Source organism: Saccharopolyspora karakumensis, assembly GCF_004349225.1.
GTDB lineage: Bacteria > Actinomycetota > Actinomycetes > Mycobacteriales > Pseudonocardiaceae > Saccharopolyspora > Saccharopolyspora endophytica.
In genome coordinates this window covers 113,057-169,628 of record NZ_SMLA01000002.1, presented here as the reverse complement: position 1 = coordinate 169,628, position 56,572 = coordinate 113,057, and the positions used below count along the sequence as shown (strand labels likewise).

At 69.1% G+C, this 56,572-nt stretch carries 53 protein-coding genes and 4 tRNA genes (2 of these 57 cut by a window edge); 27 read left to right on the top strand and 30 right to left on the bottom strand.

Translation table 11 applies throughout. The features are described from left to right. Together E1202_RS02080 and purU are read left to right on the top strand one after the other, a co-directional pair. Positions 1-199, top strand: the 3' end of a protein-coding gene (locus tag E1202_RS02080; protein ID WP_132680541.1) for a maleylpyruvate isomerase family mycothiol-dependent enzyme. The gene continues 527 nt to the left of window position 1, outside the view; the window shows 199 of its 726 coding nt (coding positions 528-726); its start codon lies off the left edge, out of view; its stop codon occupies positions 197-199. A gap of 32 nt (positions 200-231) precedes the next feature. After that, positions 232-1,104 carry a formyltetrahydrofolate deformylase gene (gene purU / locus E1202_RS02075; protein ID WP_132680540.1) on the top strand — a complete coding sequence of 291 codons (873 nt, stop codon included), beginning with the start codon at positions 232-234 and terminating at the stop codon, positions 1,102-1,104. A gap of 59 nt (positions 1,105-1,163) precedes the next feature. Here purU and E1202_RS02070 read toward each other — a convergent pair whose 3' ends face one another. The 6 genes from E1202_RS02070 to E1202_RS02045 all read right to left on the bottom strand — a co-directional run bounded on the left by E1202_RS02070 (position 1,164) and on the right by E1202_RS02045 (position 4,459). Further along, positions 1,164-1,712 (bottom strand): YbaK/EbsC family protein, encoded by a 549-nt coding sequence (locus E1202_RS02070; RefSeq protein ID WP_132680539.1) that lies wholly within the window; start codon positions 1,710-1,712, stop codon positions 1,164-1,166. A gap of 20 nt (positions 1,713-1,732) precedes the next feature. Beyond that, positions 1,733-2,473: an alpha/beta fold hydrolase gene (locus tag E1202_RS02065; RefSeq protein ID WP_132680538.1), complete on the bottom strand. Its 741-nt coding sequence runs from the start codon at positions 2,471-2,473 to the stop codon at positions 1,733-1,735. Further along, the gene (locus tag E1202_RS02060) at positions 2,473-2,757 is read right to left on the bottom strand and encodes a DUF2516 family protein (RefSeq protein ID WP_132680634.1); all 285 of its coding nucleotides are present in this window, start codon (positions 2,755-2,757) and stop codon (positions 2,473-2,475) included. The genes E1202_RS02065 and E1202_RS02060 overlap by 1 nt, the downstream gene beginning before the upstream one ends. Before the next feature lie 116 nt (positions 2,758-2,873). Then, positions 2,874-3,560, bottom strand: a complete 687-nt coding sequence (locus tag E1202_RS02055; RefSeq protein WP_132680537.1) for a hypothetical protein — start codon at positions 3,558-3,560, stop codon at positions 2,874-2,876. Between the two features lie 8 nt (positions 3,561-3,568). Next, positions 3,569-3,985: a helix-turn-helix domain-containing protein gene (locus E1202_RS02050; RefSeq protein ID WP_132680536.1), complete on the bottom strand. Its 417-nt coding sequence runs from the start codon at positions 3,983-3,985 to the stop codon at positions 3,569-3,571. A 93-nt stretch (positions 3,986-4,078) separates the two neighbouring features. Then, on the bottom strand, positions 4,079-4,459 hold the full coding sequence (locus tag E1202_RS02045) for a VOC family protein (protein WP_132680535.1): 381 nt from the start codon (positions 4,457-4,459) through the stop codon (positions 4,079-4,081). Between the two features lie 102 nt (positions 4,460-4,561). Between E1202_RS02045 and E1202_RS02040 the strand changes: the two genes are divergently transcribed. Next, a complete protein-coding gene (locus E1202_RS02040) occupies positions 4,562-5,107 on the top strand; it encodes a CGNR zinc finger domain-containing protein (RefSeq protein WP_132680534.1) in 546 nt (181 codons plus the stop codon). 50 nt (positions 5,108-5,157) lie between these two features. Here the strand turns inward: E1202_RS02040 and E1202_RS02035 are convergent, their stop codons facing one another. Next, positions 5,158-6,366, bottom strand: coding sequence for a DUF445 domain-containing protein (locus E1202_RS02035; RefSeq protein WP_132680533.1), 1,209 nt, complete (start codon positions 6,364-6,366; stop codon positions 5,158-5,160). Between the two features lie 246 nt (positions 6,367-6,612). Here E1202_RS02035 and E1202_RS02030 point away from each other — a divergent pair, with 246 nt between their 5' ends. Beyond that, positions 6,613-7,782 carry a pyridoxal phosphate-dependent aminotransferase gene (locus tag E1202_RS02030; RefSeq protein WP_132680532.1) on the top strand — a complete coding sequence of 390 codons (1,170 nt, stop codon included), beginning with the start codon at positions 6,613-6,615 and terminating at the stop codon, positions 7,780-7,782. A gap of 112 nt (positions 7,783-7,894) precedes the next feature. Here E1202_RS02030 and E1202_RS02025 read toward each other — a convergent pair whose 3' ends face one another. The 4 genes from E1202_RS02025 to E1202_RS02010 form a co-directional block, all read right to left on the bottom strand. Continuing rightward, the gene (locus tag E1202_RS02025) at positions 7,895-10,498 is read right to left on the bottom strand and encodes a CHAT domain-containing protein (RefSeq protein ID WP_235877581.1); all 2,604 of its coding nucleotides are present in this window, start codon (positions 10,496-10,498) and stop codon (positions 7,895-7,897) included. Positions 10,499-10,503: 5 nt separating this feature from the next. Then, on the bottom strand, positions 10,504-10,977 hold the full coding sequence (locus E1202_RS02020; RefSeq protein ID WP_132680531.1) for a carboxypeptidase regulatory-like domain-containing protein: 474 nt from the start codon (positions 10,975-10,977) through the stop codon (positions 10,504-10,506). Continuing rightward, a complete protein-coding gene (locus E1202_RS02015) occupies positions 10,974-11,558 on the bottom strand; it encodes an RNA polymerase sigma factor (RefSeq protein WP_132680530.1) in 585 nt (194 codons plus the stop codon). The genes E1202_RS02020 and E1202_RS02015 overlap by 4 nt, the downstream gene beginning before the upstream one ends. Before the next feature lie 123 nt (positions 11,559-11,681). Further along, positions 11,682-12,839 carry a S8 family peptidase gene (locus tag E1202_RS02010; protein WP_235877560.1) on the bottom strand — a complete coding sequence of 386 codons (1,158 nt, stop codon included), beginning with the start codon at positions 12,837-12,839 and terminating at the stop codon, positions 11,682-11,684. 487 nt (positions 12,840-13,326) lie between these two features. On the opposite strand from E1202_RS02010, the gene E1202_RS02005 reads away from it, so the two are divergent. Beyond that, the gene (locus E1202_RS02005) at positions 13,327-14,088 is read left to right on the top strand and encodes a hypothetical protein (RefSeq protein ID WP_132680529.1); all 762 of its coding nucleotides are present in this window, start codon (positions 13,327-13,329) and stop codon (positions 14,086-14,088) included. A gap of 376 nt (positions 14,089-14,464) precedes the next feature. Here E1202_RS02005 and yczR read toward each other — a convergent pair whose 3' ends face one another. Continuing rightward, a complete protein-coding gene (gene yczR, locus E1202_RS02000; RefSeq protein ID WP_132680528.1) occupies positions 14,465-15,910 on the bottom strand; it encodes a MocR-like transcription factor YczR in 1,446 nt (481 codons plus the stop codon). 61 nt (positions 15,911-15,971) lie between these two features. Between yczR and yczE the strand changes: the two genes are divergently transcribed. Then, positions 15,972-16,619, top strand: a complete 648-nt coding sequence (gene yczE, locus E1202_RS31215; RefSeq protein WP_235877558.1) for a membrane protein YczE — start codon at positions 15,972-15,974, stop codon at positions 16,617-16,619. Between the two features lie 115 nt (positions 16,620-16,734). Here yczE and E1202_RS31210 read toward each other — a convergent pair whose 3' ends face one another. After that, a complete protein-coding gene (locus E1202_RS31210) occupies positions 16,735-16,872 on the bottom strand; it encodes a hypothetical protein (protein ID WP_165943705.1) in 138 nt (45 codons plus the stop codon). A gap of 106 nt (positions 16,873-16,978) precedes the next feature. Here E1202_RS31210 and E1202_RS01990 point away from each other — a divergent pair, with 106 nt between their 5' ends. The 6 genes from E1202_RS01990 (at position 16,979) to E1202_RS01965 (ending at position 25,668) form a co-directional block, all read left to right on the top strand. After that, positions 16,979-17,566: a TIGR03086 family metal-binding protein gene (locus E1202_RS01990; protein ID WP_132680527.1), complete on the top strand. Its 588-nt coding sequence runs from the start codon at positions 16,979-16,981 to the stop codon at positions 17,564-17,566. A 57-nt stretch (positions 17,567-17,623) separates the two neighbouring features. Further along, a complete protein-coding gene (locus tag E1202_RS01985) occupies positions 17,624-18,064 on the top strand; it encodes a helix-turn-helix transcriptional regulator (RefSeq protein WP_235877556.1) in 441 nt (146 codons plus the stop codon). Positions 18,065-18,074: 10 nt separating this feature from the next. After that, the gene (locus E1202_RS01980; RefSeq protein ID WP_132680525.1) at positions 18,075-18,485 is read left to right on the top strand and encodes a VOC family protein; all 411 of its coding nucleotides are present in this window, start codon (positions 18,075-18,077) and stop codon (positions 18,483-18,485) included. Between the two features lie 11 nt (positions 18,486-18,496). Further along, positions 18,497-20,848, top strand: a complete 2,352-nt coding sequence (locus tag E1202_RS01975) for an ATP-binding cassette domain-containing protein (RefSeq protein WP_132680629.1) — start codon at positions 18,497-18,499, stop codon at positions 20,846-20,848. A 304-nt stretch (positions 20,849-21,152) separates the two neighbouring features. Further along, on the top strand, positions 21,153-21,818 hold the full coding sequence (locus E1202_RS01970) for an esterase/lipase family protein (protein WP_132680524.1): 666 nt from the start codon (positions 21,153-21,155) through the stop codon (positions 21,816-21,818). Between the two features lie 463 nt (positions 21,819-22,281). Further along, on the top strand, positions 22,282-25,668 hold the full coding sequence (locus E1202_RS01965; RefSeq protein ID WP_165943704.1) for an EAL domain-containing protein: 3,387 nt from the start codon (positions 22,282-22,284) through the stop codon (positions 25,666-25,668). 478 nt (positions 25,669-26,146) lie between these two features. Here the strand turns inward: E1202_RS01965 and bla are convergent, their stop codons facing one another. Beyond that, positions 26,147-27,028 (bottom strand): class A beta-lactamase, encoded by an 882-nt coding sequence (gene bla, locus E1202_RS01960; protein ID WP_132680522.1) that lies wholly within the window; start codon positions 27,026-27,028, stop codon positions 26,147-26,149. Positions 27,029-27,137: 109 nt separating this feature from the next. Here bla and E1202_RS01955 point away from each other — a divergent pair, with 109 nt between their 5' ends. From E1202_RS01955 to E1202_RS01945, 3 genes are all read left to right on the top strand, one after another. After that, entirely contained in the window at positions 27,138-28,013 is an 876-nt protein-coding gene (locus tag E1202_RS01955) for a LysR family transcriptional regulator (protein WP_132680521.1), read from the top strand. Next, a complete protein-coding gene (locus E1202_RS01950) occupies positions 28,010-28,912 on the top strand; it encodes a serine hydrolase (protein WP_132680520.1) in 903 nt (300 codons plus the stop codon). The genes E1202_RS01955 and E1202_RS01950 overlap by 4 nt, the downstream gene beginning before the upstream one ends. A gap of 681 nt (positions 28,913-29,593) precedes the next feature. Further along, entirely contained in the window at positions 29,594-30,001 is a 408-nt protein-coding gene (locus E1202_RS01945) for a hypothetical protein (protein ID WP_132680519.1), read from the top strand. Between the two features lie 965 nt (positions 30,002-30,966). On the opposite strand, the gene E1202_RS01940 is transcribed toward E1202_RS01945, so the two are convergent. Then, positions 30,967-31,383 carry an SSI family serine proteinase inhibitor gene (locus tag E1202_RS01940; protein ID WP_207918421.1) on the bottom strand — a complete coding sequence of 139 codons (417 nt, stop codon included), beginning with the start codon at positions 31,381-31,383 and terminating at the stop codon, positions 30,967-30,969. 1,136 nt (positions 31,384-32,519) lie between these two features. On the opposite strand from E1202_RS01940, the gene E1202_RS01935 reads away from it, so the two are divergent. From E1202_RS01935 to E1202_RS01925, 3 genes are all read left to right on the top strand, one after another. After that, on the top strand, positions 32,520-33,728 hold the full coding sequence (locus tag E1202_RS01935) for a helix-turn-helix domain-containing protein (protein ID WP_132680518.1): 1,209 nt from the start codon (positions 32,520-32,522) through the stop codon (positions 33,726-33,728). A gap of 90 nt (positions 33,729-33,818) precedes the next feature. Beyond that, a complete protein-coding gene (locus E1202_RS01930) occupies positions 33,819-34,049 on the top strand; it encodes a hypothetical protein (RefSeq protein WP_132680517.1) in 231 nt (76 codons plus the stop codon). After that, positions 34,046-34,240 carry a hypothetical protein gene (locus E1202_RS01925; protein WP_132680516.1) on the top strand — a complete coding sequence of 65 codons (195 nt, stop codon included), beginning with the start codon at positions 34,046-34,048 and terminating at the stop codon, positions 34,238-34,240. Before E1202_RS01930 ends, E1202_RS01925 begins: the two co-directional genes overlap by 4 nt. Here E1202_RS01925 and E1202_RS32890 read toward each other — a convergent pair. From E1202_RS32890 to E1202_RS01895, 6 genes are all read right to left on the bottom strand, one after another. Then, positions 34,237-35,157 carry an SAVMC3_10250 family protein gene (locus E1202_RS32890; protein ID WP_408006068.1) on the bottom strand — a complete coding sequence of 307 codons (921 nt, stop codon included), beginning with the start codon at positions 35,155-35,157 and terminating at the stop codon, positions 34,237-34,239. The genes E1202_RS01925 and E1202_RS32890 overlap by 4 nt on opposite strands. Before the next feature lie 162 nt (positions 35,158-35,319). Then, positions 35,320-35,393: transfer RNA gene (locus E1202_RS01915), tRNA-Phe, on the bottom strand. Between the two features lie 29 nt (positions 35,394-35,422). After that, a tRNA-Asp gene (locus E1202_RS01910) sits at positions 35,423-35,499 on the bottom strand. Positions 35,500-35,522: 23 nt separating this feature from the next. Next, positions 35,523-35,595 (bottom strand) — tRNA-Glu (locus E1202_RS01905). Positions 35,596-35,907: 312 nt separating this feature from the next. Next, complete coding sequence (locus tag E1202_RS01900) at positions 35,908-36,498, bottom strand: ScbR family autoregulator-binding transcription factor (RefSeq protein ID WP_132680514.1); 591 nt, start codon at positions 36,496-36,498, stop codon at positions 35,908-35,910. Between the two features lie 229 nt (positions 36,499-36,727). Next, positions 36,728-36,967, bottom strand: coding sequence for a hypothetical protein (locus E1202_RS01895; RefSeq protein WP_132680513.1), 240 nt, complete (start codon positions 36,965-36,967; stop codon positions 36,728-36,730). A gap of 529 nt (positions 36,968-37,496) precedes the next feature. On the opposite strand from E1202_RS01895, the gene E1202_RS01885 reads away from it, so the two are divergent. Further along, positions 37,497-37,955 carry a hypothetical protein gene (locus E1202_RS01885; RefSeq protein WP_132680511.1) on the top strand — a complete coding sequence of 153 codons (459 nt, stop codon included), beginning with the start codon at positions 37,497-37,499 and terminating at the stop codon, positions 37,953-37,955. 66 nt (positions 37,956-38,021) lie between these two features. On the opposite strand, the gene E1202_RS01880 is transcribed toward E1202_RS01885, so the two are convergent. The 3 genes from E1202_RS01880 to E1202_RS01870 are packed head-to-tail and all read right to left on the bottom strand — an operon-like array spanning position 38,022 to position 42,804. Then, positions 38,022-39,179, bottom strand: a complete 1,158-nt coding sequence (locus E1202_RS01880) for an acyl-CoA dehydrogenase family protein (protein ID WP_132680510.1) — start codon at positions 39,177-39,179, stop codon at positions 38,022-38,024. Beyond that, entirely contained in the window at positions 39,172-41,181 is a 2,010-nt protein-coding gene (locus E1202_RS01875) for an ATP-binding protein (RefSeq protein WP_165943710.1), read from the bottom strand. Before E1202_RS01875 ends, E1202_RS01880 begins: the two co-directional genes overlap by 8 nt. A 9-nt stretch (positions 41,182-41,190) precedes the next feature. Further along, positions 41,191-42,804, bottom strand: coding sequence for a carboxyl transferase domain-containing protein (locus E1202_RS01870; RefSeq protein ID WP_132680508.1), 1,614 nt, complete (start codon positions 42,802-42,804; stop codon positions 41,191-41,193). Between the two features lie 91 nt (positions 42,805-42,895). Between E1202_RS01870 and E1202_RS01865 the strand changes: the two genes are divergently transcribed. The 4 genes from E1202_RS01865 (at position 42,896) to E1202_RS01850 (ending at position 47,679) form a co-directional block, all read left to right on the top strand. Next, on the top strand, positions 42,896-43,465 hold the full coding sequence (locus E1202_RS01865) for an SACE_7040 family transcriptional regulator (RefSeq protein WP_132680507.1): 570 nt from the start codon (positions 42,896-42,898) through the stop codon (positions 43,463-43,465). A gap of 149 nt (positions 43,466-43,614) precedes the next feature. Then, a complete protein-coding gene (ctaD, locus tag E1202_RS01860) occupies positions 43,615-45,327 on the top strand; it encodes an aa3-type cytochrome oxidase subunit I (RefSeq protein ID WP_132680506.1) in 1,713 nt (570 codons plus the stop codon). Between the two features lie 202 nt (positions 45,328-45,529). Beyond that, a complete protein-coding gene (locus E1202_RS01855) occupies positions 45,530-46,738 on the top strand; it encodes an MFS transporter (RefSeq protein WP_132680505.1) in 1,209 nt (402 codons plus the stop codon). A 116-nt stretch (positions 46,739-46,854) separates the two neighbouring features. After that, positions 46,855-47,679: an aldo/keto reductase gene (locus E1202_RS01850; protein ID WP_132680504.1), complete on the top strand. Its 825-nt coding sequence runs from the start codon at positions 46,855-46,857 to the stop codon at positions 47,677-47,679. Between the two features lie 66 nt (positions 47,680-47,745). On the opposite strand, the gene E1202_RS01845 is transcribed toward E1202_RS01850, so the two are convergent. Next, positions 47,746-48,897 carry an FAD-dependent monooxygenase gene (locus E1202_RS01845; protein WP_235877554.1) on the bottom strand — a complete coding sequence of 384 codons (1,152 nt, stop codon included), beginning with the start codon at positions 48,895-48,897 and terminating at the stop codon, positions 47,746-47,748. Between the two features lie 178 nt (positions 48,898-49,075). Between E1202_RS01845 and E1202_RS01840 the strand changes: the two genes are divergently transcribed. Next, positions 49,076-50,197, top strand: a complete 1,122-nt coding sequence (locus E1202_RS01840; RefSeq protein WP_132680502.1) for a 5-methyltetrahydropteroyltriglutamate--homocysteine S-methyltransferase — start codon at positions 49,076-49,078, stop codon at positions 50,195-50,197. Positions 50,198-50,713: 516 nt separating this feature from the next. Further along, positions 50,714-51,328: a YigZ family protein gene (locus E1202_RS01830; protein WP_132680501.1), complete on the top strand. Its 615-nt coding sequence runs from the start codon at positions 50,714-50,716 to the stop codon at positions 51,326-51,328. A gap of 1 nt (position 51,329) precedes the next feature. On the opposite strand, the gene E1202_RS01825 is transcribed toward E1202_RS01830, so the two are convergent. Continuing rightward, positions 51,330-51,857: a phosphatase PAP2 family protein gene (locus E1202_RS01825; protein ID WP_132680500.1), complete on the bottom strand. Its 528-nt coding sequence runs from the start codon at positions 51,855-51,857 to the stop codon at positions 51,330-51,332. Between the two features lie 213 nt (positions 51,858-52,070). On the opposite strand from E1202_RS01825, the gene E1202_RS01820 reads away from it, so the two are divergent. Then, on the top strand, positions 52,071-52,613 hold the full coding sequence (locus E1202_RS01820; RefSeq protein ID WP_132680499.1) for a chorismate mutase: 543 nt from the start codon (positions 52,071-52,073) through the stop codon (positions 52,611-52,613). Between the two features lie 7 nt (positions 52,614-52,620). On the opposite strand, the gene E1202_RS01815 is transcribed toward E1202_RS01820, so the two are convergent. The 4 genes from E1202_RS01815 to E1202_RS01800 all read right to left on the bottom strand — a co-directional run bounded on the left by E1202_RS01815 (position 52,621) and on the right by E1202_RS01800 (position 56,425). Then, on the bottom strand, positions 52,621-53,763 hold the full coding sequence (locus E1202_RS01815; protein ID WP_235877553.1) for a serine hydrolase domain-containing protein: 1,143 nt from the start codon (positions 53,761-53,763) through the stop codon (positions 52,621-52,623). Between the two features lie 51 nt (positions 53,764-53,814). Beyond that, positions 53,815-54,513, bottom strand: a complete 699-nt coding sequence (locus E1202_RS01810) for a class I SAM-dependent methyltransferase (protein WP_132680498.1) — start codon at positions 54,511-54,513, stop codon at positions 53,815-53,817. Between the two features lie 39 nt (positions 54,514-54,552). After that, a complete protein-coding gene (locus E1202_RS01805) occupies positions 54,553-55,734 on the bottom strand; it encodes a cobalamin-independent methionine synthase II family protein (protein ID WP_132680497.1) in 1,182 nt (393 codons plus the stop codon). Positions 55,735-55,891: 157 nt separating this feature from the next. Then, positions 55,892-56,425, bottom strand: coding sequence for a GNAT family N-acetyltransferase (locus E1202_RS01800; RefSeq protein WP_207918420.1), 534 nt, complete (start codon positions 56,423-56,425; stop codon positions 55,892-55,894). Positions 56,426-56,560: 135 nt separating this feature from the next. On the opposite strand from E1202_RS01800, the gene E1202_RS01795 reads away from it, so the two are divergent. After that, a tRNA-Lys gene (locus tag E1202_RS01795) sits at positions 56,561-56,572 on the top strand (it continues 64 nt past the right edge of the window).

The window sequence follows — 56,572 nt, the reverse complement described above, 5'->3', positions numbered from 1 at the left end:
CGACGCCGGTCGGGCCTGGCTGGTGACCTACCGGCCGGGCGAACCACCCACGACGGGCGCTCCGTCGGACGCCGGGCTGGAGACCGACGCGACCGCAGCGGGCACCGCCGACGCGCTCTACCGCCGGGTGTGGGGACGTCCGAGCTCGGCGCTGGTCACCGGCGACGCGGCACTCGCCGGGGTGGCGGCCGGACGCTGATGTAACCCACCCCACCTGCGACAATCATGGTCGTGAGCTCTTCCGAACGCCGCTTCGTCATCAGCCTCGGCTGCCCCGACCGCACCGGGATCGTCGCCCGCGTCTCCGGGTTCCTGGCCGAGTTCGGCGGCTGGATCGTCGAGGCCGGTCACCACACCGACACCGCGACCGGCTGGTTCTTCACCCGGCAGGAGGTGCGCGCCGACTCGCTGCCCTTCGGCATCGACGAGCTGCGCGAACGCTTCGCGGCCGTCGCGGAGGAGCTCAGCGACCGCGCCGAGTGGCGGGTCTGGGACACCGGTGAGCGGCGCCGGGTCGTCGTGCTGGTGTCCAAGGAGGCGCACTGCCTGCACGACCTGCTGGGCCGCGTCGGGTCCGGGGAGCTGGACGTCGAGCTGTGCGCGGTGATCGGCAACCACCCGGAGCTCGGGCCGATCACCGAGGCGCACGGCATCCCGTTCCACCACGTGCCCTTCAGCAAGGACCCCGAGTCCAAGGCCGCCGCGTTCGAGCAGGTCAGGGCGCTGGCGGAGGAGCACGATCCGCACGCGATCGTGCTGGCGCGGTTCATGCAGGTGCTGCCGCCGGAGCTGTGCGACCGGTGGGCGGGCAAGGCCATCAACATCCACCACAGCTTCCTGCCCTCGTTCGCGGGCGCCCGGCCGTACCACCAGGCGTACGAGCGCGGGGTGAAGCTGATCGGCGCGACCTGCCACTACGTGACGGCGGAGCTCGACGCGGGCCCGATCATCGAGCAGGGCGTGATCCGCATCGACCACACCGACGACGTCACCGACATGGTCCGCAAGGGCCGCGACATCGAGAAGATGGTGCTGGCCCGCGGTCTGCGCGCGCACGTGGAGGACAGGGTCCTGGTCCACGGCAAGCGCACCGTCGTCTTCTGACGCCGGCCTTCGCGTCTCGCGGAACCCGGGGGCCACCGCGGTTCCGCGGTAGCCGGGCTTCAGCGGGCGAGGTCTTGGACGAGCTCCGCGCCGGGCAGCGCGGTGAGGACGTCCGCCGGGGTGATGATCTTGCTCCGGCGCAGGCCGCTCCCGACGACGACCGCACCCGCCTCGGCCACCCTCGGGTCGATCAAGATCGGCCACGAGTCCGGGAGCCCGAACGGGGTGATCCCGCCGTACTCCATTCCGGTGAGCGACACCGCCTCGTCCATCGGCGCGAAGGACGCCTTGCGCACGTCGAGGCGGCGCTTGACCACGCCGTTGACATCGGTGCGGGTGGTGGCCAGCACGAGGCAGGCCGCGTAGCGGATCTCGCCGGAGCGCTTGCCCGCGACGACCACGCAGTTGGCCGACCGCTCCAGCGGCGACCCGTACTCCTCGCAGAACGCGGCGGTGTCGGCGAGCTCCGGATCGATCTCGGTGGCACCGACCCGATCGTCACCGAGCGAGCGCACGACCTCGGCGACCGGGTCGGCCAGCAGGTCGAGCCGTTCCAGCGCCGTCGTCACTTCCAGCTTTCCCGCGGCAGCGGACCAATCGAAACCCATGGTCGCCCACGATAGAGCGCTCAGCGCAGGAAGTTCGTCAGCAGGTCCCGCAGCTGCTTGCGGTGGGTGAGCATCGGGGCCTGCGATTCCAGCAGCTCCAGCCGAGCGGAGCGGAACGCCGCAGCGGTCGCCTTCGCCGCCGAGGCGGGATGCATGGGGTCGTCGGTGGCGCCGATGACCAGGACGTCCGCGACCGCGTCCGACAGCGCGGCCGCGTCGCGGACCGGGACCTGCTCGGGCAGGTCGCGCAGGGCCTCGGAGAGCCGGGACAGCGCCCGGGCCCGCTGCTCGAGGTGGTCGCCGACCTCGACGCCCGGCGGGATCTCCGCGGCCAGCACCTCGTGCAGGCTCGCCCCGCCGTCGTCAGCGGCGACCGCTGCCGCCAGGCGCTCGTAGGCCCAGGCCGCAACGGGCTCGCGGGGGCGGTCGAGAGCCGCCGGGAGCAGCAGCGCAAGATGCTCGAAGCGGTCCGGGAGCTCGGCGGCGATGCGGGTCAGAGCGCCCGCGCCGAGCGAGACGCCGACCGCCTGGGTCGCGCCGACCTCGTCGGCGACCGCGAGCACGTCGGCGGCGACCGAACCGTAGTTCCAGTAGCCGACCGGGGCGTCCGGCGCGGAGCCGTGGCCCGGCAGGGTCATCACGACCCGGGTGCCGCGCAGCCCGGAAGCGGGAATGCGCGCCTCGCCCTCGGTCGCACCGAGTCCGTGCACGACCAGCGTCACCGGAGTGCCGTTGCCGAGCACCCGCCAGCGGGCGTGCACTACCAGGACCGCCCCTGGACTTCCCGCACCTTGGGACGCACGTCGACGATGTAGACGAGGGCGGCCACCAGACCGGCGATCCAGATGATCCCGTAGGGGCCGCGCATGTCGAGGATCAGCAGGAGCGCGGCGGCACCGGTGATCCCCATCCAGGCCAGCTTGTTCAGCTTGTCCGCGGCCGTGAAGGCATCCGCGCGCTGCAGCGCGGCGTGCACGAACGCGAACACACCGACCGGGATGCCCACGACCCAGATGACCGTCAGGACCCACCAGTACAGCGGCATTCCGCTCGAAAAACCCACGTCCCCACCTTACGTGCTAGTCAACGCGGAAAGCACCCACCTTCACAGCGACCGGTCCCGGCACCCGAGTCGGGTACCGGGACCGGTGCTCGCGGTGATCAGTTGCCGCTGGTCTTGGTGGTGGTCGACTTCTTGGCGGCGGGGGTCTGCTTGGGGGCCGTCGCCTTGGCAGCCGGGGTCGCCTTCGCCGCAGCCGGCTTGGGCGCGGGCTTCTCGGCGGCGGGCGTGTCGGCGGCGGTCTCGGTCTGGACCGTCTGAGCCTGGACCGTCTGGGCCTGGGCGGTCTCCGTCTTGGTGGACTCGGCCTGGGCGGTCTCGGCCTTCGGAGCCTCGTCCTTGGCGAAGGTGCGGGTGACCTTGCCCAGCACGTCATCGGCCAGGCCGCGCACGTCGCCGACGGTGTCCTCGACCCGGCCCTGAGCGGTGCCGACCTGCTCGCGGACCTTCTTCACCTGCGAGGAGTCCTGCAGCTTCTTGAAGGTCTCCTCACCGTGCTCGCTGAGCTGGTCGTAGACCTTCTTGGCGGACTCGCCGTAGGTCTCCAGCTGCTTGCGGACCTCGGACGGGTCCAGCTTGGCCTTGAACTCGCTGAAGTCCTTGGGCAGCTCGGCCTTGGCGGACTCGGTGCGCTCGGTGACCTGGGTGCGGAACTTGTTCACGGCGTCCAGCACGGCCTGCGCGGCGAGGTCACCGGCGCCGAGCGCGGCCAGCAGCGGGGTGCGCGCCTGGTCGACGCCGTCCTTGAAGGCCTTGTTGACGTCGTCGGTCTTGGGGAAAGTCGGCATCTCGCGATTCACTCCTCGGGTTGGTGGGTGTTCCCGTTGGCGTCCCCGTCCTCCGTCGCGTCCTGCTCGCGGCGGAACGAGGAGTAGATGTCCAGGAGGACTTGTTTCTGCCGCTCGTTGAGCTCCGGGTCGGCGAGGACCGCGTCGACCACGGGCCCGGACTCGCGACTTTCCAGGATTCCGGCCTGCACGTAGAGGGCCTCAGCGGAAATCCTCAGCCCCTTGGCGATCTGCTGCAGGATTTCCGCGCTCGGCTTGCGCAGTCCGCGTTCCACCTGGCTCAGATACGGGTTGGACACGCCGGCGAGCTTCGCCAGCTGTCGCAACGAGATCTGCGCGTTGTTGCGTTGGGTCCGGATGTAGCTCCCGAGGTCGCTGACCGCCTGGTTCACAGCTTTGGGGACGGCTTTGTCCATGCGTTCCATCGGGCACCTCTCCGGTTCACGCCCCACCATAACGCCGAGTGCTAACTATTGCAAGCACCCAGCTAACACCCTGCTACCGCTCGGCCGACAACCCTACTGAGCTGCGCACATGCAGAAGGGGTGACCTTCTGGATCGACGTAAACCCGAAAGCTCGCGTCGAGCTGATCGGGCGGCTGCGGCAGCTGCACCGCACCGGCGCCGATCGCCCTCTCGTGCCCCTCGTCGAGCGTGCCCACGCGGACGTCGAGGTGCGCCATCTGCGGAACCTCCCGATCGGGCCAGGTCGACGGCCGGTGATCGGGGTCGAGCTGGAAGGCCAGCGGAGCACCGCCCGACGGATCGGCGAGCTCCACCCAGCGATCCCCGGACTCCTCCTCATCGATCTGCCAGCCCAGCAGCCGCCCGTAGAACTCGGCGAGCCGACGCGGGTCGGCGCAGTCGATCGCGAACGCGGCGAGCTTCAACGCACTCATCGGACTCCCTCTCACACCAGTCTCGTCGTGTTGCCGGTTACTAACCGTCAAGAAGCAGAATGCTGGTTACAGGGGTCGGCCGCAACCCCCTACTGGCTTACGATGGTGTCCGTGAACAGCAGAGCTGTCGCTCCGGAAGTGGGCCGTGCGCCTGTGCTGGAGGCGGTCGAACTCGACTTCGACCACGACATCGAGCTAGTCCTGGCCTTCCTCAACACCTGCGACGCCGAGAAGGGCACCGAGGTCCTCGACGATCACGTCCGATGGCAGCGGTGGTGCACCGAACGCGGTCTGGTCGTGGTTTCCGAAGTCGAAGCCGCCCGCGAGATCCGCGACACGATGCGGTCGGCGGTGACCTACGGGATGCGCCCCTCCGGCCTGGCGAACACGACGTGGCCCGTGCAGATACAGCTGCGCAACGGCATCCCCTCGCTGGTCGGGGTGGATGCCCTGGGCAGCGTGCTGGTCGCCGCCACGCGGCTGGTGCACACCGAGCACTGGGATCGGATCAAGATCTGCCCGGCCGAGGACTGCCTGTGGGCGTTCTACGACCGATCGCGCAACAGATCGCGCACCTGGTGCTCGATGCGCGTCTGCGGCAACCGCGAGAAGGCCCGCTCCTGGCGCGAAAGGCACACGCCCGCCTGAGAACACGCGCCGGCGAGGGGGCCTCGCGGCCACCGCTCGCAGGCGGTGCGTCAGAACAGCAGGTCCGAGATCGCGTAGATCGCCAGGCCCGCGAGAGCGCCGACGACGGTGCCGTTGATGCGGATGAACTGCAGGTCGCGGCCGACCTGCAGCTCGATCTTGCGCGAGGTCTCCTGGGCGTCCCAGCGCTCCACCGTGTCGGTGATCAGCGTGGTCAGCTCGTCGCGGTAGTTCGAGACCACGTAGGTGACGGCGCCTTCCAGCCAGCCGTCGACCTTCTCCCGCAGCTCAGGCTCGGTGTGCAGCCGGGCGCCGAGCGAGCGCAGACCGTCCCGGACCCGCACGCGCAGCTCGCTGGAGGGGTCCTCCGCGGCGTCGAGCAGCATCTTCTTGGCCGTGCCCCAGGCCGAGGACACCAGGTTCTGCACCTCGGGGTGCTCCAGCACCTGGTGCTTGATCTGCTCGGCCTTGGCCATCGTCTTCTCGTCGTGCTGCAGGTCGTGGGCGAACTCGACCAGGAAGCGGTCCACGGCCTGGCGCATCGGGTGCTCGGAGTCGGTCCGCACCGCCCAGGCGAACGAGAGCACCTCGGCGTAGATCTTGTCGGCCAGCATCGCGTCGACGAACTTCGGCGACCACGACGGCGCCCGCTGGCTGACCACCCGCAGCACGGTCTCGTGGTTGTCGCGCACCCAGTCGTAGGCGCGGTCGCAGACCAGATCGACGAGCTTGTGGTGCGAGCCGTCGGTGAAGACCTGGCCCAGGATCCGCCCCAGCGGCGGGCCCCACTGCTGGTCGACCAGCTTGCGCACGACACCGTGCTCGATGATGGCCTGCACGTCGTCGTCGCGGAGCACCTGAACGGCACCGCGCACCGCGGTCGCCAGCTCGGAGGTGACGCGCTCGGCGTGGTCGGCGTCGTCGAGCCAGAGCCCGACCCGACGGCTGATGCCCGCGCTGCGCAGCTTGTCCCGCACCACGTTCTCGGCGAGGAAGTTGGTGCCGACGAAGTCACCGAGGCTGCGACCGATGGTGTCCTTGCGGGTCGGGATGATCGCGGTGTGCGGGATCGGCAGGCCCAGCGGGCGCCGGAACAGCGCGGTCACCGCGAACCAGTCCGCCAGCGCACCGACCATGCCCGCCTCGGCGGCGGCTCGGACGTAGCCCACCCACGGCCCTGCTCCGGCGGTCTCCTGCCAGCGAGCGAAGAAGTAGACCGCTGCCGCCAACAGCAGGAATGCGGTGGCGACGGTCTTCATCCGCCGAAGACTCCGGCGCTTTTCCGAGTCGGGAACCGATGTGGGGTGCACGCATCGATTGTTGCAGCGATTCCGGACGAGCCGGGGCGAACGCGGCCACGTGGCCTTGCTAACAGCAGCCGCGACGACCTGGCAGCGGTTGCTCGGAGCCGTTCCCGCGCCTCGGAGCTCCACTGCGCACGACGACCACCGGCCGCGCTAAAACGCTGGTCACCGGCTTCGTCCGATGCATTAGCATCCGGAGGCGTGCGCACTCCTGCTTTGACCTCCCGCCTCCGGCCGTTCACGTCCACGATCTTCGCGGAGATCACCGAGCTGGCCCGCCGCACCGGCGCGGTCAACCTCGGCCAGGGATTCCCCGACACCGACGGCCCGGAGAGCATGCTGCGGGTCGCGCAGGAAGCGATCGCCGGCGGCGTGAACCAGTACCCGCCGGGAGCCGGTGAGCCCGAGCTGCGCGCGGCCATCAGCGAGCACCGCGCCGCCCGCTACGGAACCGAGTACGACCCGGAAGACCAGGTGCTGGTCACCGTCGGCGCCACCGAGGCGCTGACCGCGACGATGATGGCGCTGGTCGAACCCGGTGACGAGGTCGTGCTCGTCGAGCCGTACTACGACTCCTACCCGGTCGCGGTGGCCATGGCCGGTGGCGTGCGCAAGACCGTCGGCCTGCGCCAGGGCGCCGACCACCGATTCGAGCTCGACCTCGACCAGCTGCGGTCGGTCGTCGGTCCGCAGACCCGGGCGCTGGTGCTCAACTCGCCGCACAACCCCACAGGCACCGTGTTCACCGATGACGAGCTGGCCGCGATCGCCGAGGTCTGCCGCGGCAACGACGTCATCGCGATCACCGACGAGGTCTACGAGCACCTGCTGTTCGACGAGCGCCGGCACCACCCGCTGGCCGGGCTGCCGGGCATGGCCGAGCTGACCGTGTCGATCTCCAGCGTCGGCAAGAGCTTCAGCGCCACCGGCTGGAAGATCGGCTGGGTCTGCGGCCCGTCCGAGCTGGTCGCGGCCGTGCGCGCCGCCAAGCAGTTCATGACCTTCGTCGGCGGCGCGCCGTTCCAGCCGGCCGTCGCGCACGCGCTGCGCAACGAGCTGGCCTGGGTGGACCAGCTGCGCGCCGACCTGCAGCGCAAGCGTGACCGGCTCTCCGACGGCCTCAGCGAGGCCGGGTTCGACGTGCTCGACAGCGAGGGCACCTACTTCATCTGCGCCGACGTGCGCCCGCTGGGCTTCACCGACGGGGCCGACTTCTGCCGCTCGCTGCCCGAGCGCGTCGGGGTCGCCGCCATCCCGGTGCAGGTGTTCTGCGACAACCCGGGCGACTTCCAGCACCTGGTCCGCTTCGCCTTCTGCAAGAAGGACGAGGTCCTCGACGAAGGCATCCGCCGACTGCACAAGCTGCGCTGAGAGCTGTGGAGGACGTGCTTCGCGTGGCGCCTCAGCGCCGCCGTGGACTCCGCTCCTTGAGCAGGTCGGTCACGAGGCGCTGAAGAACTGCGGCGGTGCCGCCTCCTAGTCCTCAACCACCTCCGTAGCCGATGCAGATGAAGCCCGTTTCGCCGTGCCGCGCTTGGGCCTCGGCCAGGGCGGCGGCGGGTGGCAGGCCTGCGTCGAGCCCGTCGTGGAGGGTCAGCATCACCTCCACGGTCCGCTCGTCGGGAACGGGGACGACGCTGGCGATCACCGTCGCGGTGCCCCGGTCCAGCAGGGTGGCGGTCAGCCCGCTGAGCTGATCGCCCCTGCTGATCGCGGATTTCCCGACGTCGCAGGCCGACAGCACGACGGTGGTGGGGCTGCGGCGGAGGCCGTCGAGGTCGTGCGCGTAGAGCGGGCCGTCTGCCAGATCCAGGCAGGACAGCAGCGGTTGGTCGTCGCGGAAGTGGCCGTGCGCGGCCAGGTGCGCGACGCGCGCTCCGTCCAACGCGGACAGGACCCGGTCGGTTCGCGCGCCTGACCCGGTGAGCAGCCGCCCGCCGCCGCGGTGGTGCAGCGTGCGGACCTCGCGTTCGGCGTGGTCCAGGCGCGGCCCGGCGATCCACGCCTTGCCGCCGGCCGGATTCGCCGCGCGCGCCCGCTCGGCACCGCCCAGCCAGCAGCGGATCGACGGGCTGACCGTGACCGGGTTGCCCCGGCACGCGGGCAGCGCCGCCCACGGCATCAGGTGCAGCCGGCCGGTCGGCACCACGACGAGTTCGCGTCCCCGCTTCAGGGCTGGGAGGACGGGCGCCAGCAGCTGCGCTTGGAGCTCGGCCGCGGCCAGCGCGACCCCGTGCTCGAACATCGGGGCCGCGCGGGAGTCCACGCCGCACGCCTGCCGCGCGAGCAGGTGGCGGAGGCGGACGGCCTGGCTCTCCGCCGCGGCCTCCGGACCGAGCACGTGCAGCGCGGCCTCACCGTCCACGATGGACACCGCGAAGAGCCTGCCGCTCTCGGAGAACAGGCTCAGCAAGGCGGCATCGCCGAGTTCGGCGCTGATCTCGCCGATCTCGGCCGGCGCCCGCAGCCGATCGGTGCGGCCTTCCACCAGCATCGCCCGGTGCCGCACCTGTTCCTCCAGCTCGGCAACGGTGTTCATGGCCCGCTTCGGGTCCGCCGCGCGCTGCGCGTCGAGCACCGCACCCCGCAGCCGAACCAGGGACGCGTTCAACCTCGGGTCGGACGGCGGTCGCAGCGCCCGGCGGTGCAGCGCGCTGGCCCGGGAGCGTTCGGTCCAGCGCAGCACCAGCTGCGGGTCGCCGATGCGCAGCGCGGCGCGCACCGCGACCGCGCCGAGCTCGTCACCCAGTCCCAGCGCGTGCACCCGCATCTCGAAGGCGGCCATGCCGGCCGCCTGGCCGTCGACGGCCTTGAGCCCGGCGCGGCACGCCCGCAGCAGCCGGGCGGTGTTGCCCTCCTGCTCGGCCAGCAGCGCCTCGGCCAGCCAGCCCAGCGCTCGCAGCTGCGGCGGCACGGCGAGCTCGCGCAGATCAGCGCAGCGCCCGAGCAGCTTGCGCGCCACCGAGGTCAGGCCCGCCAGCTGCGCGGTGCGCCCGGCGGTGAGCCGGAGCTCGGCGGCGGCCGCGCGCCACCCGAAGTCCTCGCACGCGTTGGCCGCCCGTCGCGCCGCCGACAGCGCGTACCGCGTGCTCTGCCCGGACCGCAGCTTCGCCTGCCACACGATCGCCGAGGCCAACGCCGCCCACGCGGGCCGCTTCTGGCCGCGGAACAACCGCCTCGCCGCGCTCGCCGCCTCCGCCGCGGCAGCCGGGTCGCCGTCGCGCAGCGCGCATTCGGCCAGCGCGAGCCGGGTTTCGGCGAGGCGGCCCTGCCGTCCGGTGGCGGCCAGGCGCTGAGACGCCTGCTCCATCACCGCGCGGGCGTGCCGGGTCAGTCCCGCCGCCGCGAGCGCTTCACCCCGGTCCACCAGTGCTTCCGGGTTCGCGGTGACGTCGAGCCCGGCCGCCACCGCCTGCTCGAACAGCCGCAGCGCGCGGGGCAGATCGCCCGCCCGGAACGCCACGCAGCCCCGGTTGTGGCGGCATCCCGCGGCGCGCGCGCCGCGACCGCCGTCGATGAAGATCCGCTCGGCGTCGGCCAGGTCCTGCTCGGCCTCCTCCAGCCTGTTCGTGTAGAGGTTGGCCAGGCCCCGACCGAGCAGCGCGTTGGCCTTCCACCGCCGGTCCCCGTCGAGGTGGACCAGCGCGCTGGTCAGGCGCAGTCTCGCGTCCCGGTGGTGGCCGCGCTGGCAGTGCAGCAACCCGCGCAGGCACGTCGCCCTCGGCCGGTCCTCGGCGGGCAGGTGCGGTTCGGCGGCGGCCAGGTTCGCCCAGCTCGCACCGGTGGCACCTCGTTCGAGCTCGATCCACGCCAGTGTCAGCTGCAGCTGCGCGGCCCGCTTGGGCCGGTCCCCGCGTTGCGCGGTGGACAGCCCGAGCCGCACGTGCCTGCGCGCCTCGTCGACCCGGCCGAGCTCGACCGCCGCCAGCGCGGCGATGTGCCGGGCCAGCACCCGCAACTCGCCGTCGGGAGCCGCACCCGACAGCAGCCGTTCGGCCTCGCGCAACGCCTCCTGCGGTGCCGCGGTCGCCTCGTCGCGCCAGCGCAGCGCGGCCTCGATCGCATCCGGCGGTGCCACCGCCGTCACCGCGCTCAACAGACCAGCCAATCCGCGATGGCGGGCTCGGCCCGCTCGGGACGGAACACCACGCTCAGCGGACCGCGCGGCACGTCGGCCACCTGGAACGCGCCGTCCCGGTCCAGCTCCCCGCTGCGCTCGCCGGACGGGTGGCGCAACACGACCTCGCCGGTCGGCGGCGCCTGCCCGGACCGGTTGAGCACCATCCCGGACACCCGGACCAGTCCGGCCGCCGTGGGCACCACGTCCATCTCCAGCACCCGGCCGGGCATCGCGAAGGTCAGCACGCGCGACTGCGAGCCGCCGGCCCGCACACCGACGCATTCGTCCGCGGAGTCGCCGACGAGCTTGAGCTCGCGCCGGTCTCCGCGCGCCGCGCGCATCGCGACCGCCGCGTAGGAGCCGGCCAGCACTCGGTCCGGGACCGGGTCCTGGGCCTGGAACATGTCGCGCAGTCGGCGCAGTTCCGCCGGAATCCGCTGCTTCATCCCGCCACCTCCTCAGGCAGGTCGGCGCTGACCAGCCGCCTGCGCAGCTCGGCCAGGCACCGGCTCTTCTTCGGGCCGATCGTTCCTCTCGGTATCCCCAACGCCTCGCTGACCTGCGCGTAGGTGGTCTCCGGCGCGACGGCCAGGACCCGCAGCAGTTGTTGGCAGCGCTGCGGCAACGCTCCGAACGCCTGCGCCAACCGCGTACCGGAGACCACGCGCAGCGCCAGCTTCTCGGCGGCCTCGGAGTGCTCGGTCGCGCCCAGGTGATCGGTGTCCAGACCGACGGGCGCTTCCCGCGACCGCGCGCGGCGCAACCGGATGGCCTCCCGCCTGGCGGTGGTGACCAACCAGCCGGGCAGGGCGTCGGGCTCGCGGAGCCGTTCGAGGTTCTCCGCCAACGACAACCAGGTCGCCTGGCAGACGTCCTCGGCGTCCGCGGTGCTGCCGGCGTACGCCCGCGAAACACCCCAGATCACGGGCGTGTACAGGTCCACCAGTTCCCGCCACGCCTGTTCGTCCCCGGACGCCACCCGATTCAGCAGCACCGCAGCCGGACCGGCTTCCCCGACCTCGTACACGACCAGCACCTCCGGAGCTCGGTGATCTCTCTTCCTTCCCACCGAGTAAGAGGACGAAGGGGTGCTCAAAGATTCAGTTTGCGCTGGATACCCCACGATCGGGTCAAGAAATGCGGTACCGGATCACTCGTCCGCGACGGGCTCGGGCAGCGCGGGGGCGTACGGGTAACAGTGCTCGACGAGTTCGCGGGCCCGCGCGGGGTTCCGGTCCGCTTGCAGGGCGGTGGCGATCACGGCGGCGACCCGGGGCGCGGCGAAGGACGTGCCGCTCCAGCGCGCGTAGCCGAAGTCGCGGTCCCCACCCGGAGCCATCCGGACGAAGCAGCTGCGCACGTCCACGCCCGGTGCCGCGGCGTCGACCCAGTCACCGGTGTTGGAGAACGAGGCGATCTTGCCGTCGGCCCCGGTCGCGGCCACGGCCAGCACCTCGGGCATCGCGGCGGGCCAGAAGGGCCGGGTCCGGCCGTGGTTGCCGGCCGCGGCGACCACGACGGCCGGGTCCATCGCGCGCAGCGCTGAGGCCAGGACCTCCGGGCAGCGGTCGTCGGCGGTGCGGCAGCCGGAGGTCAGCACGACCACGTCGACCGACTCGCCGCGGCGCTGCGCCGAGCGCCGCAGGGCGCGCAGTCCGGAGGCGACGGTGTAGTCGTCGGTGAATCCCAGCGAAGACAGCACGCGCTTGGGTCGGATGACCGCGCCCGGGGCGTGCTGCAGGACGACTCCGCTGACGAACGTGCCGTGGCCGGCTTGCCGGTCCTGGCCGGCGTCGTCGTCGGCGTCCAGTTCCTCCGGAGCCGCTTCGAACCCGGGGCGGCCCGTGAACCAGGGATGCGGATCGCACCCGGTGTCGAGCACGCCGACGAACACCGGCGGTTCCCATTCGGCCGAAGGGGGATCTGCGACCGGATGGGTGGACTCCGGTTTCTCCCCGGTTCCGAACATCACCGGCGTTCCGAACATGACCGGACTGCCGACGTGGACGTTGTTCACCGAAGCACCGGCGCCCTCTCCGGCCAGGTCGACGCAGTGGTCGCGTTCGGCATCGCGGAGCCGAATTCGGGCGAGCAGCAGGTCTTCGTCGTGGTGCACCCGATCGATCCACCTGCGGTATCGGTCGAGCACCGGGTCCAGCGAGTCCGCCGGGGCCAGCAATTCACCGCGCCTGACCAGGCATTCGCCATCGCCGCCGGGATCGTGCAGCAGCATCTCGTGCCCGTAGGACGTCCAGATGCGATGGAGTTCGGCTAGACCCAGCCGTTCCTGATTCTGATCCTGATCCACAGCGGACACTGTGCCGCTTTCGGGCTAGGTCCACAGCGGACGAGACCTCTTCGGGGAAAGGGGATCACCCCTTCCGACAACATTTGGCCCCTTCCGGGGTCCTCCAAATGCATGGAGAATGCTGGCCCAACTGTCGTGATCGTCGCTCAAGGTGGTCCGAAATCGCCTCCTGGGGTGGTTGAATGTCAGCCGGAGGCGCCGATCATGGCGCATCCGTTGCTCCACCGCGCCACGTGGCGCGACTCGACCGGAATTGGCGGTGGTGACCGTGAAGGGAATTCGCGCAGTGCGCGGTCCCCGTTCGCGGACCGCTGCGCTCCTGGTCAAAGCCTCGCTCTTCAGCGGTTTGTGCCTGGGAGTGATGGTCGGCGGTGCGACCGCGGCTTCGGCCGGCGAGAATGCGCACACCGACAAACCGGGCGTATCGCAGTCCGCTTCGGCATCTGCGTCGAGCAAGCCCGACTCCGCTGATCACCCTTCCGGATCAATGGCCAAGGGCTCGGGCTCCGGAAAATCGTCGAAGCCCGCCGAGAAGGTCTCCCAGCAGAAGAGCACCAAGCCTCAGAAGGCGGTCGAGACCGAGAAGCCCGACCCGCCGAAAAAGGTTCAGCCGAAAAAGCCCGAGAAGGTCGAACCGGCGAAACCGGAGAAGGCCGCACCTGCCGCACCGGCGGTCACCGCTCCGGCAGCCCCCGACACCGACGCCGCGTCGGCGAACGCCAACGCGGCGTCGAACGGGAACGCCTCCGCGAACGCCCACTCCCCGTCCAGCGGGAGCTCGGCGCACTCGAACTCCTCCTCCCACGCGAACTCCGCCTCCCAGGGCGCGCACGATTCGCTGGGCAAGGGCAACAGCGCACGTCACAAGAACACCCCCGCCATCGCCGACGAGCAGTCGAACGCACCGCCCAATGCCCTGTTCACAGGGCCGACGGTCCGCAAATCGGTGAAGGCGTCGGGAACCAGCACCGCTCGCGATGACGCACGGCCCCGGGCACCTGATGCGGACGAAGCGCCGGACGGCGACCCGTCGGGCGGTCCGAGCCCTGCCGTGCCCTCTCCCTGCTCGCCTCCCGCGAGCTCGCTGACCACGGCGAGCGCCGGTGGTGTCGGTGGCCTGCGCCAAGCGCACGCCATCCTGCCCACCGCACCCGATCTCTCGGGCACCGCTGCCATCCTGGTGGCTCAGCGCGACATCGGACCGAACGTCAGCACCCGATCGGCCGAAACCACGGCGTCGCCTGACTGATCGCGGCCGTTCCGGCCTGCACGTCACCGCTTCAGCGGTGACCCTGGTGTCAAAACCACCCGATGAACTCCGATCCGGACGCCTGCGCCCGACCGGATCGGACCGGGGCGCCACCAGCCTGTCCGGCAGCGTCGATCAAGAACATCGCTGATTAAGCGTCTCTGACCTGCTGAAAGCACAGGACTGGGCCCTGGCCCCGGTGCCGCAAATGCCCCTGCGGCGCCGGGGCGGCGCCCCTCTGGTCGAACCGCCCGTCGGCACGTCGAGGGGCCGTGCCGACGGGCGGCCGGCGACTACTCCTGGGTGGAATCCGTGCGGGAATTCGCACGGATTCCACCCGGCGCGGGCCTGAAGCTTTCCACGAGGGGTGTCAGCTTCAGGCGATCGGAACGGTGAGCGGGTTCGGTGCTGGTCCTGGCCGCACCGAACCCGCTGCCGCAGCGAGCCGCTGGATCGCTTCGACCAGCAGTTCAGCCGGCAACGTGTAGGGCACCCGGATCCAGCGCTCCAGCGATCCGTTCACCGAGAAGCGAGCGCCCGGTGCCAACCGAACCGCGTGCGTCTCGGCCGCGACCGCCAGCCTGCTGGAGATGGGTTCGCCGACGTCGCACCACAGCGCCAGCCCGCCGTCGGGCAGGCGGAAACGCCACTCCGGCAAGTGTTCCCGCAACGCAGCGACCACGACGTCGAGCCGCTGCCGGGTTTCCTCCCGGCGCCGGGTCAGCACCGGTTCGGCGTCGTCGAGCAGTTCCGCGAGCACCAGCTGCTCCAGCACCGGCGTGCCCAGATCGACGGCCGCCCGCCCGAGCACCAGCCGCTGCACGAACTCCTCGCCGGCCCGGATCCAGCCGAGCCGCAGCCCGCCCCAGAACGACTTGCCCGCCGAGCCGATGGTGATGGCGCGCTCGGTGAAGCTCGCCATCGGCGGCGGGGGTTCCTCGCCGGTGAGGTCGATGTCGATCAGCGTTTCGTCGATGACCGCGTTCGTGCAGGTCCTCGCCAGGGCCGTCGCCAGCCGGGACCGGCCCTCGGCGTCCAGCCGCACGCCGGTGGGGTTGTGGAAGTCGGGGATCAGGTAGGCCAGCCGGGGCGCGGTCTGGCGGAGCGTGGCGTTGAGCAGCTCCAGGTCCCAGCCGTCGTCGGTCATCGGCACGGCCACCGGGGTCACCCCGTGACCGCGCAGGGCCTCGACGGCGTTGGGGTAGGTGGGGTGCTCGACGAGGACCCGCTCGCCTGGAGCGACCACCGTGCGCAGGACCAGCGCGAACGCGTGCTGAGCGCCGTTGGTGACCAGGATCTGCTCGGGGTTGGTCGGCAGACCGCGCGCGGTGTAGCGCTCGGCGATGCGGGTGCGCAGCGCGGGGAGCCCGTGCGGCTGGTAGCCGTGGTCGCCGAGCTGCTCGGCGAGGCGCACCTGCGCGCGCTCCACGGCCGCGCGCATCTCGGGCGGAGCCCCCGGGGTCGCCTGGGCCAGGTTGATCACACCCGGGTCGTTGGACGGGAACCAACCGCCGTGCATCTCGTTGCCCCGCCGCGAATCCGGCAGCTTCACCCACGAGCCGGCACCTCGGCGACTCGCCACGAAGTCGTCCTCCCGCAACCGCTCGATCGCCCGGGCGACCAGGGTCCGGCTCACGTCGAGGGCGGCGGCGAGCTCCCGCTCCGCGGGCAGCCGGGTTCCCGGTGGAAGCCGTCCGTCGAGCACCAGCTGGCGAACGCCCTCGGCGAGCAGCTGCGAGGAGGGCCGCGACGCGCCGTGCCAGGCCCCGAGGAGATCGACGAGCTTCTGGCCGTAGATGTGGGCGCCCGGTGTCGGCAACATGGGTCCAATTTAGCGTGATTGGCTATCGAAATGAAGTCCAATTCACCGCTAAGAAGGCGGTATGGCTTCGATCCCCGCTCCGCTGGACCTCTCGCTGCTGTCGATGCGCTTCCGCCCGCACACCCGGTTCCCGCAGCTCATCGGTGGTCTCCTGCTCTACGGGGCGAGCCTGGCGCTGATGGTGCGCGGCGACCTCGGCCTGTCGCCGTGGAGCGTGCTCGACCAGGGGATCTCGGAACGGCTCGGCGTGAGCATGGGGATGGCGAGCGCGGTGGTGGGCGTTGCGGTCCTGCTCTCCTGGCTACCGCTGCGGCAGCGACCGGGAGTGGGCACGGTCGCCAACGTGCTCCTGATCGCGGTCGCGGTGGACGCCACCCTCGCCCTGCTCCCTCCGGTGGAGGCTCTGGGGATCCGGGTCCCGCTGCTGATCGCCGGGGTCGCGCTCAACGCGCTGGCGACCGCTACCTACGTCGGCGCCCGCCTCGGACCGGGGCCACGGGACGGTCTGATGACCGGGCTGCACGCGCGAACGGGCTGGTCGGTGCGTCTGGTGCGGACGTCCATCGAGGTCTGCGTTCTCGCAGCGGGCTGGCTGCTCGGCGGCACCGCGGGACTCGGGACGGTCCTCTACGCGGTGGCGATCGGGCCACTCACACAAACCTGCCTGCCGTTCACCGCCGTGCGAGTGAAAAAAGATCTCTGCCCCTAGAGACATCTCGGATACCACGCAGTAGCATTGACGCCGTCCACCTGACCCCCAGGGGTGGACCTTGACGCCCCCGCACTCCCGGTAACCCCCAGGCCGGTTGAGCGCGGGGGCGTCGCTACTTCCGGGTCTCGTCGACCCCGCTCAGCGCTCGCTGCCCGTGCCACCGGACGGCCGAGGTGGACAGCACCGGCTCGAACACATCGGACGGCAGCGACGGCATCTCGAACCACGATCCCTCCCACCGCGCGGTCATCCGAACGCTACCGGCGGCCACCGACACAACCGGAAGATCGCCGTGACGATGACTTTCCACCGGATCGGCGGTCTACCTCTGCGACGGCCGGAGGACAGGAGCGAGCATGCAGAAGCGAGAACCGGTGACGGGCCCTGAGCTGATCGGGTTGTTGGAGCGCGGCTTCGAGGCCACCTCGGCGGTCCTGCAGGCGGTGCCGCCGCAGCGTTTCGGGGACCCGAGTCCGTGCGAGGGGTGGACCGCCGGCCAGGTCGGCGATCACCTCGTCGGTGGCGCGAGGTACTTCGGGCAGGTCGCGGCCGGGCAGGCTTCCGAGCTGCCCGCCGAAGACCCGCGGCTCTCCGCCGACGAGGTCGCGGCGGCGTTCGGCGAAGCGGCGCGGCTCAACGTGGCCGCCTTCAGCAGGCCGGGCGTTCTCGATCAGCAGCTCGACTTCGCGTTCGGCCCGACGCCGGGTTGGGTCGTGGCCAACATCAGCCTGTCGGAAACCGTGATCCACGGCTGGGACCTGGCCCGCGCGGTCGGGCTTGCGTACTCCCCGGACGACGCCGCCGTCGACGCCGTCATGCGGTTCCAGTCCCAGAGCGGCGAGGACGAGCTCCGCGCCGAGGGGATGTTCGCCGCGGCGGCGCCGGCACCCGGGAACGCGACCCCGTTCGAGGAGCTGCTGGCCTTCACCGGCCGCGAGCCCTGATCGGTGTTCCGGATGAAACGGGCGCGGCTGTCGGACCGGCGTGGCAGGATTTCGCAGGTGGGTGGGTCATCGGGCAGATCGGCGCGGTTGCGGGACCTCGCGTTGCTGAGGCGAGTCCGGGATCGGATCGACCGCGCGTACGCGCAGCCGCTGGACGTCGAGGCGCTGGCGCGCGGGGTGAACATGTCCGCCGGGCACCTCAGCAGGCAGTTCCGGGCCGCCTACGGCGAATCCGTCTACTCCTACCTGATGACCAGGCGGATCGAGCGGGCGATGGCGCTGCTGAGGCGAGGCGACCTGAGCGTCACCGAGGTGTGCTTCGAAGTCGGCTGCTCGTCGCTGGGCACCTTCAGCACCCGGTTCACCGAGCTCATCGGCGTCCCGCCCAGCACGTACCGGCGCGAGGCGGCCGGGACCGCGGCGATCCTGCCGTGCCTGGCCAAGCAGGTCACCAGACCGGTCAGGAATCGAGAAGCGCCGTCGCAGAGCAGCTCATAGCGTGATTGCCATGGACATCAGCATCAACGCCAGCTTCCTCCCGCAGGACGACCCGGAGGCGGCCCTGGCCTTCTACCGCGATCTGCTCGGCTTCGAGGTCCGCAAGGACGTCGGCTACGCCGGGCTGCGCTGGCTGACCGTGGGCCCGCCCGGGCAGCCCGGCACCTCGATCGTGCTGCACCCGCCGGGCGTCGACCCGGGCATCACCGACGACGAGCGGCAGCTGATCAGCGAGATGATGGCCAAGGGGACCTACGCCGGAATCCTGCTGGCCACACCCGATCTCACCGCCACGTTCGATGCGCTGCAGGCCGGCGACGCCGAGATCGTCCAGGAACCCACCGACCAGCCCTACGGCGTGCGCGACTGCGCCGTCCGGGACCCCGCCGGGAACATGATCCGAATCCAGGAAGCGCAGTGAACGGAGCCGCGATGCACATCGCCGACAGCCACGACCTGATCCGGGTTCACGGGGCGCGGGTCAACAACCTGCAGGACGTGAGCGTCGAGATCCCCAAGCGCCGGCTGACCGTGTTCACCGGCGTGTCGGGATCGGGCAAGAGCTCCCTGGTCTTCGGCACCATCGCCTCCGAGTCGCAGCGGATGATCAACGAGACCTACAGCGCGTTCCTGCAGGGCTTCATGCCGACGCTGGCGCGACCCGACGTCGACGTGCTCGACGGGCTGACCACGGCGATCATCGTCGACCAGGAGCGGATGGGCGCGGACCCGCGCTCCACGGTCGGCACCGCCACCGACGCGAACGCCATGCTGCGGATCCTGTTCAGCAAGCTCGGACAACCGCACATCGGCTCACCGCAGGCGTTCTCGTTCAACGTCGCCTCCATCAGCGGGGCGGGCGCGGTCACGATGGAACGCGGCGGGACGAAGGTGAAGGAGCGCCGCGAGTTCAGCATCACCGGCGGCATGTGCCCGAGGTGCGAGGGGCGCGGCAACGTCTCCGACTTCGACCTCACCCAGCTCTACGACGACTCGAAGTCGCTGCGCGAAGGCGCGCTGACCATCCCCGGCTACACCATGGACGGCTGGTACGGGCGGATCTACATGGGTTCGGGGTTCCTCGACCCGGACAAGCCGATCCGCAAGTACACGAAGAAGGAGCTGCACGACCTCCTCCACAAGGAGGCCACGCGGGTCAAGGTCGAGGGCGTCAACGTCACCTACGAGGGCCTGGTCCCGCGGATCCAGAAGTCGATGCTGTCCAAGGACCGCGAGGGGATGCAGCCGCACATCCGCGCTTTCGTGGACCGCGCCATCACCTTCGCCACCTGCCCGGAGTGCGACGGCACGCGGCTCAGCGAAGGAGCCCGGTCGTCGAAGATCGCGGGCATCAACATCGCCGACGCCTGCCGGATGCAGATCAGCGACCTGGCCGAATGGGTCAGCGGACTGGACGAGCCGTCGGTGAAACCGCTGCTCGGCAAGCTCCGGCACACCCTGGACTCGTTCGTCGAGATCGGCCTCGGCTACCTCTCGCTGGACCGGCCCGCCGGAACCCTGTCGGGCGGCGAAGCCCAGCGCACCAAGATGATCCGGCACCTCGGATCGTCGCTGACCGACGTGACCTACGTGTTCGACGAGCCGACGATCGGGCTGCACCCGCACGACATCCAGCGGATGAACGACCTGCTGCTGCGGCTGCGCGACAAGGGCAACACGGTCCTGGTCGTCGAGCACAAGCCGGAGACGATCGCCATCGCCGATCACGTCGTCGACCTGGGTCCGGGCGCCGGAACCGACGGCGGCACGGTCTGCTTCGAGGGCGACGTGACCGGCCTGCGCACCAGCGACACCGTGACCGGCAAGCACTTCGACGACCGCGCCTCGCTCAAGTCCGAGTTCCGCCAGGCCAGCGGTGCGCTGGAGATCCGCGGCGCGACGGCGAACAACCTGCGCGAGGTGGACGTCGACGTGCCGCTGGGCGTGCTGTGCGCGGTCACAGGCGTCGCGGGTTCCGGCAAGAGCTCGCTGATCCACGGCTCGATCCCGGCAGGGGAGGGCGTGGTGTCGATCGACCAGAGCGGTATCCGGGGGTCGCGGCGCAGCAATCCGGCGACCTACACCGGACTGCTCGACCCGATCCGCAAGGCGTTCGCCAAGGCCAACGGCGTGAAACCCGCTCTGTTCAGCGCGAATTCCGAAGGCGCCTGCCCCACCTGCAACGGTGCCGGGGTCGTCTACACCGACCTCGGGATCATGGAAACCGTTGCCACGACGTGCGAGGAGTGCGAGGGCAAGCGGTTCAACGCCTCGGTGCTGGAGTACCGCTTCGGCGGGCGCGACATCAGCGAGGTGCTGGACATGTCCGTCGCCCAGGCCGAGGAGTTCTTCGGCGACGGCGACGCCCGAACTCCCGCCGCGCACAAGATCCTGGAGCGCATGGACCAGGTGGGGCTGGGCTACCTGCGCCTCGGCCAGCCGCTGACCACGCTCTCCGGCGGCGAGCGGCAACGCCTCAAGCTGGCCACGCACATGGGCGACAAGGGCGGCGTCTACGTCCTCGACGAGCCCACCACCGGTCTCCACCTGGCGGACGTGGAACAGCTCCTCGGCCTGCTCGACCGGCTCGTGGACTCCGGCAAGTCGGTGATCGTCATCGAGCACCACCAGGCGGTCATGGCCCACGCGGACTGGATCATCGATCTCGGCCCGGGCGCCGGTCACGACGGCGGGCAGGTCATCTTCGAAGGCACCCCGGCCGACCTGGTCGCATCGGGCAAGACCCTGACCGCCCAACACCTCGCCGACTACGTGCGGGCTTGAGCCCGGACGAAGCGCCCTTCGTCCCCAGCCCGAACCACGCTCCCGGAGCCGGGTAGTCGAGGGGTTCTCCTCCGCGAGGAGAACCCCTCGTCCTCAGAGCACCCATCTTTCCCTTTCCGGAGTGATTCCCGCCGATTCGGTCGCCCATCACTCGCGACCAGGCTCTTCGCGGGCGCGCCCGAAAACGCCCTATAACGCGGTTAGCGGCCATCGGGGTGATGAGAACGGGGCAGGCGCACCTTCCCGAGGGGCAACCCGTTGGTACATCCGCCCGGCGATGTTGCCTCCAAGCGAAAGGGAACCCATGCGCGGAACCCGTCTGTTCGTGACCGCCGCCTTAGCGGCAGCAACCGCTCTGCCCCTCACCGCAGGCCCCGCAACAGCAGTCGAACGCAACCCGGTGATCTTCGTGCACGGCTGGAACGGCAGTGCCTCCAACTGGAACGAGCTGGTGGCCGACTTCAAGGCCGACGGCTACACCGATGGCGAGCTCACCGCCTGGAACTACAACACCTCGCAGTCCAACAAGACCACCGCCGACCAGCTCTCCGCCGTCGTCGACGACGTGCTCGCCCGGACCGGTGCGACCAAGGTCGACATCGTCACGCACTCGATGGGTGGCCTCAACAGCCGCTGGTACCTCAAGTTCGTCGGGGGAACCGACAAGGTCGACGACTGGGTCTCGCTGGCCGGGCCGAACCACGGCACCACGTCGGCGAACTCCTGCTTCGACGCGTCCTGCGTGGAAATGCGGCCCGGGTCGGAATTCCTGACCACCCTCAACGACGGGGACGAATCACCGGGCGCGGTCAACTACGGCACGTGGTGGTCGACCTGCGACGAGACCATCGACCCCGATGACAGCACGGTCGTCTCGGGCGCGCGCAACACCCAGACCGGGTGCATCACGCACCTCGGCTTCCTCACCGACGACGGCGTCTCCCAGGACGTCCGCACCTTCGTCGCATGACCTGAGGACCGGTGCGGGCCGGTGGATCTCGGACCGGCCCGCCCGACTCAGCTCCACTGTGGACTCATGTCGGCCCGTGCAGCTTCCCCACGAGCCCCTCGAGGACGACCGGAGCTGCGAGCACGCTTCGCTCGCGCTGTTCACATCGAGGCGCACCGCCGAGAACCTCTGATCCGGAGAAGACCTCGGCAATTTCCGAGTTCCCGCGAACGGCGGCGAATGAGCGCCGCGCATTCCACCAGACGGGACTTGCCCAGCACGCCGCCGGAAGGCTCACGACGATTCCTGCGCGAATGCGTCCCCCGCACACCGGAATCGAAATGGACGCACTTCTTCCGAACTTCCGCCACCAACCGCCCAAGCTCACCCGTTCGTGTGCTTTCGTCAACGCCGCCTCGAGGCAATTCGTTCACGTCGAGCGCACGACGAGCCCGCGCCGATCCTGATGAGGCACCATGACCAGGTGCGTCCTGCCCAAGGTGCGTCGTTCCGCTTCGAACCGATGGTCAACATCGGGATCAGCGGGATCATGGCCGTGGAAGCGTTGCCGTCCTGCGGTACCGCCGGACCAGCAGATTCGCACCGGTCTCCCGATCGCTCACTCGCCGCGCAGGACGGCGAGATGGCCGTGGCAGGTCTGTGCGAATTCCTCGAATGCGAGTCGATGCTGCCATTGCACGTCAACATCTTGGCGAGCACGGTCGCTCATGACCTGGCCTGGGCTGAAGTGCTCCGCGCGGAATTGCACAAGGCCGGGCGACTCGAGCACGAGATCACCGTCGAGATCGGCCCACCGATGAGAGAGGTGAGCGTTTCCTGCCTGTTGGCCGGCGTTGACTACCTGCGCAACTGCGGTTTCCGGATCGCCCTGGACGGCGTCGGGGATTCAGACGTCCCGCCCGCTCTGGTGGCTGACGTACGGCCCGACGTGGTGAAACTGCATCCCAACATCGTGCGGTCGCTCCCCGAATCACGCGGGCGTCTCGGGGTTCTGGACGCGATGAACGCGCTGTGCGAATCGACGGGTTCGGTGCTCGTGGCGGAGGGAGTCGAGGACGACCGGCAACTCGCGCTGCTCCGCGACCACGAGGTCCGGCGAGTGCAGGGACCGCTCTTCTCCTCTCCCACCGGGCTTCCTCCCAGCACCGTGAGCGTTCCCCAGCGCGGCGCGCTCGTGGACCGCACCGGAGAGGCGATCACGGGCCCGCGCGCTTCCGACTTCCTCTCCGCCGCCACGACGCTCCCGCTGACCACAACCGCCGATGAAGTGCGCGAAGTGCTCAACGATCACCCGGACGTCGAAAGCGTCGTCCTCGTCGACGAGGACCGCCGGCCGGTTCACACCCTCGACCGGAGCCGTTTCCTGCTGTCGGTCACAGGTCCGTACGGGCATGCGCTGCACGCCGCGAAACCTGCCTCACGGCTCGCCGACAAACCCCGCCTGGTGACGACCTCCACGCTCGCGATGAACGCCTTGGAGACCATCAGCCAGTCGAGCCGTGAACGCCTCTACGACGATGCGGTCGTGGTCGACGAGAGCGGACGATGCCTCGGCGTCGTGCGCGCGATCGATCTGATCCGAGGCATCGCGGCGATGCGCACCGACAACGCGATCGCTCTGAACCCGCTGACCGGGCTGCCCGGCAGCGACAGCATCGCGTGCGAAGTCCGCCGATGCATCGACCGCCGCGACTCGTTCACCCTCGGTTGGCTCGACGTCGATTCGTTCAAGACCGTCAACGACACCGTGGGCTTCGCCGCCGGCGACGATCTGATCCGCGGCCTCGGCCGCAGCCTCACCGACGCCGCGACCGTGCTCTCGTCGGTCAAGGTCGCTCATGTGGGCGGGGACGACTTCCTCCTGTTCGCCACCGCTGAAAGCGATCTGCAGCAGTTCGCAGACCAGGTGCTCACCCCCCAGCGGGAGGCCAACGGCGTCGCGGTCACCCTGTCCCTGGCCACGTTGGAATGCTCGGGTTCGACGGTGTCGAGCTACCAGGAGGCGTCACAACGGCTCACCCCGGTCAAGCGCATCGCCAAGAAGGTCGGCGGGACCAGCTGGGTCACCTCGCGCTTGGACGACGAGTCGATCCGGGTCAAGCGAGGGCACTGGCCGGACGACAGTTCCGAAGACGGCCAACGTCCTGCCGCATCCCACGACGAGGCCGTGCGTCCGAACCAGCCCTCGGTGCTCACCCGGCTTTACCGGTCCTCCCAGCGGTTCACCGATCTCCTCGCGGTCGCTCCCGTCGGCATCGGTTTGTTCGACGAGTCCGAGAGCCTCGTCGACGCCAATCCGGCGCTCTGCGATTTGCTCGGCTACCGCCTCGACAAGCTCCGCGGGATGACGGTCGAGCACATGACCCATCCGCAGTTCCCCGCCACGAAGCGCACCAACGCCACCGCCCCGGCGAGTTACCGGATGCTCATCCGGTCCGACGGGCAACCGGTGTACTGCGAACTGCATTCGGCGCTGTCCGTTCAGGACGACGGAAGGCAGTTCTGGCTCATGGTCTTCCAGGACATCACCGAACGCCACCAGGCGGCCGAGGCGCTGCACCACCAGGCCACCCACGACGAGCTGACGGGACTGCCGAACCGAGCTGCGATCAACGAACTGCTCAACGATCGGCTCACCGCAGCGAACCCGCAGCGGATCGCGGTTCTCGTCTGCGACATCGACAACTTCAAGCGGATCAACGACGCTCTGGGGCACGAGGCCGGCGACGACGTCCTGCGCTCGCTGGCCACTCGCTTGGAGAACAACGTGCCCGACCCGTGCACGGTGGGACGGCTCTCCGGCGACGAGTTCATCGTGACCTGCCTCGACGTGGACGATCTCGACGGTCTCGCCACGCGGCTGGCGAGCCTGCTGCGCACGGCCGTTCCGGTCAAGGGCGAGCACTTGGTGCGCATATCGGCCTCGATCGGCGTGGCTGTCTCCGACGACACCATCACCGACGGCGATGACCTCGTGCGCTTCGCCAACGCCGCGAAGACCGAAGCGCAGAAGCGCGGACCGGGACACGTCGCGCTGGCCGGACCCGATCTCATCACGTCCACCGACCAGCAAGTCCAGCTCGAGAGCCAGCTGCGGCTGGCTCTGGCGAACGACGAGCTCCACCTGCACTACCAGCCGGTCGTGGACGCCACCGGGATGACGGTCGGCGCCGAGGCCCTCGTGCGGTGGAAACGAGACGACGGCACTTCAGTGGCCCCGGGGACCTTCCTCCCCGTCGCAGAACAAGGAAACCTGCTGCGCGACCTCGACCGCTGGGTCATGCGCACCGCCTTGGAGGAAGCGAGCGCATGGCCTCCGGGACCCGACGGGACACCGATCGGGATCTCGATCAACGTCGCAGGACTCACCCCGGACGATCCCGACTTCGCAACCGAGGTCGCGGCCATGATCGACGACTCGGGAATCGACTGGAACCGAGTGGTGATCGAGGTGGTCGAGACCGAACTCGCAGACATCCCCGCCAAGCAGCTCAGCGCGATGCACCGGCTCGTCGAGCGCGGGCTGCGCTTCGCCGTGGACGACTTCGGAACCGGTTACTCATCCTTGGCGCGTTTGCAGGACCTACCCGCGCAGATCATCAAAGTCGACCGCAGGTTCGTCGCCGAGATCGACACGGACAACACCCAACTGGCCGTTGCCCGGGCGATCACCGACATGGCCAAGGCGATGGGGCGCAGGTGCGTGGCCGAAGGCGTCGAGACCGCCGCGCAATTGCGCACCTTGCGCGAACTCGGCATCGAGCGGTACCAGGGTTGGCTCTTCTCCCACGACGTGCCCGGTGGAGAACTGCGGTCACTTCTGGGCAGACCCCTGCCGCAGTTCGGTTAACGGGCAAGCAGGACCACCGACTCGCCCCGCGGGCACGCCGACCACGCAGACGCCACCGCCACGGCCGGGCTGGGTTGCGGGCGCACCGGCGACGGTCACCAACGAAAAAGCCCCTCCCGAACGGAGGGGCTTTCTAGCTCTGAGCGGTGGCCAGGGGCGGGGTCGAACCGCCGACTTCCGCTTTCAGTTCTACGATCACCGTTTCAGCTGAGGTCGCGAACGGAAAATCAGCAGGTCAGAGGTTCACCGTGAACAGGCCGCGCCGCTTTCGAACTGCCGTGAACGCGTACGGATGAGACCAGGAGTGAGACCATGCAGCTGGTCGGCGGCCCCCGACGAGCGCCCCGGCGATGTCATCAAGAAGCCGAACCGCAAGGTTGGCCGAACGGGTCTCCGCTACCGCTTCCTCACCTGGCGCTGAGCCAGGCGGGACCACCAGCCGGAAAGCCGCACCGCCCTCCGGCTGGTGGTCGTTCCGCTAGTTCAGCGCCCCCACCGCGAGCCGAGTGGCCTCGGCGACCAGGGCGTCGTCATAGCTGGCGTCCCGGTCCGCGCGGTCGCTCATCACCGCAATCACGATCGGCGCACGGCCCGGCGGACGGACCACGGCGATGTCGTTGCGCGTGCCGAAGTCGGCGGAACCGGACTTGTCCTCGACCTGCCAATCGGCCGGCACGCCCGCCTGAACGAGCTTCGTCGTGATCGGCGAGTTCCGCATAGCGCTGAGCAGGATCTCCCGCTTGTCGGCCGGGAGGGCATCCCCCAGCGCGACTTTGCGCAGGTCCGCGGCGAACGCACGCGGTGTCGTCGTGTCGCGGATGTCCCCCGGAGCGGTTTCACCGAGCTCGGTCTCGATCCGGTCCACGTGGGTCGTGGTGTCACCGAGATCCCGCAGCTCCTGCTGCAACCCGGCAGGGCCGCCGAGTTCGCGGAACAGGAGATTGCCAGCGGTGTTGTCGCTGTCCCGGACGGCGGCGACCACCACTTCCCGCAGTGTCATGCCGGTGTCGACGTGCTGTTCGGTCACCGGCGAGTACGGCTGGAGGTCCTCTCGGGTGTAGTGGATCCGTCGTTGCAGCCCTTCGACCGTGTTGCGGCGCAGCACGGCGTAGGCGGAGAACACCTTGTGCGTCGAGGCGTAGGCCCAACGCTCGTCCGCGCGCTGAGCGATCGTCTCTCCGGTCCCGGTGTCCACCGCGTACACCCCGAGCCGGGCGTGGAATCGGTGCTCCAGGCCGGCGAAGTTCGGGCTCTTGTCAGCGGCCAGCTGCGTCGGAGCCTGAACCGGAGCCGCCTGTCCACAACCGGCCAGCACGAACAACATCAGCAGAGCGGAACAGACCCGCACTACGTACCGCATCGGCACTTCACCTCTCGTTGAACGGTCGACCGCAGCTTCGCCGCCGCCGGGCCATGCTGTCTAAGACAGGAATCGACGCTTCCATGCTGATTCCGTATAAGATGAGCTCATGGACCTGGTCGGCGGCTGTCGCGCGTTCGTGAGCGTGAGCGAGTTCGGCGGGTTCACCGGGGGCGCCGCCGCCATCGGCATCCCGCAGCCCGTGGCCAGCCGACGGATCGCCGCGCTGGAAAAACACCTCGGCGAGCGACTCTTCGACCGCTCCACTCATCGCGCCCAGCTCACGCCGTTCGGGCGGAGCATGCTGCCTTGGGCGCAACGACTGGTGAACCTGGCCGATGCGATGGAGCGGGACGCGGACCGCGCCCGGCTGCGGCCGATCGCGGTCGCGGTACCCACCACGTGCAGGCGCCGTGATCTCGCCGAGCTCGATTCCGAGGCGCGGGCGCACGAACTGTTCCTGCAGTTCCGCCCCGCCCGACCCGCGCAACGCTTCGAACTCGTCCGCGGCGGCGAGGTCCGCGTGGCCCTCACTGCGGCGCCCTCCGACGAAGCAACCTGGACAGTGCCCCTGGGCGTGGCCAGCGCGGTGTCGCTGCGCAACGCGGCAGTGCACCTGGAGGCGCTGCGCATCGGCCGTGCCGCCAAGGCACCGAAGCGGCGGGTGTGGATTCAGCCGGAGGACGACGTGCCGCACATCCGGGATCCGCTGATGCACCTGCGCGATCGTCTCGGACTGCAGCCCGCTCAGGTCAGCGTGGCCGAGTCGCTGACGTCAGCGGCCGCGACCTGCTTCGGCTCCGCCGACCTGCTGCTGTGTTCGGCGGCGCAGGCCGAGGAGTTCGGCCTGCACTGGCATCGTCTCGTGGGGATCTCCCTCGATCGCGGGTACGAGATCACCGCTGACACCGGGGACGAAGCCGAGCGCTTCCGTGTGAAACTGTGGAACCCGGTCGCTCGATGCCTGGGAGGTGGGGCTCGATGAACACGGCCCGGCTCGCAGCCGACCTGGTCGAGGAGCTGGATGAGGGCGGGCTGCGCGGTTCGTTCCTCGTTCGCGATCTGCACACAGGCCGGGAGATAGGTATCGACCCGGACGTGCTGTTCCCGGTCGCCTCGTTGATCAAGGTTCCGCTGGCAGCCGCAACCGCGGAACGTATCCGTCTCGGGGAACTGGACGGCTCAGCGCAGTTGACAGTGCAGCCGGGGAGGATCAGCACGCCTGGACCCACCGGGCTGACCCGGTTCCGGTACCCAGCTCGCATTGCCGTGGACGATCTGCTGTACCTCAGCATGTCGATCAGCGACGGGGTGGCTGCGGACGCGCTGTTCGGACTCACGCCGCCTGCCGAGGTGAATCGGTTGCTGCGGGCATGGGAGCTGCACGGAATCACCGCACGTCACCTGCTGGGCGCGCTCTCGGACACCCCTGCGGAGCGGCTCCCGGCCGAGGAAGGGCACCTGGCGCACTCGCTGGCCATCAGCTCCGGCACGAGCGGACGCGGTCACCGCATTCAGCAACTGGACGTGGCGCGCGCGAACACCGGTTCGGCACGGGCTTTCGTGGACCTGCTCCAGGCACTGTGGACCACGTCCAAGATCGATGCGGTCGTGCAGTCGCGCATCCGCGAGCTGATGGGCACCAACCTGCTGCGGCAGCGCTTGGCCCCCGACTTCACCTCGGACGCCACCACCTGGTTCTCCAAGACCGGCACCCTGTTGAACCTGCGGCACGAAGCCGGCGTCGTCGAGCACGCCGACGGCCAGGCGTTCGCCATCGCCGCCCTCACCGAGTCCAGGATCTCCGCGGTGCACCAGCCAGAGGCCGAAGTGCTGATGGCCCGCGTGGCACGAGTTCTGCGCGACCACCTGCGCCACGGCTGAATTGGGACCGAAACTGAGCTGCGAAAAAGCCCCTCCCGAGCGGGGAGGGGCTTTTTCGCAGCTCTGAGCGGTGGCCAGGGGCGGGGTCGAACCGCCGACCTTCCGCTTTTCGGTTCTACGATTGCCTGTTCGACACCGGCGACCTGAGCTGTATGGCCTGGCCAGGAGGCTAGAGCGAACAGGGCCGACCGCCCTTGAACGACAACGAATGAGACCAAAACTGAGACCATCACCCTGGCAGTCCACAGATCCGCAAGCCTCGCGCATCTAACCACCTCGGCGCTCACGGCCAATGGCACGGTGCGGATCACGAAGCAGATTCGCGCTAGGCAGACAATACCCCAACGTAGAAACATCTCAGCCACCTTTACACGTCGATTTTGTTGCTCAGCAAAATTCTTGACCTGCTACTGTGGTGAACTGAAGGGCTGCATTCCACTTTTGAAGTGAGCCTGCGTGCACCCACGACCAGGCGTCGAAAATGGCTCCGCTTGCACCAACTTCGCTTAGGCGATGAAAATATACATCGCAGCTATAAGCCAGGCGTTACAGTGACCAGGAACACGTTCGCTGGGATTGAGAATCTTGTACGATTCTGTTTCGTCACGATCATTCTGATTCGAGATCCAGCGGCGGTAACGCCGATGGCTACTAGTTTTCTCATGTGGGAGAACCTCAACAATGCACACCGTAAGCTTCGATTCCGATGCCAGCGCTCAGGCCGCATTCAGCGGGGACGCTGACTTTCATGCCGAAGCCATGGCTCGTTCCTACACCACGGCCGAGGTCGAAGCTGACCAGAGCTCGCAGGCTCAGCTGATCGGCGCGGCCGCGAGCACTTTCGAGGCTGAAGGCGGCGCGGACGCTGAGTTCGACGCCACCGCTGCTAGCTACGGCAGCGCGGATTTCGACATGGTCGACACGTACTGGGGCGGCAGCGTTGAGGGCGATGTCGCCACCAGTGCCGCATCCAGCGTGGATTACACCAGCTCCCTCGATGGCGGGTTCGGTGACGCCACGTTCGCAGGCAGCGGTGAGGCGGTTGCGGAAAGCAGTGCCGCGACAGAGGCTGGTTTCTTCTTCGCCTAGGGCGTGCGCGCAATTCGGTCGGTAGCTGCAATTGCGCAAGTGCTGGAAGATGATTGGATGACTGCTTAGGATTTGCGGTAAGGGCCCGCCGCTGCCGCAGTCGTCAACCATTTCACGCAGCCCCAAGATATCGCCCCCGCCTCCGATCGGTTCGCCGATCGGAGACGGGGGCGGTTACTTCGCCGTTGATGGCGGGATCCTGCTCGGCTTGCCGTACCGGAAGGCCGAGCCGCCTTGGGAGACCTCCTCGCAGCGTTTACTCATGTAGCCGGATGGCCCTCGGCGGATCACTGGAAAGACGTGATCTTCTCAGGAGCAAGCGGCCTGTCCCTTGACTACGAGCGTGAGACTTCGTGAGACCTTGGCGTCGCATGCTCTCTTTCGAGCTTTGTGAGCGCCCTGCGGACAGCGGTGCAGCCGCGTTTGTCCACAAGTGCATGGAATGCGGAGAGCGCGGCGCTGTCCTCGTGTCCGGCGAGCTTCAGAAGAGCGCGCAGCTCAAACAGGCAAGCAGCCTCGTTAGCTATCACGGTCTCAACCTTCCTTGAAGCGATGCTTTTCGCGCTGTAATCATGATCTTCGGATCGGCAGAACGCGGGTCCGTGCCACGGCTTGCGGGAGGTACCTGGTTTCTTCGCCACGTTGTGCCTTGGCGGGTTTCGCGGCAGGCAGGGCACCTTGAAATCGGAGCGATCGCGGAACGTGTTGGCGAGGAATGCGCAGCCTGATTGTGTCTGGATCCGCGAAGCGACGGGCGGGGGCGTCGGGATCCTCGGTAGGCCACTGAGGTACGGCAGGGGCCGCCGTCGTGATCTGACCCAAGGGCGTAACAAGGCGCGTCATCTCGTAGTAGCTCATCTCGGGCTTTCTCCACAGTTGAATTGGGCCTTGGGGGCCAGCGCGGCGGTGATCAGCGCTGGCCCCAAGGTCAGCGAGAGTTCCAGCAGAATTCAGGTGGTGGTCTGTCAGAAGTCGAACACCACACCTGTTTCCACGCGCAAGGCACAGATGTTGGAATACGTTTCTTCGAACCGAACTTCGGATCCACGCCAGGTGCCTGTAGCGCTGACCATGACGGGGGCGTACTCCAGCGTGCACGCACGGGGCTCTTCTGCCTGCAAAGCTGTGAAAGATCCACCGACTTGGTCGAGCTGAGCACAGGCTTCCACCGTGTGCTTGTGGTTGCCGCCCGTCGGGTGGCAGCGCAACACGACCATGCGGCTCAAGCCCGAACCGTCGCTGGAAACAGAGAGCCTAACCGTACTCGCGACACTGTTCTTCGGTGCGGCCGACGTCTCCGTGGCGACCGCGGCAGGCGCCAGCATCGCACCGATCAGCGCAGCGCCAACAATCAAAGCGCGGCGCATCGATTTAGCAAACATTCGTCTTCCTCCAGGAAAGGGAAGAGCCACAACTCTAAGGACAAGGGGTTCAGATGTCGATCAACCGTTGCCGAAGCGTTGCACAAGCAGTTTTCGTGCCGGGTTGCTCATTGCGCGACCTCTGAGTTTGCGCCAGTGGTGACGCAGAGATATCGCGCGATTACACGCCCACCGCCAATGCGGGGCGGGGACGTTCTTTTCGACGCGCGCAACGCTATCTCGTTACAGCCTGCACAGTTTCGTTAGACCATACGGGTGATGGACCCGGAATGATCCCTGTTGAGTCGTCACAGTTAGGGAGCGCCACCGGACGTGGAGCGCGGGATGCCCTCGTCACTTGTCATGGCCTTCCGCAGTGGGCGCGGCCCTGACTGCACCGAAAACCCCGGACCCTCACGAAAAGAATCGCTTTCGCCTGGAGCAGGTGAACAATTTTCGCGTTAGTTCATGTTTCAATAACGCATACGTCGAGAAACGAATGAACTCGACTCCAACGAATCCCGGACGCGGGGAGTTAACCTTCCCGCGACTGGTGACCGCTGGTTTCCCCGGCCGACGCTCACCAGGGCCCGGGTCGCAGCGCCCTGAACTCCCCCTCCGGGCGGCGCGCGATACCTTCGTGAGGCTCCACGCCAAGCGGCGTCAGCGCCTCGGTCTATGGGCGCTGGCGCTCCCGTCGTCGGTGACGCAACTTGATTGGGCCTACCCCGGCGGAGAGATCAGTCAGCGCGCGGCCCGACGATCTGCCCGGGAGCCCGAACCCGCCGCGGTACAGGTCGGGCTCCCGGACGATCAAGATCCCCCGACCCTTCGGGGCTGTCAGCACGGCAGGCATCGTAATGAGCGGCACTGACGCTTCCGAGGTCTCGAGCTCGTCAGGCGGACAAACCTCGGTCCTCGCGCCCGTCCAGGTGGGCGACTCTAGGTGTGCGCTGTCGCGCGAGGGTTCGCGGAGGCGGGCATGTCGAGGGCGGTCGCGGCGATGCGGCCGAGCGGACACTTTGACCCGTTTGGCGTTGTCCTCGATCAGGGCACGTCCTTGCTGGCATGCTGGCTATTGCCTCCCGCCGGAGGTGTTAGCCCCCAGGGGACGCTCTGGGGCGCCGGTGGGGTTTCCGGCGGGAAGGTAGAGGACCATGTCCGAGGAGTCTTTCGGGCAGGCCTTGCGGCGGCATCGTCGTGCGGCCGGCCTGTCTCAAGCCCAACTTGCCCAGGAACTTCACCTCGACCAGGGCAATCTCTCCCGGTACGAGAACGACCGGCAACGCCCCGAGCCTGCGACCGTGGACGCCTTAGACGCGCTCCTGTGCGCTGGCGGCGAGCTCCGCTCCCTAACCAGCGCCACCACCCCGCAACCCGCGACCAGGGGCATCCCGGCCGCCGGTGCGGTGCATCCGGGTGATGAGACCGATGCGATGGAGCTGGCCCGCAGGGTCGCGGCCTCCGACATCAGCACCGAGACGCTGGCCCAGCTCGAAATGGCCTTCGACGACCTGGCCACCGCCTACCCCGCGTCCAGCCCGCACGATCTCCTGCCCCGTCTGCGGGAGCACCTGGGCTACATCTCCCAGCTCATCGACGCACCCCGCAAAACCCTCGCCGCCCACCGCCACCTCCTAGTGCTCGGCGGCTGGTTCTCCCTGCTGGCCGCCACGGTGCACATCGATCTGAACCAGCACGCGCCGGCCACCGCCCGGCTGCGCACCGCCGCAGGGCTGGCCACCCACGCCGAGCAGGACGAGATCCGCGCCTGGTGCTACGAAACCGAGGCCTGGCGCACGCTGACCGGCGGCGACTACCGACGCGCCGCCGAGCTCTCCCGACACGCGCAGTCGATCGCCCCGTCCGGGAGCTCGGCGGAGATCCAGGCGACCGCCCAGGAAGGCCGCGCACGGGCACGGCTCGGTGACGCCGATGCCACCTACCGCACCGTTGAACGCGTCCACTCGCTCTCGGCGCACCTGCCGAAGCCGGTGCCGGCCGAACACCACTACCGCTACGACCCCGGCAAAGCCGCGGCCTACACCGCCACCACCCTGGCCTGGCTCGGCGATCCCGAAGGCGAACAACACGCCCGCCAGGTCATCGCCCGCTTCCGGCCCACCAACGACGTGCATCCCTGGCCCCGCCGCTACGCCACCGCCCACCTCGACCTGGCCCTGTGCGCCGCACGCAACGGCCGCCTCGACGAAGCGGCCGACGCAGCCCAGACAGCCATCGAATCCGGGCAGGTCGCCCCGTCCAACTGGTGGCGTGCCCGTGAAGTCGTCAACCACGTCACCGCAGGAAAGCTCCCAACCGCAGGCGAACTCCAGGACTCCTACCGGACCATGACCAGCCCCTAACCTGCCTGGTTATGCGCATCAGCCCGCCGTTGATGCGCATAACCCCGCATTTCCGATCACGGGCGGTTGCGTTCCGGCAGCGTCGGGTGCATGGATGCGGCACGACCAACGCCACCGCTCGACGCGGGCCTGTGGACCAGCCCTGACGGCTGCGTCCACATCCGCAACGCCGGCACCGGAAACACCTTCTGCGGCCAACCCGTCGGCAACTACGGCACCCAACCCACCCGTGCCTGTGACGACTGCGTCGCGGTGAGCCTGCGCGAGTACGCCCGCACCCATGCCTGCGACCTCATGTGCCGGAAGCGGGCCAAGTCATGAGCGCCCCAACGAAGACCGAGCAGCGCTACGCCCACGTGTGGACCGATCACCTCGGCGTCGTGCACGAACGCCTCCAAGACGACCACGGCCAGACCCTCTGCGGCCTCAACGCCGGCGAGAGCAACCGCCCGATCTCCGCCCGCGCCTGCCGCACCTGCATCACCCACCGACTTGCATCCGAGATCCCCTAGCCACCGAGCAAGGACAAGGCCGCGCCTCCCCAAAAGATCCGCGAGAGCCTGGCACCGCGCTCCGTAATCGCTGGGCTCCGATGCACAACCCAACTCGCCGATGACCGATTGAGACCATGAAAGGTAGCGTGAGCGCACACTTGGTCCATGTCTGCCCAGGTGATCGGAGAAGCGCTCACGTGGTTTCGTATGGCTGCGAAACAGCCCGGAAAGTACGCGGGAGACCTACAGGCGGGGTGCCGTGATCCGCTCGACATGCAGCGGCGAGGCAAACACAACCGTCGGGTGTTGCCGTTGGTTTGCACAACAGCCGTGACCTCCGCCAATCCACCCATCCACTGCCAGGCATGGGGCAGACCCATCTTGGCTCGCAGGGTAGGCAGAACATGAGCCAACCCCGAGGGACCGATGGCCTTTCCGAAGTGCGCTGCATCGCTGTCGCGCTGGGGCGTCGAACTGAGCTCGTGGCGGAATTCCAGTTCGATCAGCTGCTGAAAGAGAGTCCAGAGCGAAGCGAAGCTCTCAGCACCAAAGCCCGTGGTCACTTCACCTTGGGCCGCGAGATCCTTCGGCGACGCGTAGGGCACGTTCGCATAGCGGAGCAGGTGCCGAGCCGACCCGTGCAGAACCAGACGAACCTGCTCGTCAACCGGACTGTCACCGTCAGGATCACAGAACACCACCGCCTGGCCCGCCTGGCTGACAGTAGTGACGCCAAGCCGTGCCTCGAAGTGCAGCCAGTCACGCTGTTCTGAGGGGAGCTCAGGCCAACAAGCCACGTCACGCTCGCCCCAGATTGCGTCGATTTTCCGCTTCAGTCGGGCTCGATCGATAGTGGGGGTAGCAGGATCGGCTTCGGCTTCGATCGAGCCCTTAAACAGCCCCAGAGAAGCCGAAAGTGCCGCCTTGAACCGCATAGGCCGCCGCGCCGATCCAAGATCGTTTTTCGCAGCCCAGCGCCGAACGGACCAGCCGTGGACACGGGTTGCCCACCATCACCAACAACCAACTGAGCCCCAAACTGAGACCCAAAAAAGCCCCGCCGGGATCCGGAGGGGCTTTCTTGCAGCTCTGAGCGGTGGCCAGGGGCGGGGTCGAACCGCCGACCTTCCGCTTTTCAGGCGGACGCTCGTACCAACTGAGCTACCTGGCCGATAGCGTCCGGCGTGTTGCCGTTCGCCTTGGCGACCCAGACGGGACTCGAACCCGCGACCTCCGCCGTGACAGGGCGGCGCGCTAACCAACTGCGCCACTGGGCCATGCTTCAATCTTCAGTTGTTCGTACCCCCAACGGGATTCGAACCCGCGCTACCGCCTTGAAAGGGCGGCGTCCTAGGCCGCTAGACGATGGGGGCTTGACCGATCCGAAACCGGTCCGGCCTTCGCCTCCAACCGGCTTTCCCTTTCGGGGCGCCCCGTTGGCAGTGATGAAAGCTTACGACACACGCTTCCGGCCACCCAAACCGGGGGTCCCTTTAGCCGCGCGGCACCGTCGCGGACCGCCCCAGCGCTCCGCGCCCGAGGCCGATACTAGTCCCCTGACCTGCCGAATCGCCACCATCAGGAGAGGGCCCCCGCGAGCCGCTTGGAGGCGACCGGGGGGCTCCACCAGGCCCGGAAACGGTCAAAACGGATCGTGGTGGAGTTCTGTGATCCACGACTCATGATCATCCGACTGCGGCGGCGAGCCGGACGCCGTCGACCGCCAGGCCCGGGAGCAGGACGCGCCACGACTCCTCCAGGCGTGCCGCGAGGCGTCTCGGGTCGCCCGCCACGAGCAGGTTCGTGCCGACGACCACCGCGTAGCAGAGGCGGGCCGTCGCGGCCGGGTCCACGCCCGGACGCAGCAGGCCGTGGTCGGCGGCGCGGCGGATCAGGTCGTCGAACAGGAACTCCCAGCCGTCCGTGTCGGTGCCCACGTGGCCGCACGCCAGGGACAGGCCCGCGCGCAGCAGCACGTCCTCCTCCAGGCGGCGAGCCGTGTCGCAGGTGAGGCCGACCATCGTCGCCAGGGGGTCCTGCCCGCGCTCGTACCAGCGCCCGCTCAACTCGACGAGGTGCTCGCGGTAGCGCTCGACGAGCGCGTGGGCCACCTCCTGCTTGCCGCTGAAGTGGAAGTAGAACGCACCCTTGGTGGTTCCACAGCGGCGCAGGATCGCGCTGAGCCTGGCGGCCTCGTAACCGACCTCGTCGATCTCCTCCGCCGCGGCGACCATGATCGAGTGACGAGTGAGCTGCGCCCGGTGCTGCTGTGCCATTGATCGACTCCGACCCCCGGTGGCCATGCCTGACCGCCCATGCGGGCGACGCCACGCCCGAACGGTTGATCAATATGCCACCGGAAGTTACCCCGGATGCCCGACTTTCGCCCAGCGGAACACTGGTTGTCACACGTTCGTAGAACGCCTGCCGACGGTGAGTTCGGCAGCGAGCTCCGCGCGCCTCAGGTCCGGCCGGCACGCGGCCCAGCCCACGACGCGGTCCAGGTCAGCGCGCCACCGGTGGTTGCCCGTCCTCGTCCGGGACGAGGCCTAGCATGTCCAGCAGCAGACGGCAGTCCTCCGCGCTCTCGGCGCTGCGAGCGACCGCGATCCTGGCTCGGTGCACTTGCTCCTCCGAGATGCGCGAGGGCTCGCCGACGCGCTGCCCGGGCACGGCGGACTGCTGCCGCGACTGCCCGTCTTCCTGCTGCCACAAGAACTTTCGTACGTCCAGCGACCCGTACATGACGCCTCCCAGGCCCTCGGGTTCCGGCCGCAGGTTATCCACAGGTTGTCAACAGCCGCAGCCCCCCAGAGAGTGATTCGCCTTCAACTGAGAGTAATCGCGTGCGTGGCTCGATCCACTTCGGATATTGCCTGCGTCACATCGTGCGTCCATCCCGGACAACGAACCGGACGGCGCTCGCATTCCAGATCATTGCGATCTCACGGTCCGCAACGGGCGGGCGAGACCGCCGACCGGGGCAGGCGGACGGTGCCGGATGCACGAATCGTGGCCGCAACGCTCCCCGCGAGAGGGAGGCGCGTGCCACAATCGGCGGCGCTGACACACCCCCGGTCAGCACCTGTGGAGATCCCCTCCGGCCCCCGTGCTCCTCCCCCTGGCGCGGGGGCCTTCCACGTCAGAGCGGGTTTTCGCCACAACTCACCCGATCGGAACACTCGCTGGTGGCGGTCCCGCGCCGGAGAACCGCGAGCCGAACTCCAAGGTCGCCACGATAGGCAGGCCGCAATACAACCGTTATCGTGTCCGCGTGGCTCTAGGACGAACGAAGGCGAATCGGCAGCGCAAGCCCGCCGAAGAAGCCGAACCGGACCCCGAATTCGAGTCGTACCTGGCTGCGCTTGACCCGGAGGAAAACCCCGAAACCACCGGTTCAGGGCGTCGCTTCGGTGCCGCTCAGGTGTACCAGCTGCGGCTGCCGCTGCTGGCCAACGAGCGTCTCCGCGAGCTCGCCTTCAAGCAGGGAACATCCCCGGCCTCGCTCGCGCGGGACTGGGTGATGCAGCACCTCGAGATCGCCGAAGCGGAGCACGCGGCCCAGCCGCAGGCGCAGCAGCCGACGGCTCAGGCTCCCGCGTGGCCCGGTCAGGACGGCCCCCACCCCGACAACACCCCCGACCCGATGCAAGCACGACTCGCCGGCGGAATCCCCGACGTCGAGCAGACCGAGGAGATGACCGTCCCGGTCGACCGCTATCGACCCATGTGAGACGGCGAAAGAAGAGGTCGTGGCCGCGAAGCCCCCCGCTCGCGACCACGACCTCTCGCTTTTTGCTCAGGCCGGTAGGCCGAGCTCCCTGGCGATGAGCATGAGCTGCACCTCGCTGGTGCCCTCACCGATCTCCAGGATCTTGGAGTCGCGGTAGAAGCGACCCACTGGTGTCTCGTTCATGAAGCCGTAGCCGCCGAAGATCTGCGTGGCGTCGCGGGCGTTGTCCATCGCCGCGTTCGACGAGGCCAGCTTGGCGATCGCGGCCTCCTTCTTGTACGGCTCACCGCGGAGCATCCGCGAGGCCGCGTCGTAGTAGGCCAGCCGGGCCGTGTGGGCCCGAAGCTCCATCTGGGCGACCTTGAACTGCATCGCCTGGTACTCGCCGATCTTGTGCCCGAACGCTTCGCGTTCTCCCAGGTAGCGCAGGCACTCGTCGACGCAGCCCTGGGCCGTGCCGACGCCGAGCGCGGCGATCGCCACCCGGCCCTCGGTGAGCGTGGCCAGGAACTGGGCGTAACCCCGGCCGCGTTCGCCGACGAGGTTGGCCGCCGGGACCCGGCAGTCGTCGAAGGACAGGGCGTGGGTGTCGGAGGCGTTCCAGCCGACCTTCGAGTACTTCTTGGCGACCGTGAAGCCCGTCGTGCCCGAGGGCACCAGGATCGCCGAGATCTCCTTGCGGCCGTCCGGGCGCTCACCGGTGACCGCGGTGACCGTGACGAACCCGGTCATGTCGGTGCCGGAGTTGGTGATGAACGCCTTCGAACCGTTGATCACCCACTCGTCGCCGTCGAGCACCGCCGTCGTGCGGGTGGCACCCGCGTCGGAGCCGCCGTCGGGCTCGGTGAGGCCGAACGCCCCCAGCACCTCGCCCCGGGCGAGCTTGGGCAGCCAGGTCCGCTTCTGCTCGTCGGTGCCGAAGCGCAGCAGCGGCATGATGCCCAGCGACACCCCGGCTTCGAGGGTGATGGCCACCGACTGGTCGATGCGCCCGAGCTCCTCCAACGCCAGGCACAGGGCGAAGTAGTCGCCGCCCATGCCCTCGTGCTCCTCCGGGACCGGCAGGCCGAACAGGCCCATCTCGCCCATCTTGCGCACCAGCGGGTAGGCGAACTCCTCCCGCTCGTAGTAGTCGGCGATGACCGGGGCTACTTCCTTGCGCGCGAACTCCTGCACGCTCTCGCGCAGCGCTTCGTGCTCCTCGCTGAGCCGGTGGTCAACCATCGCGTCTTCCCTCCCCTTCGGCGGTGAGAACGGCCAGCGGCTGATCGAACCCGACCGACTGCCCCTTCCTCGCGTGAACCTCGGTGACGGTTCCGTCGATCGGGGCGGTGACGGTGTGCTCCATCTTCATCGCCTCGACGACGAACAGTCGTTGTCCGCTGCGCACCTGCTGGCCCTGGGTGACGTCGGTGACCAGCACCGTCCCCGGCATCGGGGCGGTGACGACGCCGTCGGAGCGGCCGGCGGCGTCGCCGCGTTCGGCCAGCAGCCGGTGCTCGGTGAGCGCCCAGGTGTGCCCGTCCGCGGACAGCCAGGTGGTGCCGTCGACGTGCGCGCACCGGTACCGGCGGGTCCGCCCCCGGTAGGTGACGGTGAGGACGTCGCCGTGGAGGTGGCCGGAGGCTTCGGTCGACGCCGTCGTGTCCCCGGTCTCGACCGCGACCTCCACGTGCTCCGGGGCGCCCCGGAGGTGGACCTCGAGGTCTCCGCTGAAGCGCCAGGTGCTCCACGCCGGGCGACCGAGGCGCCAACCGTTGGACGCGTTCCAGGGATCGGATCCGCTGCTCGGCTGGGCCGCGATGAGGCGTTCCAGCGCTGCGGCGATGTAGGCGTGCTCGGGTACCGCGCTCTCGGTCAGCGACTCCAGGTCGCGTTCGACCAGGCCCGTGTCGAGGTTCCCCGCGAGGACGTCGGCGTGCTGCAGCAAGGCGCGCAGGAAGGCGATGTTGCTGTTCAGGCCGAGGATCGTGGTGTCGACGAGGGCCTTGTCGAGGCGACGCAGCGCGTCGGCCCGGTCGGGCGCCCAGGCGATGACCTTGGCCAGCATCGGGTCGTAGTCGGAGCCGACGCTGCCGCCCGGGCGGATGCCGGAGTCGACGCGGATTCCCGGACCGGTGGGTTCGTGTACGGCGAGGAGCTCGCCGCCGGTGGGCAGGAAGCCGCGGGCCGGGTCCTCGGCGTAGACGCGGGCCTCGACGGCGTGACCGTCGAGCGTCAGGTCCTGCTGCTCCCAGGTCAGCGGCTGGCCCGAGGCGACCCGGACCTGCTGCTCGACGAGATCCACACCGCGCTCGCCGCGCACCGCCGTGACCAGCTCGGTCACCGGGTGCTCGACCTGGAGCCGGGTGTTCATCTCCATGAAGAAGAACTCGTCCGGGCGGTCGGCGGAGACGATGAACTCCACCGTGCCGGCACCGGTGTAGCCGACCGCGCGCGCGGCGTCGGCGGCCGAGGCCCCGATCCGGGCACGCGTCTGGGCGTCGAGCAGCGGCGACGGCGCCTCCTCGATGATCTTCTGGTGCCGCCGCTGCAGGCTGCACTCCCGCTCGCCGAGGTGCACCACGTTGCCGTGCGAGTCGGCGAGGACCTGGACCTCGATGTGCCGGGGCCGCGAGACGAACCGCTCGACGAACAGGGTGTCGTCGCCGAAGGACGAACCCGCCTCGCGGCGCGCGGAGGCGATCTGGTCGTCCAGCTCGGCTTCGGCGTGCACCAGCCGCATTCCCTTGCCGCCGCCGCCCGCGGAGGGCTTGAGCAGCACCGGGAACCCGACGTCCAGCGCGGCGCGGTGCAGGTCGGCGTCGGTCATGCCGGCGTCGCTGCGTCCCGGCACCACCGGAACCCCCGCCGCCGAGACGGTCTGCTTGGCGCGGATCTTGTCGCCCATCGACTCGATCGCGCTCGCGGGCGGGCCGATGAACACCACGCCCGCCTGCTCGCAGGCGCGGGCGAAGTCGGCGTTCTCGGCCAGGAACCCGTAACCGGGGTGGATCGCCTGCGCGCCGGTTTCCCGAGCAGCGTCGAGGATCCGCTTGCCGTTGAGGTAGCTCTCGGTCGCCAGCGCAGGTCCGATGTGGACCGACGTGTCGGCTTCGGCCACGTGGCGAGCATCGCGGTCGGCGTCGCTGAACACCGCGACCGAGCGGATGCCCAGTTCACGCAGGGTGCGGACGACCCGAACCGCGATCTCCCCGCGGTTGGCGACCAGCACGGTGTCGAACATGCTCATCCCTCACATCCGGAAAACGCCGTAGGAGATCGGTTCCAACGGCGCGTTGCCCGCCGCGGAGATGGCCAGACCCAGCACGTCCCGGGTCTGCTTCGGGTCGATCACGCCGTCGTCCCAGAGCCGAGCCGTCGCGTAGTAGGGGTGGCCCTGGTGCTCGTACTGGTCGCGGATCGGCTGCTTGAACGCCTCCTCGTCCTCGGCCGGCCACTGCTCGCCGCGCGCGTCGAGCTGGTCGCGCCGGACGGTGGCCAGCACTGATGCGGCCTGCTCACCGCCCATCACCGAGATCCGGGCGTTGGGCCACATCCACATGAAGCGCGGCGAGTACGCGCGGCCGCACATCGAGTAGTTGCCCGCGCCGAACGAGCCGCCGATGACCACGGTGAACTTCGGGACCCGGGCGCAGGCGACGGCGGTGACCATCTTCGCGCCGTGCTTGGCGATGCCGCCGGCCTCGTACTCCTTGCCGACCATGAAGCCGGAGATGTTCTGCAGGAACACCAGCGGGATCGAGCGCTTGTCGCACAGCTCGATGAAGTGCGCGCCCTTCTGGGCGGACTCGCTGAACAGGATCCCGTTGTTGGCGATGATGCCGACCGGCTGGCCGTGGATGCGGGCGAAACCGGTCACCAGGGTCTGGCCGTAGTCGTGCTTGAACTCGGCGAAGCGGCTGCCGTCGACGATCCGCGCGATCACTTCGCGCACGTCGTAGGGAGTGCGCGAGTCGGTGGGCACCGCGCCGTAGAGCTCGTCGGGGTCGACCGCGGGCTCCTCGCTCGGCGCGACCTCCCACGGGCGCGGCTCGCGCGGACCGAGCGTGCTCACGATGTTGCGGACGATGCGCAGCGCGTCGGCGTCGTCCGCGGCGAGGTGGTCGGTGACGCCGGAGGTGCGCGAGTGCAGCTCTCCGCCGCCCAGCTCCTCGGCCGTGACCTCGGCGCCGGTCGCGGCCTTCACCAGCGGCGGGCCGCCCAGGAAGATCGTGCCCTGCTCGCGGACGATCACGGCCTCGTCGCTCATCGCGGGCACGTAGGCGCCGCCCGCCGTGCAGGAGCCGAGGACGGCGGCGATCTGCGGGATGCCGCGGGCGGACATCGTGGCCTGGTTGTAGAAGATCCGGCCGAAGTGCTCGCGATCGGGGAACACGTCGTCCTGCCTGGGCAGGAACGCGCCGCCCGAGTCGACCAGGTACAGGCAGGGCAGGTTGTTGTGCAGCGCGACTTCCTGCGCGCGCAGGTGCTTCTTGACCGTCACCGGGTAGTAGGTGCCGCCCTTGACCGTCGCGTCGTTGGCCACCACCACGCACTCGCGACCGGACACCCGGCCGACTCCGGTGATGATCCCCGCCGACGGGGCCTCGTCCTCGTAGAGGCCGTGGGCGGCCATCGGCGAGAGCTCCAGGAACGGCGAACCGCGGTCGAGCAGCGCGTCCACCCGGTCCCGGGGCAGCAGCTTGCCGCGCTCGACGTGCCTGATGCGCGCCTTCTCCGGCCCGCCCAGACGGGCTCGGTCCAGCTGCGCGTTGAGGTCGTCGACGAGCTTGGCGTGCTGCTCGGCGTTGCGCGCGAACTCCGGCGAGTCCGGGTCCACCGACGTGCGCAGAGCGGGCGCATCCATGGGGCACACCTTCCGCTTGGCTCGGTTAGTCGTCGTTAACTTCCGGATCCATGTTAACGCCGGTTAACCGAGTCGTCTAGTATCGAGCAGCATGTCGACCGATGCGGCGAAACCGACCCGGCGCGAGCAGATCCTGACCGCGGCGGCGGAGAAGTTCGCGCGCGCCGGCTTCCACGGCGTCGGCATCGACGACATCGGAGCCGCCGTGGGCATCTCCGGACCCGCGCTGTACCGGCACTTCCGCAGCAAGGACGCGATGCTTGCGGAGCTGCTGACCGGCATCAGCGACCGGCTGCTGCTCGGCGGCAAGCACCGGGTCGACGCCGCGTCCGGCTCGCAGGACGCCCTGGACCGCCTGGTGCGCTGGCACGTGGAGTTCGCGCTGCACAACCCGGCGCTGATCACGGTGCACATGCGCGATCTGGACTCCCTCTCCGACCGCGACCACCGCCGGGTCCGGGAATCCCAGCGGCTCTACGTCGAAGTGTGGGTCTCGGTGCTGCGCGACGCCCGTCCGGAGCTGGACCGCCCCCGCGCCCGCGCGGCGGCGCACGCGGTGTTCGGCCTGATCAACTCGACGCCGTTCAGCGCGCACCTGGACACCTCGGCCATGGCGCGACTGCTCCGCGACATGGCGCACGGGGCCATCGCAGCGATCTGAACCGGGCTCCGGATCGCGGAACCGGGGTTCCACCTAGGCGTGATCAACACCCGGTGCCGTGCGCGGGACGAAGATTGCGAGAGCGGATTCGCGGGTAAGAGCGGAGCATCGGACGTGAGAGGTCGCTCCCGCGAAGGCCGGAGGCTGGCATGGCCACCACCCAGATCCAACCGACGGCGGTGCCCACCCGGACCGCGGCCGGCAGGCGCCCGCGCAAGGGCGCGCGGTTGGTGCCCTGGCTGCGGACCACCGATCCCAAGGACATCGGGATCCTGTACCTGATCACCTCGTTCGCCTTCTTCATCACCGGCGGGGCGATGGCGCTGCTGATCCGCGGCGAGCTGGCCGTCCCCGGCCTGCAGTTCTTGTCCCAGGAGCAGTACAACCAGCTGTTCACCATGCACGGCACGATCATGCTGCTGCTGTTCGCCACTCCGATCGTGTTCGGCTTCGCCAACGTGATCCTCCCGCTGCAGATCGGCGCGCCGGACGTGGCGTTCCCGCGGCTGAACGCCTTCTCCTACTGGCTGTTCCTGTTCGGCGGCTTGATCGTGATCAGCGGCCTGCTGATGCCCGGCGGCGCGGCCGACTTCGGCTGGACGGCCTACGTGCCGCTGTCGCGCAGCGAGTTCAGCGCCGGCCCCGGCGGCGACCTGTGGGCCGCCGGGCTGATCGTCAGCGGTCTGGGCACGATCCTGGGCGCGGTCAACATGATCACGACCGTGGTGTGCCTGCGCTGCCCGGGGATGACGATGTGGCGGATGCCGATCTTCACCTGGAACATCCTGGCCACCAGCATCCTGGTGCTCATGGCGTTCCCGATCCTGACGGCCGCGCTGTTCGGGCTGCTGGTCGACCGCCACCTCGGCGGGCACGTCTTCGACCCGGCCCACGGCGGAGCGATCCTCTACCAGCACCTCTTCTGGTTCTTCGGGCATCCCGAGGTCTACATCGTGGCGCTGCCGTTCTTCGGGATCGTCACCGAGATCCTGCCGGTGTTCAGCCGGAAACCGCTGTTCGGCTACACCGGGCTCGTGCTGGCCACCATGGTGATCATGGGGTTGTCCGCGATCGTGTGGGCGCACCACATGTTCGCCACCGGCGCCGTGCTGCTGCCGTTCTTCTCGTTCGCGACGTTCCTGATCGCGGTGCCGACGGGAATCAAGTTCTTCAACTGGATCGGGACGATGTGGAACGGGCAGGTGACGTTCGAGTCCCCGATGCTGTTCTCGGTCGGGTTCATGGTGACGTTCCTGCTCGGCGGCCTGACCGGGGTCCTGCTCGCCTCACCGCCGCTGGACTTCCACATCACCGACACCTACTTCGTCGTAGCGCACTTCCACTACGTGCTGTTCGGCACGATCGTGTTCGCGGTGTTCGCCGGGGTCTACTTCTGGTTCCCGAAGATGACCGGCCGGATGCTCGACGATCGGCTGGGCAAGCTGCACTTCTGGCTGACGTTCGTGGGTTTCCACCTGACGTTCCTGGTGCAGCACTGGCTCGGCGACGAGGGGATGCCGCGCCGCTACGCCGACTACCTGGTCACCGACGGTTTCACGGCGCTGAACACCGTCTCGACCATCGGCGCGTTCGTGCTCGGCGCCTCGATGCTGCCGTTCCTCTACAACGTGCTCACCAGCTACCGCTTCGGCACGCCGGTCGACGTGGACGACCCGTGGGGCCACGGCAACTCCCTGGAGTGGGCGACGTCCTGCCCGCCTCCCCGGCACAACTTCACCGCGCTGCCGCGCATCCGGTCGATCCGCCCGGCCTTCGAGCTGCACTACCCGCACATGGCCGATCGCCTGGCGGCCGAGGCGCACGTCTCGCTGCGCGGCGGTCCTGGGCCGAACGGGCGATGACCTCCGTGGCGCGGTTCATAGTCGGACGAGGAAGAACGCAGGCCTGCGTACTGTTGAACGTGTGCGGAGCGCCATCGTCGGCGCAGAGCTGAATCGTTTCCGTCGACGCGCACGCACCGAGGCGATGACCGCCTGACAACGCCCGTGCAGTGCAGCGCGCGCGGAACAGACCACCACCTTCTTCACCACACGGGGGACTTCCTTGCCCATTGCCCTGTTGGCCCTGGCCATCGCCGCATTCGGGATCGGAACGACCGAGTTCGTGATGATGGGGCTGCTGCCTGAAGTGGCCACCGACCTGCAGGTGTCGATCCCCGACGCCGGCGGTTACATCTCGCTGTACGCACTCGGCGTCGTCATCGGCGCGCCCGCGCTCACCATGATCGGCCTGCGCTCCCGCCGCAAGACGATGCTGCTGAACATGCTGGTGCTGTTCACGGCCGGGAACCTGTTCTCCGCGTTCGCGACGAACCACGAGACGCTGCTGGTCGCCCGGTTCATCTCCGGGTTGCCGCACGGCGCGTTCTTCGGCGTCGGCGCGGTCGTGGCCGCCGGCCTGGTCGCCGCCGACCGTCGCGGGCAGGCGATCTCGATGATGTTCATCGGTCTCACCGTCGCCAACATCGTCGGCGTGCCGATCGGCACCCTGCTCGGGCACGCCCTCGGGTGGCGCTGGGCGTTCGGCCTGGTCGCCGTGATCGGCGTGATCGCGCTGGCCGCCGTGGCGGTGCTGGTGCCCAAGCAGCCCAAGCCCACCGAGGTCAGCCTGCGCGGTGAGCTGCAAGCGTTCCGCCGCCCGCAGGTGTGGCTCGCCTTCGCCGTCGTCGTGTTCGGCTTCGCCGCCATCTTCTCCTTCTACAGCTACATCAAGCCCGTGCTCACCGACGTGTCCGGCTTCAGCGCCACCGCCGTCACCCCGCTGCTGGCCGTGTTCGGCGTCGGCATGACCGTCGGCACCGCGGTGGGCGGCCGGCTCGCCGACCGCTCGCCGCTGAAGACGCTGTGCGCGGGCATCTCCGCGCTGGCGGTGTCGCTGGTGGTGTTCGCGCTGACCGCGCAGAACCCGATCATGGCTCCGATCATGGTCTTCCTGATCGGCGCGACCGGTTTCACCGCGATCCCGAGCATCCAGGCCAGGATCCTCGACGAGGCCAAGGAGGCCCCGGCGCTGGGTTCGGCGAGCATCCAGTCCACCTTCAACATCGCCAACTCGCTGGGCGCCTACCTGGGCGGCGTGGTGATCGCCGCCGGGTTCGGGCTGGTCTCGCCGAGCTGGATCGGCGCGCTGCTGGCGCTGGTCGGACTGGGCTTCGCGGTGCTGTCGGGCCGGCTGGACAGCCGCCCGAAGCGGGGTGGCGTCGTGGCCTCGCACCAGGCATCGCCCGCGACCGAATCCGAGCTCACCGCCTGATCTGCGGTTGCTCAGCTCACAAGAGTGCTCTGGAATGCAAGGGGCCCTGAATCGGTTCCAGACGACCGGGGCCCCTTGGCCAGACCAATCCCGAATTCGGTGGAGGAAACACGCACATGACTCAGGTTCCGAACGTCACGCTGAACACCGGTGCTTCCATGCCTCAGCTGGGTTACGGCGTCTTCCTGGTTCCGGCCGACGAGGTCATCGCCCCGGTCCGCGCAGCGATCGACGCCGGGTACCGCAGCATCGACACCGCGAAGGTGTACGGCAACGAGGAAGGCGTGGGCAAGGCCATCGCCGACTCGGGCGTCAAGCGTGAGGACCTCTTCGTCACCACCAAGCTGTGGAACGACGACCAGGGCTACGACAGCACGCTCCAGGCGTTCGACGACAGCCTGTCCCGATTGGGCCTCGACTACGTGGACCTCTACCTGATCCACTGGCCGGTTCCGAGCCAGGACGCCTACGTCGACACCTGGAAGGCGTTCGAGAAGATCTACAACAGCGGCCGCGCCAAGGCCATCGGCGTGTCGAACTTCCAGATCCCGCACCTGCAGCGCCTCTTCGACGAGACCAGCATCGTGCCCGCGCTCAACCAGATCGAGCTGCACCCGAACCTGCCGCAGGCCGAGCTGCGCGCCTTCCACGCCGAGCACGGCATCGCCACCGAGGCGTGGAGCCCGCTGGGCCGCAACAACGGTCTGCTGGACAGCGCCACGGTCGCCAACCTGGCGGAGAAGTACGGCAAGACCCCGGCTCAGATCGTGCTGCGCTGGCACATCGAGCTGGGCAACGTGACCATCCCGAAGTCGGTCACGCCCTCGCGCATCAAGGAGAACATCGAGGTCTTCGACTTCGAGCTCGCCCAGGACGACGTCAAGGCCATCACCGCCCTGGAGACCGGCGTCCGCGTCGGCCCGAACCCGGACGAGATGTGAGCCTTCGCCCTCGCTGAGAAGACCCCCGACCGCCACTGGTGGTCGGGGGTCTTTCGTCTTCGCGGGTCAGGCGACGCGGAGGCGGGGTTTCGGGGACAGGGAGCGCAGGACGTTGCTTCCGGAGCGCAGCGAGACGACCTGGCTGTGGGTGGCCAGCCAGCGCGGGAAGCGGGCGAGGCGCTGGATCGGGGTCCGCCGCTGCGCCGAGGTCAGCGCCGCCGTGCGGGAGACCTTGAGGACCCGCGGGCGGCGTTCGAACTCGTAGGCGCGCAGCCGCTCGGCCGGGGAGCCCTCGGCGTCGGCCATGTACTGGGTGAGCAGCCAGGCGTCTTCGAGCGTCTGGTTGGCCGCCTGGGCGACCGCGGGCGGCATCGCGTGCACGGCGTCGCCGAGCAGGGTGCTGCGCGGCCCGCCCCAGATGTGCGGGACCTTGTGCCGGATGTGCGGGAAGAAGCCCAGGTCGTCGTCGGTGACGGAGGCCAGCAGCGCCTCGACCGGACCCGGCCAGCCGCGGAACATCTCGCGCAGCTCGGCGACCGTGTGGACCCGGTCGCCCTCCTTCCACGGCATGTCGAACCACCAGTGCAGCAGCCCGTCGCCGGTGGGGATGAGCCCGCAGTGCGCGTTGCGCCCGGCGATGTTGAGCGTCTGCCTTCCCGTGGCGACCGGCAGATCGCTGCGGGTCAGCCCCTGCCAGCTGGCCCAGCCGGTGGGCTTGGCGGGATCACCGCCGAGGACCTGCTGGCGCACCACCGAGCGCTGCCCGTCGGCGCCGATGAGCACGTCACCGACCGCGCTGGAGCCGTCGGCGAAATCGACCCGCACGTGATCGGGTTGCTCGCTGACCGAGACGCAGCGTCGGCCGAACTGCAGCGCGCCCGCAGGCAGCGCGGAGGCCATCTCCGCGATCAGCTCGCGGCGCGGGATCTGCACGGTCGGCGACCCGAGCCGCTCGGTGACCTCGTCCAGATCGGCTTCCCAGAGCAACCGGCCGGATTCGGTGAGTGACCGGAGGCTGTCGAGCTGATGCCCCCGGCCGGTGATGTCCACCCCCAGCTCGCGCAGCGCCGCGGTGCCGTTGCTCCACACCGTGATGCCCGCGCCAGACGTCCTCAAGGCGTCGTGGTGCTCGTAAACTTGCACGTCATGGCCTTTGCCGAGCAATCCGTTGGCGATTGCGAGTCCCCCGACTCCGGCTCCGATCACGAGAACTCGCATCGTCTCCATCCGTCATCCCCGACGTAGCTGCCCCGACAATTTTATCCACTCGACCGTATGTACCGAATTGTCCTTGGTCACACGCCGTGAACGACCTTGCCGCACCCGATCGGGACAGGTTTTCGGAAAATGAGAACTCGCCTAGGCACCGGGGTACCCGAGAACTATGTTGCCTGCCATGAGCCCACGTGTTGCACCACCGTTCCGGGCCGACCACGTCGGCAGCCTCCTCCGCCCCGAGCGCCTGCTGGAAGCCCGAGACTCGCACGCGGCCGGCCGAATCGACGACGCCGAGCTGCGCGGGATCGAGGACGAGGCGATCACCCAGGTCGTCAAGATGCAGGAGGACATCGGCCTGCAGAGCGCCACCGACGGCGAGTTCCGCCGCAGCTCATGGCACATGGACTTCCTGTACCAGCTGGACGGCGTCGAGCGCGTCGACGACAACAGCCTCAAGGTCCAGTTCCACAACTCCCAGGGTGACATCGAGTTCATCACCCCCGACCTGAAGGTCACCGACAAGATCAAGCTCTCGGGCACGATCTTCGCCGACGCCTTCACGTTCCTGGCCTCGAAGACCACCAGGAACACGCCGAAGCTGACCATCCCGTCACCGGGCATGCTCACCTACCGGGGCGGCCCCGCGGCCGTCGACTCCAGCGTCTACCCGGACATGGCCGAGTTCCGCGCCGACCTGGCCGCCGCCTACCGGGCTGAGGTGCGCGCGCTGGCCGACCTGGGCTGCCACTACCTGCAGCTCGACGACACCAGCCTTGCCTACCTCAACGACCCGAAGCAGCGCGAGATGCTCAACGCCCGGGGTGAGGACGGCGAGAACGCGCACGTCAAGGACATCGAGCTGATCAACGAGTCGCTGCGCGGCCGCCCGGACACGCTGACGGTGACCACTCACATGTGCCGGGGCAACTTCCGGTCGTCGTGGGTCGCCGAGGGCGGCTACGACTTCGTCGCCGAGGCGCTGTTCGGCCGGTTGGAGGTCGACGGCTTCTTCATGGAGTTCGACGACGAGCGCTCGGGCACCTTCGCCCCGCTGCGGTACGTCCCCAAGGGCAAGCACGTGGTGCTGGGCCTGGTGACGACCAAGCGCGGTGAGCTGGAGTCCAAGGACGACCTCAAGCGCCGCATCGACGAGGCCGCCAAGTACGTCGACCTCGACCAGCTGTGCCTGTCGCCGCAGTGCGGATTCGCCTCGACCAAGGACGGCAACGCCCTGACCTACGAGGAAGAAGTCGCCAAGCTCCGCCTGGTCGTGGAAACGGCGCAGGAGGTCTGGGGCTGATCGTTCGCGGGCGGTTGCGGAGTCCTCGTCTTCCCGACCAGAGCAACTCGCACCGCCGCAGGTTCTGAGCGGCTTCGTGGTGAGGACGGCCGTCGCGTCGTGCATCGGACATGCACGAGCGACGGCAGCCGCAGTCCATGGAGCCGCTCAGGTTCCGCTACCGGCACCGCTGAGCACGGCGACCACCGCCAGACGGATCTCAGGCCGCTTCTTCGAGGAAGCGCCCTGCTACCAGGCCCGGTTCTTCGGCGCCGTCGAATCTCACCCAGAGGACCGGGCCTTCGAAGACCTGCGGGAGGCCCGTGGCGGTCTCCACCACCGTGCCCTCCTGATCACGGAACCGGCCGAACGTGGCACGCACCCGCACGCCTGGTTCAAACGGGCTCGATGATTGCTCCATGAGGGTGGACGGTACGGGGCGGCACCGACAAGGCGGAAATCGCCCGTCCCTTCCATGAAAATCCCCACACGCCGATCGTTGAACCCCCAGGTGGGAGGATGGCCGGGGGAGGGTTGATGCGGACGATCAAGCGGTCGGGCGAGCACGAGATCGAGGTGCGCAGGTCCCGGTTCATCTGCTCGTTGGCGCGGGTGACCGAGGAGTCCGAGGCGCGGGAGTTCATCCAGCTCCAGCGCAAGACGCACCACGACGCCCGCCACCACTGCTCGGCGTTCGTCCTCGGCGACTCAGGCGAGATCCAGAAGTCCAGCGATGACGGCGAACCCGCGGGCACGGCCGGGGTGCCGATGCTGGAAGTGCTGCGCCGCAACGAGATCACCAACACCGTGGCCGTGGTGACCCGCTACTTCGGCGGGGTGCTGCTGGGCGCGGGCGGTCTGGTCCGCGCCTACGGGGGCGCGGTGTCGGCGGCGCTGGAGCACGTCGGAACCCTTCAGCGGCGACCGGTGCGGGTGCTGCTGGTCGAGGCCGACTACGTGCTGGCGGGCAGGCTCGACAACGATCTGCGGTCGGCCGGCTACCAGGTCGCCGACACCTCCTACGACGCCGCGGTCCGCTTCCACGTCCACGTGCCGGTGGAGGACGTCGACGGGTTCCACGCGTGGCTGGCCGAGAGCACCGGCGGAGCCGCCCAGGCCGCCGAAGGCCCGCTCGTCCACGCCGAGATGTAGATCAGGACGCCGCCGACGTGGTGGCCGCGGCGGTGTCGGCGGGAGCTGCGGGAGGCCGTCTGTCGCCGGGCTTGCCCGCCACCGCCGCGATCGTGCCGATGAGCGCCCCGAACAGCAGGCCGAGGACCACGTCGTGCGGGTAGTGCACGCCGATGTAGACCCGCAGGAACGCCTCCAGCAGCGCCGCGACCGCGACCACCGCTGCCACGCGCCGCCACAGCGCGGCCGTGGTCACCGCGAACGCCGCCGCCGTGGCCGAGTGCCCGCTGGGCAGCGAGAAGACCCCGACCTCGCTGCAGTGCTCGACCGTGGGGATGGGCAGCGTGAAGCACGGCCTCGGCTGCTCGATGATCTCCTTGACCAGGCCGTTGAGCACCCACGTCGAGCCGCCGGAGAGCAAGATCGCCAGCATGGCCCGAACCCGCCGGTCGACTCTCCACCAGACGAACACGGCGAGGGGGATGAACGCGAGCAGCAGGGCATCGGTCAGCACCACCGCGACGGCCTGCACCCAGGCCGGAGAAGCCACACCCCACCCCGCGATGACACGGAACAACTCGGAGCTGAAATCCACCACACCCACCCTAACCGGATTCCCGCCCCTCGCTCGGCACACCGGCCGGTGCGGCGTTCCCGAAGGAACTCCACGAGGACCCGATCGCGAATTCAGCGGAAATCCGTTACCGCGCACCAGAGCCGGGTGTATGAGTGGAGGGAACCGATCTCCTGGGAGGGGTCTGCGATGCGTTCGCTGATCGTCGGAAGTGCCGTCGTCATCGCTGTTCTGGGGCTGGGCGCTCCGGCGAGCGCGGAAGGAGCGCTGGACCCGCTGGTGGGTTCGGCCGCTGAGCGCGTGGCGCTGTCCGACCAGGTCGCGGCGGCCAAGTGGGGAACGGATTCGCCGATCGAGGACCCCGAGCGCGAGCAGCAGGTCCTCGACGGTGTCGCGGTGCGGGCGGCCGAGCTGGGGCTCGACCCCGAGGAGGCCGAGCGGGTGTTCCGCGACCAGATCGAGGCCAGCAAGCTCGTGCAGCGGGGGCTGCACGCGCACTGGCGCGCCCACCCCGACGAGCAGCCCACCGAGCGGCCCGATCTCGGTGAGATCCGCCCCGAGCTGGACCGCCTGGGGGAGACGATCCTGCTGCAGCTCCGCGACACCGACGAGCTGCGCGACGGTCCGTCCTGCGACGGGCGGCTGGTCAGCGCCTACGTCCACACCGCGCGCGACCTCACCGTCCTGCACCAGGCGGGACTGGGCCGGGCGATCCCCTCGATCTGCTCCTGACCTCTGCTCAGGCCAGCGCCTGGTAGGTGGTGGTCTCGAAGTCCTGGAAGTGCGGGGCGCCGCCGGTCAGCGCGCGCTGCGTGAGCAGGATTCCGATCAGGTCCTCGGCCGGTTCGGCGAAAGCGGTGGTGCCGAAGCCGCCGCTCCAGCCGAACTGGCCGACCCCCGCCAGACCGACCCGCCTGGTCACCACGCTCTGCCCGAACGCCCAGCCGACGTTGTCGGGCAGAGTGGCCGCGGGATCGGGTTTCTGCGACTCGACGAGACGGTCCGTGGTGAGCAGGTCGACCGAGGCGCGGGACAGCACGCGGGTTCCCCCGTGCTTCCCGCCGTTGAGCAGCATCCGGTAGAACGCGAGGAAGTCGTCCGCCGTGGACAGCAGTCCGCCGGCTCCGGAGCCGAAAGCGGGCTCCTCGGAGGCGGGTGCGGGGAACGGGACGAGCACGCCGTCATCGAGCATGTAGACGGTGGGGACGCGCGACTCCGCCGAGGTGCGGAAGCCGGTGTCGCGCATCCCGAGGGGCTCGAAGATCCGCTCGCGCAGCAGGTCCGCGAGCTTCCGGCCGGTCGCGCGGGCGATCAGCACCCCGAGCACGTCCGATCCCGTGTGGTAGAGCCACTGGTCACCCGGCTGGTACGCCAGCGGCAGCTCGCCGAGCCGCCGCATCCACTCGTCGGTAGCCACGCCCGGGTCGACCGGTGACGGCGACAGGCCCGCCTCGTGCATCGCCTTCGCGATCGGCACGTCCCCGGGCACGGCGCCGAGCCCGAAGGTGAAGGTCAGCAGGTCTCGCGCGGTGATCGACCGAGCAGCCGGGACCGTGTCCGACAGCGGAGCGTCCGGGCTGGTCAGCACCCGCCGATCGGCGAGTTCGGGCAGCAGCTCCTCGACCGGGTCGTCGAGCCGCAGCACGCACTCCTCCACCAGGCTCATCACGGCCGCGGCGGTGATGGGCTTGGTCATCGAGGCGATGCGGAAGATCGTGTCGCGCCGCACGGGCTCGCCGCCGATCGACAGGTTCCCGTGCGCGGCGATGTGGGTTTCCCCGCCGCGGCTGACCGCGGTCACCGCGCCGGGGAGCGTGCCGTCGGCGACGTGGCCGTCCATGACCTCGCGCATCCGCGCCAGCCTGGCCTGATCGAATTCCACCGTCGTCCTCCTTCGGATACTTCGAGTGTCGACTCGACGGCACCCCGGAACTCATCGGCGCCGGAAGAGCCCGACCTGGAGGAAGTCCACGCCGAAGAGGGGTGACTCCGGCGGCTGGGCGCGCATCGGCCGGACCTCCACGGGGATGAGGTCGGCGAAGACGCCCCTCAGCTCGTCGGGGGTGTAGGCGAGACCACCGGCCAGGACGCCCCGGCGGTAGAGCTCCAGATCGGGGAGTTCGGTCCCGGAGTTCGCGGCTCCGGCGACGAAGCAGCTGATCGCCAGGTGCCCGCCGCGGGCGAGGAGCCGATCGAGCAGGTCGAGGTAGCTGATCCGCCGGTGCGGCGGAAGGTGGTGGAAGCAGCCCGAGTCGTAGATGAGGTCGTAGGGACCCGCGAGGTCGGCGGTGAAGGCGTCACCCTGGTGGGAGCGGACCTCCGGGGCCCGCTCCCGGGCCCACGCGATGGCGGTGGCGGACAGGTCCACCGCGTCGACGTCGAACCCGGAGGCGACCAGGTGCGCGGCGTTGCGGCCGGAACCGCACCCCAGGTCCAGCGCGCGGCCCGGGGTCAGCATCCCCCCGTCCAAGTAGGACACGAGACTTTCATCCGGCTTGGCGGCGAAGAACGGGACGTCGCGGTCGTGGTCCTCGTAGAAGCGGTCCCAGAACGGTTCCGGCGCCGGGAAGACCTCGTCGAGCATCCGCAGCAGACCGTCGACGTCGCGCACCGAACGAGCAGCATCTCCCATCCGGTCATCCTACCGAAAAACCAAGCAGCGCAGGGGAAATCATCGACTCCAGAGGTGTTTCGAGGCCAGTCGCGCGCCCTCCGCCAGGGCCGAGAGCTTCGCCCACTGGATCTCCTCGTGGACCCGCTTCACGAAGGCGCCCTGCGCGAACCCGCAGTCCGTTCCGGCGAGCACGTTGTCCCTGCCGACGACACCCGCCAGCCGAATCAGCCGCTGCGCAACCAGCTCCGGGTGCTCGACGACGTTGGTGTGGTGCGTGACCACGCCAGGGATGAGCTTCTTGCCGTCCGGCAGCTTCACGTCCTCCCACACCCGCCACTCGTGCTCGTGCCGCGGATTGGCCTGCTCCATCGCATAAGCACCCGCGTTGACCTGCAAGATCAGGTCGATGACGTCGCGCAGCGGCGGGTCGAACGCGTGCGGGCCGTGCCAGCTGCCGAAGCACACGTGGTACCGGACGCGCTCCTCCGGCAATCCCTCCAGCGCGTGGTTGAGGGCCCGCACGCGCAGCTCCGCCCAGCGCCGGTAGTCGTCGTAGGAGCCGCCCCCGGCCAGGATCGTGTCGCACTCGTGCATCAGCACCGCGTCGTCGACCTGCAGCAGCAGGCCGCTGTCGACGATCGCCCGGTACTCCTGCTTGAGCACGTCGGCGAGCGCGAAGACGAACTCCTCCTCGGAGTCGTAGTGCTCGTTGGTCAGCCAGTAGGCGCTCGCCGGCGCGACCACCGGCAGGAAGGCATCGACGCCTTCGTGCTGCGCCACAGCTGCTTTCACGTTCACGATGTCGCGGTCGATCGCGGTCCGGTCGTAGCGCAGCGGACCGGTGCAGCACCAGGCCGACGGCGCCCGCCTCTGCGCGCTGCTCTTGCGGACGGCCGCCTCGTCGAGCGCGTCGAGCTCGGCGTAGGCCCCGGGGAACGCCTGCCGGTCGCGGCTCGGCGGGAGCATGCTCGGGCCGACGAGTTCGATCGGCCGCGACTCCAAGCCGCTGACCCGCTCGTAGAGGTAGGTGATCCAGCTGACCTTGCCCATCTCACCGTCGTCGACGACGTCGACACCCGCCTCCACCTGCTTGCGGACGACGTCGTCGACGGACTCGGACAGGCGGAGCCGGTAGGCGTCCTCGTCCACGGCCGCACCTCGGGCCTTCTCGGACAGGAACGACAGGAGTTCGGTCGGACGGATCAGACTTCCGGTGTGCGTCGCGAGGATCCTGCTCACGGCTCTCCTTCTGCCGACAACCCTGACGAACACGGCCCCCAGGACCGCACTCAGAACCCTTCTCCACCCCCAGCCCCCGGTCAACACTTCGACCACGACCCGGCCCCTCCAAGAGCGTTGCGGGCGGTTCTGGCCCCGAACCGCCCGTGATGCCCGGTCAGTTCAGACGGGAACCGAGAGGAAGTCCCACGAAGACGATGTCCTCGGGACGGCCGTCGAGATCGGCCACGGCGGGCAGACGTCCCCACTCCTGGAAGCCGTGGGACCGGAAAAGGCGGAGGCTCCGCTCGTTGGAGGCGAAGATCGTGGTCGCGATGGTCCGGAAGCCCAGTTCCGCCGCCCGCGCGATGGCCTGGCTCAGCAGGTACGCGCCCTGGCCGCTGCCCCGGTGCTCGGGATGCAGGTACAGCGCCAGGTCGGCGGTGACGTCGTAGCCCCGGCGCCCGTTGAGGAACGGCTCCAACGACACGTAACCGGTCACGACCTCCGGCCTCCCGGGCTCGTGACCGACCCAGATCGGATGGCGCCGCGGATCGGACTCCGCGAACCAGACCTCCCGGGAGGCGACCGTGATCGGCTCCAGATCGCAGGTCGCCGCGCGCTCCGGGATCACCGAGTTGTAGATGTCCACGATCGCGGGCAGGTCCTCGCGCGTGGCGAGCCGGTGCTGGTAGGTCAAGACGTCGCTCACCCCTCGAGTTCGGCGGAAGCGCGCATCCGGTACGCCCGGCAGCGCGGCTCCTGGGATGTCCTGGTGTGACCTCGGTCCGAATTGCCGCTACCGCGAGCCGCGAAGATCATCCGGACCTTGTAACCTTGGGCACGCGGGCCGTTAGCT

Coding starts and splice junctions, on each gene's coding strand:
- E1202_RS02070 (WP_132680539.1), bottom strand. CDS start 1,712: ATGGGTTTCGATTGGTCCGCTGCCGCGGGAAAGCTGGAAGTGACGACG.
- E1202_RS02060 (WP_132680634.1), bottom strand. CDS start 2,757: ATGCCGCTGTACTGGTGGGTCCTGACGGTCATCTGGGTCGTGGGCATC.
- E1202_RS02055 (WP_132680537.1), bottom strand. CDS start 3,560: ATGCCGACTTTCCCCAAGACCGACGACGTCAACAAGGCCTTCAAGGAC.
- E1202_RS02050 (WP_132680536.1), bottom strand. CDS start 3,985: ATGGAACGCATGGACAAAGCCGTCCCCAAAGCTGTGAACCAGGCGGTC.
- E1202_RS02045 (WP_132680535.1), bottom strand. CDS start 4,459: ATGAGTGCGTTGAAGCTCGCCGCGTTCGCGATCGACTGCGCCGACCCG.
- E1202_RS02040 (WP_132680534.1), top strand. CDS start 4,562: ATGGTGTCCGTGAACAGCAGAGCTGTCGCTCCGGAAGTGGGCCGTGCG.
- E1202_RS02035 (WP_132680533.1), bottom strand. CDS start 6,366: ATGAAGACCGTCGCCACCGCATTCCTGCTGTTGGCGGCAGCGGTCTAC.
- E1202_RS02020 (WP_132680531.1), bottom strand. CDS start 10,977: ATGAAGCAGCGGATTCCGGCGGAACTGCGCCGACTGCGCGACATGTTC.
- E1202_RS02005 (WP_132680529.1), top strand. CDS start 13,327: ATGGCCAAGGGCTCGGGCTCCGGAAAATCGTCGAAGCCCGCCGAGAAG.
- yczR (WP_132680528.1), bottom strand. CDS start 15,910: ATGTTGCCGACACCGGGCGCCCACATCTACGGCCAGAAGCTCGTCGAT.
- yczE (WP_235877558.1), top strand. CDS start 15,972: ATGGCTTCGATCCCCGCTCCGCTGGACCTCTCGCTGCTGTCGATGCGC.
- E1202_RS31210 (WP_165943705.1), bottom strand. CDS start 16,872: ATGACCGCGCGGTGGGAGGGATCGTGGTTCGAGATGCCGTCGCTGCCG.
- E1202_RS01990 (WP_132680527.1), top strand. CDS start 16,979: ATGCAGAAGCGAGAACCGGTGACGGGCCCTGAGCTGATCGGGTTGTTG.
- E1202_RS01980 (WP_132680525.1), top strand. CDS start 18,075: ATGGACATCAGCATCAACGCCAGCTTCCTCCCGCAGGACGACCCGGAG.
- E1202_RS01975 (WP_132680629.1), top strand. CDS start 18,497: ATGCACATCGCCGACAGCCACGACCTGATCCGGGTTCACGGGGCGCGG.
- E1202_RS01970 (WP_132680524.1), top strand. CDS start 21,153: ATGCGCGGAACCCGTCTGTTCGTGACCGCCGCCTTAGCGGCAGCAACC.
- bla (WP_132680522.1), bottom strand. CDS start 27,028: ATGCGGTACGTAGTGCGGGTCTGTTCCGCTCTGCTGATGTTGTTCGTG.
- E1202_RS01955 (WP_132680521.1), top strand. CDS start 27,138: ATGGACCTGGTCGGCGGCTGTCGCGCGTTCGTGAGCGTGAGCGAGTTC.
- E1202_RS01950 (WP_132680520.1), top strand. CDS start 28,010: ATGAACACGGCCCGGCTCGCAGCCGACCTGGTCGAGGAGCTGGATGAG.
- E1202_RS01945 (WP_132680519.1), top strand. CDS start 29,594: ATGCACACCGTAAGCTTCGATTCCGATGCCAGCGCTCAGGCCGCATTC.
- E1202_RS01940 (WP_207918421.1), bottom strand. CDS start 31,383: ATGTTTGCTAAATCGATGCGCCGCGCTTTGATTGTTGGCGCTGCGCTG.
- E1202_RS01935 (WP_132680518.1), top strand. CDS start 32,520: ATGTCCGAGGAGTCTTTCGGGCAGGCCTTGCGGCGGCATCGTCGTGCG.
- E1202_RS01930 (WP_132680517.1), top strand. CDS start 33,819: ATGGATGCGGCACGACCAACGCCACCGCTCGACGCGGGCCTGTGGACC.
- E1202_RS01925 (WP_132680516.1), top strand. CDS start 34,046: ATGAGCGCCCCAACGAAGACCGAGCAGCGCTACGCCCACGTGTGGACC.
- E1202_RS32890 (WP_408006068.1), bottom strand. CDS start 35,157: ATGCGGTTCAAGGCGGCACTTTCGGCTTCTCTGGGGCTGTTTAAGGGC.
- E1202_RS01900 (WP_132680514.1), bottom strand. CDS start 36,498: ATGGCACAGCAGCACCGGGCGCAGCTCACTCGTCACTCGATCATGGTC.
- E1202_RS01895 (WP_132680513.1), bottom strand. CDS start 36,967: ATGTACGGGTCGCTGGACGTACGAAAGTTCTTGTGGCAGCAGGAAGAC.
- E1202_RS01880 (WP_132680510.1), bottom strand. CDS start 39,179: ATGGTTGACCACCGGCTCAGCGAGGAGCACGAAGCGCTGCGCGAGAGC.
- E1202_RS01875 (WP_165943710.1), bottom strand. CDS start 41,181: ATGTTCGACACCGTGCTGGTCGCCAACCGCGGGGAGATCGCGGTTCGG.
- E1202_RS01870 (WP_132680508.1), bottom strand. CDS start 42,804: ATGGATGCGCCCGCTCTGCGCACGTCGGTGGACCCGGACTCGCCGGAG.
- E1202_RS01865 (WP_132680507.1), top strand. CDS start 42,896: ATGTCGACCGATGCGGCGAAACCGACCCGGCGCGAGCAGATCCTGACC.
- ctaD (WP_132680506.1), top strand. CDS start 43,615: ATGGCCACCACCCAGATCCAACCGACGGCGGTGCCCACCCGGACCGCG.
- E1202_RS01850 (WP_132680504.1), top strand. CDS start 46,855: ATGACTCAGGTTCCGAACGTCACGCTGAACACCGGTGCTTCCATGCCT.
- E1202_RS01845 (WP_235877554.1), bottom strand. CDS start 48,897: ATGCGAGTTCTCGTGATCGGAGCCGGAGTCGGGGGACTCGCAATCGCC.
- E1202_RS01840 (WP_132680502.1), top strand. CDS start 49,076: ATGAGCCCACGTGTTGCACCACCGTTCCGGGCCGACCACGTCGGCAGC.
- E1202_RS01830 (WP_132680501.1), top strand. CDS start 50,714: ATGCGGACGATCAAGCGGTCGGGCGAGCACGAGATCGAGGTGCGCAGG.
- E1202_RS01820 (WP_132680499.1), top strand. CDS start 52,071: ATGCGTTCGCTGATCGTCGGAAGTGCCGTCGTCATCGCTGTTCTGGGG.
- E1202_RS01810 (WP_132680498.1), bottom strand. CDS start 54,513: ATGGGAGATGCTGCTCGTTCGGTGCGCGACGTCGACGGTCTGCTGCGG.